We start from the raw sequence: 56,174 nt of genomic DNA, 5'->3' as shown, positions 1-56,174 counted from the left end.
ACCGGCTCGGTCTCCCGGGCCGAACTCGCCGTGCACCTCGGCAGCTCCGCCTATACGGACCGCGTCCGCCTGCGGGACGTCCTCGTCGGACCGTTCCCTGCCCGATCGTCAGCCCCTCTTCCTTTTCCCCAGTGAGGCATCATGCGCTGTGTCATTGCCCAGTACCCGTTCGAACTGACCAGGGTCGGAGTGCTCACCTCGATGGCGGGCGTCAAACCCGAGATCGTCACCGGTGACTCCGTGACCATCGGCCGCCGCCGGTATCCCGTCAAGCAGGTCGGTGAGGTCATCACCCGGCAGGACCGCCGCGACTTCAGTGGCGGCGAGGTGGTCCGGGCCATGGTCCGCCTCGGCTTCACCTGCCACGCCGGCCCCCGGGCCGCGCCGCCCTCGGCCCGGGTCGCCCTCAGCCCCCTCCAGGTCGCCTCGGCACTGCTCGGGAACCCTGACCCGCGGAACGCGTGACGCCTCGCGGCGGAGGCACCCGGCTCGGCCACCCGCCGGAAGCTAGTGGTGTCCGGGAAAGCGCCGTGGAACGACCGGCCGGGGACGCGCGTGGGGGCACCTGACCTGGGCATCGTGTCCTGGAGGGTTCCGGCCGGGCCCGGACGGCGATGGCGGACGACCGGTCGCCGCCAAGCCTTCTGCAACACGCTTTAGGGGTGGGCCCTGTCCGGGCGGTCCGGGCGGGCGCTCGCACCGCCCTCAGGGGTGCGGCGCCGGAGGCGGTGGCGGAACCGTCCACGTCCGGCGTCATGCTGACGGCCCGTGCCGGTCGTCCCCGCCCGGACACGGGCCTTCTGCGGAACCGACGGTGGCGGTCCCGCCACAGGCGTCCTGGAGTGGCCGTAGTGGAAGGCGGCAATACGGTCGCCGTGCTGTGAGTTGAGCCGGTGGATGAGGAGAGCACCGAAAGCGATCACCGCGATGATCACGATCACGGTCAGGAAAGTCTCCACGGTTCTCACCTTCCCGTCGGCTGTCGCGGCATCGCCGCGCTCATAGCGGCCGTCATGGCGCTCATGGCGGCCGCCACATCGGTCATGGTCGGGATCCGCGACCGTACAGCCTGATCACCGGCCTCATGTCCCCCTTCGGACTCCCAGACCGCCTCCCCGGCCCGGTCGGTCTCCGCCACCGTCCGCAGGCGCGCCTCCTCCTCCATCAACCGGCTCGCGGTCGACGTGCCCAGGGGGTCGCTCGCGGCGGCCATCAGCCGGGCTGCCGATACGGCGGGCGTCTGCGGTGGGATCACCAGGAGGTTCCAGCGGCCCACATGGTAGGAGAGCAACAACAGTTCGTGCGGGTCCTGCTCCGACCGGAACCAGCCCACTTTCACCACGTGTCCCGCGACGGGCACCTTGCGCGGCACGACCGGCCAGTGGACGGGATTCACCGTCACCCGGGTGATCCGCCCCCACAGCGGGTCCAGTACGGCCGTCAGAGAGAGGAGTTCCGCCCCGAGATCGCGGGAGCGGGGCCACCACGCGCCGTCCAGCAGCGCCGGCGCGGGACCGACGGGAGCCAACGACAGACGGGGCGAGGTCGAGGAGAAACGGTCAGCGACCGAGGCTGCCGGTGCCGGCGGGTGGGAAATGGTCACGGTCATGACGCGGACCCTGCCCCGGGCCGATCACGACCGGCCCGGTGTATTCGATCGCCGAAAACGACACGAGCCTGAAAGCCGGTGTGCGAAATATCCTCGGTGACTTCGAGCGTACTCCTCGGACAGGCCCGACGGACCACCGGTCGACGGAGCCCCCTCCCGTGGGCCCCTCCCACTGACCGTTGTCCCTGGGACCACGAACGAGGCGACGTGCACCCCGCGAGGACCGGCGGGTGCCCACTATTCACCGCGGGGCTGTTCACCGGGGCTGTTCACCGGGGCTCTTCACCACACCCTCGTGGGCTTGCGTGGCGCTCGGGTCCGTTCGTCCGGTGCCGGTGTCGATGAGGATCTGTTCGGCCCGCCTCCCGCTGCCGGCGCGGACGGCCTCGGCCATGGCGGCGCGCGCGGCGTCGGGCGTCGCGTGAGGCGGGACCACGAGGAGGGAGAAGAGGTCCCTCTCGCCCCGGGTGATGAGAACGGTGTCGTCGCCGACCGGGAAGGAGTCGATGCGGACGACGCGGTCGTCGATGGTCATGCGCGTCGGCAGGTCTTCCCAGGCCCCGGTGTCGAGGCCGACGCGTGTGATGGGCCCGAGGTGCTCGGTCAGTGCGCCGATCAGACCGGGGAGTTCGGCGGCGATGTCACGGGATCGAGGCCACCACACGCCGTCGAGCACGCCCTGCCGGTCATGTGTCGTCTCCAACCGCACGAGAGCGGTCCCGGGCCGCACGGCCCGGTGCGCATCGTCGGGCAGATGTCTTGTCACCTGCGGGGGGTCGGAGCGGGAGCCGGAGCCAGAGCCGGAGTCGGCCATCGCGCCCTCCTGCCTACCTGCATCGAGGAGACCGGGTGGCTTCCTCAATCTCACGGTACTCCGCGCCCCGCAGCGGGCCGGGAGGTCGCCGGTCGCCCGCGGGAGCTGCGGCGGCTGCCGGAGTAAGGTGGTGAACCCGGCCCGGCCTGTACGGGCACGTCGAACTCCGAGGTCGCCATGCGGTCCATGGAAACACCCGCGGCCGGCCATGCCGAGGTCCGTGTCGTCGCCGCCTCGCCCGAAGTCGCCCGCCGGGTCGCGGAGGTCCTCCGCCGTTGCTTCGACTCCACCGAGCAGCGCAGCTACCCCGCAGGCCCCGACGGAGGAACCCGCCTCGACCTGACCGTGGACACCACCCACGCGGCGGAACCCGCCCGATCCTGGCTGGAAACCAGCCGGTCCGCGGGAGACAGCCACCGGCGGTAGCGGTAGTGGGGGCGGCGTCCGGAAACGGCTGCGAGGCCTCCTCGAGGAGTGGCGTGAGCCCACCGGGAGCACGGTCCGGCTTGTGCGACCACCGCACGCGACGCGTCGCCCGCCGTGACGACGCCGTCCCACCGCGCCGCCCGTGCGCCGCCGCCCGTGCGCTGCCCGGCAAAACCGCTGGCCGTGGGCGGGTACCGGCGTATGGCCCGGAGTAGAGTGAGGACGGAGAGCCGGTCCGGGAGCCCAGGACGAGTGGCGGTGACCATGGCGACACTGCACCAGCGGAAAACCCACCGCGAAGCGATCATGAAGACCCTGTACGACGACATGGAAGGCAGTGGCCTTCCCGACGTCTCCGGGGCCAGGCTGCGTGACGAGTTGCAGATCCCCGAGCACGATCTGGCCGCGGCCTGCACCTATCTGGTGGGCGAAGGGCTCGTCACGGTCCGCTGGGCCCATGGAGAGGTGCCTGCGACGGTCGTGCTGACGCATCAGGGGATACGGCTCATGGAGGCCGAGGAGGAGAGCCGCGGCTGAGCCCGCGAGGGCGCCTTGGGACACGGGGGCCGGGGTACTCGTACGTATCACCTGGCAGAGCGTGCAGACAGGGAGCAGGCCATGATCCGTCCCGCCGACATCCGCGAGTGGCGCAACCAGGACGTGGTCGACGAGAAGCAGCGCAGGATCGGCATGCTCGAAGCGGTCTACGTCGACACCGCCACCGACGAACCGGCCATGGCCACTGTCCGGACCGGACTGCCCACCCGCCACCGGCTGGTATTCGTCCCGCTCGACGACGCGGTCCTCGGACCGGACTACGTCCGGATCTCCTATACCAAGGGGCAGGTGCGGAGGGCCCCGTCGATCGGGACCGACGACGTCCTGCCTGCCGAGCGGGAGGAGGAGATCTTCCGGCACTACGGCATGACGTACCGGCCGGGGGCAGCCGGCGAACGTCAGCTCGCACGCCGGTGACCACGCACGCACGGGACAGCACGGCACGGCACGGCACGGAGGAGTTGGTCCGCGGTGATGGCGCTCTTCCTTCTGCTGCTCCTGGTGGCCGTCGTACTGGGAATCATCGGTGTGGCGGCGGAGGGCCTCGGCCTTCTCCTGGCCATCGGCATCGTGGTCTTCGCCGCAACCGTGATCTCCTTCGCGGTGCGGGTGTTACTGCGCACCAGGCGGCGTCCCGTCCGCTGACACCGGCACCGAGGCCGACGCCGACGCTGCGGCGACGCCGACGCTGCGGCGACGCCGTGCCGTGCCGTGGGCCGGCACTCGTGAGGTGGATGTACGAAACGTCGTGTCGGGCGTGCGCGTGGGGATCCGTCGGGGGACCATCGGTCACCGGTGTGTCGGTTTCCCTGCCACGTATCTGGTTCCCGACGTGCCCGCGGTCCTCGGAGCGAGGCCCCCATGACGGAAGGGCGGCATGGTGAAGGGTGCGGGGGACGAGGGACGGTCGTGGCCGGCGGCCGAGCGGGACTTCTGGCGGCAGGTGGTCGAGCAGCTGAGCACCGCCCTGATGGTGGTCGATCCGGCCGCCCGGATCCTCGCTGTCAACCCGGCCGCCGAGCGGCTGCTGGGCCGTACCGCTGACGCGATGCGTGGAATGGACGCGCACGAGCTGCTGCACCGGGACGCGGGCGGCGGTGCTCTGGTCCGCGAGCGTTGCCCCCTGCTCCGGGCACTGTCCGAGAGGGCTGCCGCGGGCGGGGACGGCGACAGTTACCTGCGCGGTGACGGCCGCCTGATCACCATCGCCTGGTCCGCCTCTCCCCTGACGGACTCCGGCTCCTTCAAGGGCATGGCCGTGCTGTTCAGCGACGCCGCGGGCGGCCACGGCACGCGCCGGGAGCGGGCGGAACGGGCCGCCTACACGAGTGCTCTGGAGGACCTCACCGAGCGGCTGACGCTGGTCGCGGACATCACCGACGTACTGGGCCAGACCCTGGACGCCGACGAGGCCCTCGCCCGGCTGGGCCGCCTGCTGGTACCCCGCCTCGCCGACTGGACCGCGGTGGACCTCCTAACCGGTTCCGGGCAGGTCCACCGCGTCGCGGTGACAGGTCCCGCGGGCCGCGACACGACGCTGGAGAGCGTGCGCGAGCGCCTCCCCGAAGCGGGGGAGGCGGACCCGTCGCCCCTCGTCCAGGTGCTGAACGGCGGTGATCCCGTGCTGTGGGACGGGGTGGGGGCGGCAGTACCGCCCGGCTCCCCCCTGGCCGCCCACCACGGCGACTTCCTGCGGACGGTGGGCGCGACATCCGTCGTCACGGTGCCGCTGGGCTCCGGACCGCGGATCACCGGCGCCCTGACACTGGTCCGCACCGACCCCGCTCACCCCTTCGACGCCGCCGACCTGGAGGTGGTGGGCGACATCGGCCACCGGGTCGGTCTGGTCGTCGACAACGCGCGACGGTACGGCCGCCAACGTGCCGTCGCCGAGGCCATGCAGCGCAACCTGCTCGGCCCGCTGCCCCAGCCCGGCCGGCTGCGGTTGGCCGCCCGCTACCAGCCCGCCCCCGTCGGGTCCCAGGTCGGCGGTGACTGGTACGACGCGTTCGAGCTGAAGGACGGCACGCTCGCACTGGTCATCGGCGACGTCGTGGGCCACGACCTGACCGCGGCGGCCGGCATGTCCCAACTGCACGGCATCCTGCGCTCCATGGCCTGGGACCACGTCGGGCTGCCGGGAGGCGTCGTCGACCGCCTTGACGACGCCATGCCCGCGATCACCACCGTCCCCATGGCCACCCTCGTCCTCGCCCGGGTCGAAGGCCACCCGCACGACGGCCCATGGACCCTGCGGTGGACCAGCGCCGGACATCCGCCGCCGCTCCTCCTCACCCCCGGCGGCCACGCGCGGTATCTCGAAGCCGGGCAGGGACTGCTCCTCGGCGCCCACCTGGGCGACGGCGAGGGCGGCGGCCACGGCCGGCCGAACGCCACGGAACCCCTGCCGCCGGGTTCCACGCTGCTGCTCTACACCGACGGCCTGATCGAGATCCCCGGCAGTGACCTCGACACCGGCCTGACCCGCCTGCGCCGCCACGCCCTGGGGCTCGCTCACGCGTCCCTGGACACACTGTGCGACCAGTTGCTCGCCCGTATGCCGCCCGGCAGCACCGACGACGTGGCCCTCCTCGCCCTGCGGCTGCCGTCGGAGTGACAGCGGCAGGGCGACGTTCCAAGACCCGACCCGCATGGTGCGCCGGATACGCGTCAGCGAACACGGGGGCGAAGGGTGCCCGGCATGCGGTGCCGACGAGCGGGCGGAGAGCCACCACCCTGCCCGGTCCCGTCGGCTGGACGCCGTGCCGTCGCGCATCCGCGCCGGTACGTCAAGCTGGATCCGGATCTCCGCCCTGCTCCGCTCCTCGGGTCAGTGGTGCCGGTGGTCAGGCCGCCGCGTTCAGCAGGTCGGCCAGTACGTCGGGGCGTTCCAGGGCGATGAAGTGGCCGGCCTTCGCGACCTGTGTGAATTCGGCGCCCGGGAGCAGCTGCTTGGTGGTTTCACGGTCCGAGGGGCGGGACCAGTCCTTCTCGCCGTAGACGAGGTGAACGGGCGCTTTGACCTCGGGGTAGCGCGAGCGGGCCGCGATGAGGCTGGGCAGGGCCTGGTACACGGCTCGGGCGACGGTCGGGTAGCCGGGGCGGGTGCCCACCTGGAGGAGCTCGTCCACGTAGTCCTCGCGCAGCGCGCTCTTGTCACCGAGGCCGCCTTGAAGGATCGTGCGGAGGGCGGGCTTGGGCTCCACCCCGGCGATCACGGGGCCCACGCCGGGCGCGAGGACGCCGCTGACCACCACGCGGGCGAGGAGGCTCGACCTGGCGATGCCTCCGCGGAAGTCGTAGGTGTTCACCGCGACGACGCGCCGTACCCGCTCCGGAAGATCGGCCGCGGTGGTCAGGGCGAGCACCCCGCCCATGGACTCCCCGGCCAACGTCACGTCGTGGAGGTCGAGTTCGGTCAGCAGCCGCTCGACGCCCGCGCGCATGGCCGGTTCGTCGTACGACGCCCCGGGCACGATCTCGGAGTAGCCCATCCCCGGTAGGTCCAGGGCGTACACGGTGTAGTGGTCCGAGACCAGCGGGATGAGGTGGCGGAAGTGCTCGGCCTGGGTGCGCACGGTGTGCAGAAGGACCAGAGGGGCACCGGTGCCCGCCTTGAGATAACGCAGCTCTCCCTCATGGCCGCTGCGAGGGGGGATCGTGTGGCTGGTGGTCCCCGGGATGTGCATCGTGGGACGTGACTCTTGGCTGGGCATCGCGCCGACTCCTTGTGTGTGAGGGATTACCAAAACGGTCATGGCTCTCACCCGAGAACGGGAAACCGATCGGTTTCCATCAAGGTAAACCGATCGGTTTCCCAACGCAAGCCCGGCGCCGCGCGCTCCGGCGGCTCGATGGGCTCATCGCTCGTGGGGGACACCTGGCGCGCCGTGAGCAGCGGAGCGAGTAGGAGTCGGGGGCCACGGCCGGGGTTGCCGCCGCCCACACACCCACCAGCGCCGCCCGCGGTCGGCCTGGACCACCCCGACCTGGCCGGCGAACGCGAGCACGCGCGGTCCGTACGCGCCGAGCCTCTTCCGGAAGCCTTCGGAAACCGATCGGTTTTCATTTTGTCCGCTCCGGGTTAACCTCGCGGTATGACCACCGAAGTGAAACTGAGCCCCAGAGAGCGCCTACTGGAGGCGGCGGCCACGCTCACCTACCGAGACGGCGTCAGCATCGGCGTCGAGGCGCTCTGCAAGGCGGCAGGGGTGTCGAAGCGCTCCATGTACCAGCTGTTCGAGAGCAAGGACGAACTCCTGGCGGCAAGCCTGAAGGAGCGCGCCGACGCCTACGTGGCAACCCTCCTGCCCGCGGCGGACGACGGCCGGTCACCCCGCGAGCGGATCCTGCACGTCTTCAATCAGATGGAATCGCAGGCAGGGGCGCCCGAGTTCCGGGGCTGTCGATATCTGGCCGTGCAGGTCGAGCTCAAGGACCAGGGTCACCCGGCGAGCCGCGTGGCCCACCAGGTCAAGGCGAACCTGACGGCCTTCTTCCGCGCCGAGGCCGAGCAGGGCGGGGCGGGCGATCCCGATCTGCTGGCCCGGCAGCTCAGCCTGGTCTTCGACGGAGCGAGCGCCCGCGCGGGGATTCAGGCCGACAACCTGACCGGGCTCGTCGCACCCACGGTCACCACGCTGCTCGACGCGGCGGACGTGCGCTGACGCACCACCGTCGAGAACCCTCCACCCACTGGCCCGCACGGGCGCGCCACCACTTCCCTCTGGGGGAAGTACGCCGGAACGGCGCGCCGCTCTCGCCGACGAACAGCAGTCCATCGGGCCCCTTCTCCGCGTACCAGGCGATATGGCGATGTTCGGGATATCGGTTTCGTTCGACCCATTGACGCCGCGCCTGAGCCGCCTTTACGTTTCGTCCGCAGTTCCGCACACCGTTCGCAGTATCGAACATCGTTCGGCCTGGTCTACCTCGGCAGCGACTACGCCCACATCATCAACGCCTCACCGGCAAGGTCATGGACGTCGCCGACCGCCGCACGCCAACGATATCGACGTACGCCGGTGGAGCTGGCTCAGCAACAACTGCCAGCAGTGGAGGCTCGTCCCCACGACCACCTAATCCCGAAGGGCCGCAACAGAAGCATGAGACATCTCGCCAGACGGGTTCTGGTGGCCGCGGCGGCCGCGTTCGCCGTGCTCACCACCGTGACCACCCCCGCACAGGCGGCCGCGCCCGCGTCCCCCGCCGTCACCTTCACCAACCCGATAGCCGAGCAGCGCGCCGACCCGCACATCTTCAAGCACACCGACGGCTTCTACTACTTCACCGCCACGGTCCCCGCGTACGACAGGATCGTCATGCGCCGGGCCACCACCCTCCAGGGCCTGGCCACGGCCCCGGAGACCACGATCTGGACCAAGCACGCCAGCGGTGAGATGGGCGCCCACATCTGGGCGCCGGAGATCCACTTCATCGACGGCAAGTGGTACATCTACTTCACCGCCGGCTGGTCCAACGACATCTGGCGGATCCGCCCGTACGTCCTGGAGACCAGCGCCGCCAACCCGATCACCGGCACCTGGACCGAGAAGGGCAGGATCAGCCTGCCCATGGACACCTTCTCGCTGGACGCCACCACCTTCACGCACAACGGCACCCGCTACCTGAGCTGGGCCCAGGAGGACCCGGCGCTCGGCAAGGGCACGCAACTGTACCTGGCGAAGATGGCCAACCCCTGGACCATCGAGGGCACCCCGGCCATGATCTCCAAGCCCCAGTACGCCTGGGAGACCGCCGGCGCCCGCGTCAACGAGGGCCCGGCCGTGATCCAGAAGAACGGCAAGGTCTTCATGACCTTCTCGGCCAGCGCCACCAACGCCAACTACTGCCTCGGCCTGCTGACCGCCGACGCCACCGCCGACCTGATGAACCCGGCCTCCTGGAGCAAGACTCCGACGCCGGTCCTCAAGAGCAACGACAAGACCAGCCAGTACGGCCCCGGCCACAACACCTTCACGGTCTCCGAGGACGGCAAGTCGGACATCCTCGTCTACCACGCCCGCAACTACCGGGACATCGTCGGCGACCCGCTCAAGGACCCCAACCGCCGCACCCGCTACCAGAAGATCTACTGGAACGCCGACGGCACACCCAACTTCGGCATCCCCGTCGCCGACGGTGTCACCCCCGTCCGCTTCTCCTCGTACAACTTCCCGGACAAGTTCATCCGGCACTGGGAGTTCCGCGCCAGGACCGAGTCCAACGTCACCGAACTCGCCGACTCGCAGTTCCGCGTCGTCCCCGGCCTGGCCGGCAACGGCACCGTCTCCCTGGAATCGGCCAACTTCCCCGGCTACTACCTGCGCCACAAGTTCAACGAGGTGTGGGTGGAGAAGGACGACGGCAGCACCCTGTTCGACAAGGACGCCTCGTTCCACGAGCGGGCCGGTCTCGCCGACCCCGCGGCCGTGTCGTACGAGTCGTTCAACTTCCCCGGCCGGTACATCCGGCACTACAACCACCTGCTCTACACCCAGCCGGTGACCACCACCGTCGGCCGGCAGGACGCCACCTTCTACAAGGAGTAGGACCGGCCGTACGTACGAGCCATGTGATCAGTGAGCCATCGGCGCGTCACCTCAGGACGGCGCGCGGGTGGCTCACTGTCATGAAGCGGCGCCCCTCTCGCGACAGACCCTCGTTGTCTGTGCGCGGGGGCCGTCGTAGAGGGACGCCCAGCGGACGTCCACCCGTCTCCTGGCGCAGCCACACCTTGAACCCCGTTGAGCCGACGGTGGTGCCTGGTGTGCGGACGTGCCGAGTGGCCGGAGGGCCGACCTGCGTGCGAGGCAGGTCAGCCCTCCGGCCGGTCGTGGCCCCGGGGGGTCACACCGTGGTTCTGGTCCACAGCTGGTTCGTGGCGCCGGTGCAGGTCCACTGGATGATCGCCGCGCCGTCGGCGGTGCTCTTGCGGCTGACGTCGAGGCACTTCCCGCTGTGCCGCGCCACCAGTTGCACGTGGTCGCCGACCTTGGTCAGGGACCACTGCTGGTTGGTGCCGCTGGTGCAGCGCCACTGGATGACGGCCGCACCGTCCGTCCTGCTCGCACTCTGGACGTCGAGGCACTTTCCGGTGTTGCGGCTGACCACGTTGTAGTAGCCGTTGCCCGCGTCACGGAAGAACCAGTGCTGGTTCGCGGCCAGCGCCTTGCTCGTCCACTGGATGATGCCGGCGCCGTCGGCGGTGCTGCTGCTTCTGACATCCACGACCTTGCCGCTGTTGCGGTTGGTGATCGTCTCGTAGGGGCCCACCGGCCCCGCGGTCCCGACGGCCGTCTGGACCACCGTCTTGATGGTGCCGTCACTGTTGTAGTGCAGGTAATCCAAGGCGATCGACCGGCGGTGGTTACCTCCGCCCTCGAGAGCCTTGTTCGCGTAGACCATGTACCACTTGTCGTTGAACTCCAGGATGGACGAGTGGTTGGTGTTCACGTTGACGTAGTCGAGTGCGACGCCCCGGTACGTGAACGGACCGAGCGGGCTGGTCGCGGTCGCGTACTGGATCTGTCCCGGCCAGCCGGTCGAGAACGAGAAGTAGTAGAGCCCGTTGCGCTTGTGCATCCAGGGGGCTTCGGCGAAGCCCTGGCCCGGAGCACCGTTGACCGTGACGTTCATGATGGGGCCGCTGGTCGACATCATGTCCGGGTTGAGCCGGACGACCTTGGGCTGGCGGCTGCTGCCGAAGTACAGGTACGCCTGTCCGTCGTCGTCGATGAACGCCATCGGGTCGATGGGTTCTGTTCCGGTGTTCGTGTCGCGCGAGGTGTCGATGAGGGGTGTCCCGCGTACGTCTTTGAACCCGGACGTGGGCGAGGTGCTGCGGGCGACACCGATCTTGTTGCGGTCCGTCGGCAGGTACAGGTAGTAGAAGCCGTTGCGCTGCGCGGCGGCAGGCGCCCAGGCCAGCTTGTTGGCCCAGCTGAAGCCTGTGAGGTCGAAGACCTGCCCGTGGTCGGTCCAGGTGACCCCGTCGGCGGAGGAGTACGAGCGCCAGTCCCTGGAGTCCCAGTACGTACCGCTGTTGTCGGAGTCGTCGGTGGCGTAGATGTACATGCGCCCGTTGAAGACGTGCGCCGACGGGTCCGCCACGAACCGGTCCGTGTCTATGGGGTTGTCGGCCTGCGCCGGGGAGCCGGCGAGGAGCAGACCGGTGATCATCATGACCGTGGCGGTCAGGGCACTGCCCGCGCGGCTGATCCGGCGCCGCAGCGGAATCCGCCCGGGCGGCGTCCCGTCCGCGTGAGCAGGCAGTTTGCCGGTCGATCTTGATCTGTCCCGGTGGGTCGGTGAATTTTCCATGCTCGAACTCCTGCTATCGGGGGGCGCGTTGTGACCCGCCGAGCCCAGGGGCGGCCCAGGGCGAGGCGGCGGGCATGAGGGGGAGGGTCAGCCGACGGCGGGGCCGGATGACGTGGACCAGTGACGGGTGCGGAGCACGTGCGTGCTGCCCCTTTCGGCGACATAGTCCGACATATCGAACAGCGTGCGGAATTGCGAACTTCGAATGCGATCGAAAGATAAGTTGCAGCCAGGAGCCCGTCAATGGAACTGACCGGTTCGATTTCCGATTCATCCTATGTCTGTTGGCGCTACGGCGTGCCGGCTCACGCCGCCCCGCTCACCGTGACCGACGCGACCGGCGAGTTCACCGCGAGCGCCTGCAAGCCGGCCGACCGGGCACAGCCGGCCAAGGACACGGGCGCGAAGTGCACCGTGCTGTACGGCTACGACGACAACCGCTTCCTCAAGGGCGCTGAGTACGTGGCCAAGTGGTGCCTGGGCGGAAATGTGCCGTACACGCCCTACGCCCAGGTGGACCGTCGGCCGGGGATCCAGACCCCCACCAAGGTCGCCCCCGCCGACCCGGCGCAGATGCGGCCGGTCTGGGCCATGGTCGCCAACCACTACACCAAGCGGCGTGGACTGTCCGCCACGTACCTCACGCAGATCGCCGCCAGGGCCGCGCCCGAGGGCGGTGGCGGGGACTACGGGCCCAACAGCGGCGGGTTCGACCAGCTCGGCTTCGGGACGCTGGCGTTCACCCGGGACAAGGCGACGGACACCAAGGCCACCCCGAAGCCCGCCGGTTCCGCCCCGCCCTCGGGCGCCGCCTCCGACCCGCGGCCCCAGACGGCAACCACCTCACCGGCCTCCGCTTCCGCCTCCCCCACCGCGGGGGGCGACCTGGCCGCGACCGGCTCCGGCGAGATCGTCGGGTGGACGGCCGCCGCGGGCGTCACCGCCGTCGCCGGCGGACTGCTGCTCCTGCGCCGCCGCGACCGGGGGCGCCACGGGGCGTCGTAGCCATGCCACGGGGCGCTTGCCAAGCGCCTCCCGAGTTTTTCAGGGCAGACACCCCGGCCAGGATCCACGGAACTCCGCCGGTCAACCCCGGCGCCGGCAAGGAGGCGCCGTATCCGAACGCGATCAGCGCGGGACCGGCCACGGCCGGCCGCCGCTGCACCGCGGCGCCGGAGGCCAGGGCGGGCGTCTGCGGAGAGGCCCGCCAGCTGGGCTTCGGTCATATCGGATCACTTATGCTGACCCGGACAAAGGCGATGTCGTCACGGAGGCTTGGCGCCATGGGGTTGGATCTGAACCTGCTGGTGCCCTTGGACGCCCTGCTGCAGGAGCGCAGTGTGACGCGGGCCGCCCAGCGGCTCGGTCTGAGCCAGCCCACCGTCAGTGCCGCACTGGCCCGGCTGCGCCGCCACTTCGGCGACGAGCTGCTCACCCGTGTGGGCAACCAGTACGAACTCACCCCGCTGGCCGAGCGCGTGGCCACGCACGCCAAGCGGACCCTCGACTCGGCCAACCGGGTCTTCGGCACCCGCTCCGACTTCGATCCCGCCATCGCCGAGCGCGAGTTCACCCTGATCGTGACCGACGTCCAGCTCGCCACCTTCGGGCGCGTCCTGACCGCCCTGGTGCACGACGCGGCGCCCGGGGTGAAGTTGCGGTTCCAGCACAACAGCCCGCATCTCGTCCGCGGCGCCCAGGAGCACCTGCGCACCGTCGACGGCATGGTGCTGCCGCAGGGCCTGCTGGCGAACGTCCCCGGCGTTGATCTGTACGAGGACCGCTGGGTGTGCGTCATGGCGCAAGACACCGTCACCTCCGCGCCGCCGACTCCGGAGGAACTCGCCACCCGCCCCTGGATACTGCCCTATTACCTCCCGTCGTGCGGCTTCTCGCCCCTGCACGGGCTGCAAGCCCACGGCATCGAACCGCGGGTCGAGGTCGCCATCGAGAACTTCCTCACCGTGCCGTACCTGATCGCCGGAACCAACCGGGTCGGCGTGGTCCCCGAAAGCGCCACCCGCCTGTTTTCCCCCGACAGCGGCACGGTCGTGGTCGAACTGCCCTTCGGCGGAGGGCGGTTGCTGTATTCCCTGTGGTGGCATCCCCTGCATGAAGTGGACCCCGCGCACCTCTGGTTGCGCAGGACCGCGGCCGAGGCCGGTCGGATGGTTGCCGCGAGCACGGCGCGGACCGTACCCACCGGCACACCACACAGCTGATCACGCCCTCGGAAGACGGGCCTCCCCGGCGGTATTGATCCCATCTATTTCCGTCATCGGCGATTTCGCGTTCCCAAAGCACACAGTCGCGGCCAGAGTTGATCTCGCCCAGAAACGACTGAGCTCGTCACCCCCACCTTTCGGTTTCTCGGAGTTCGACAGTGATACCCAGCGCGTTGCAGGCGCTACGGGCAGGACGTGTCTCACCCTCGAAGGCGTCGGCCTGCGCCAGGACGCCGGACGAGGTCGTGAGGCGAGGCACCTTCGCCGGCCTCACGGAGGACATGGTGCCCGGCGCCGGGCCCGGCACCATGCCGGTTCTTCCGGCCGTCGTCGCGCGCAGGGCGGTCATGGCGGACGCCATCACCAAGATCATCGCCTCGGCGTCCGGGTCGTTCGCGGAACCCAACGCCGGCATCGGCTCCGACAAACCTCACGGTGACCACCCCCACCACCACCCCCACACCCCGAACCCCTTCGCCGAGTTGGGCGTGTCGAACCGTGACGTAACGCGGTCCGCGCCCAGCGAGGCAACCGACGTGGTCGGCCGGGCCGGACACCAGGGCTTCCTGCGCCCCGGCTCCGACACCGACCTCCTCGTGCTCGGCAGCTCCCCGGCCGACGCCGCGTCCGCCGTCACCGACATCCGTGCGGTGTACCGGGCAGGCCACCGGGCCCGCTGAGCCAACCCCCTCCCGCAGCACCGAAGAGAGAGCACACGCAACTGATGCGTACGTACAAGACACCCCAACTCGTCGCCGCCGCAATGGCAGTCGTGCTGAGCGCGCCCGGCGTGGCCGCCGCCTGCCCGTGGAACGGCGGCGACAACACCACGTACTACATCTCGATCGGCGACTCGATAGCCGCCGGCTACCAGCCGGACGTGAACCGGGACACGGACGCCGCCTACTCCGACCAGCTCTACGCCCAGCTCAAGCAGAACCAGCCGGGACTGAAGCACATCCGCCTCGGCTGCGACAGCGAGACCACCACATCACTGCTCAAGGGCGGCACCTGCTCCTACCCGAACGCCCAGTCCCAGCTGGACGCCGCCGTCAAGGCCCTCACCAAGCACGGCGACCGCGTCAGCTACGTCACCGTCGACATCGGCGCCAACGACATCCTGCAGTGTGTCGACAAGACCACCGGCGCATTCGACCAGGCCTGCGTCAACCGCGCCACCCAGACCATCCCCCAGAACCTCGCCCAGATCACCCAGGCACTGCGCGCGGCGGCGGCCCCGAAGACCAAGCTCGCGGGCATGACGTACTACAACCCGTTCCTGGGGCAGTGGCTGCGCGGCCAGGGTGGGCAGGAGGCCGCCAAGGCCTCGGTCTCCCTGGTGAACGCCGAGAACGCGGCCCTGTCGCAGGTGTACTCCGCCGCCGGCTTCAAGATCGCCGACGTGGCCGGAGCCTTCGGCTCGAACGACTTCACCCCCGTCGATGTGCCCGGTCAGGGCCAGGTTCCCGCGAACGTGGCCAAGGTCTGCCAGCTGACCTGGGCCTGCACCAAGCAGGACCCCCACCCGAACGCCTCCGGCCACACGCTGATCGCCGGCACCTTCGCGGCGGTCCTGCGGCAGGGTTAGGCGTCCCAGCCGTGACGGCCGGGAGGCATGTGCCCAGTGGTTCCTCGTCCACCGGGCATCGCCCTCGGACCCCGGCTGCCTTGCGACGGCCAACCGGCGTGAGGGCTGGTGCGGCGCCGACGGACGACAGGAGTTCGGCGTACAGCGGGAAGGACGTCGGCCGCGCGCCGTATTCCTGGAGTCGCCTGGCCTCCTTGGTGGAGAGCCGCACCGGCGGAGGTGGCCAAGGGCCGCCGACCACATGCGCACCGAGCTGGTGACCTGCCACATCAGCCCGATCACCTGCGAACAGCGGTCAGTTACGCCGGCCGCTGTTCGCATGGCAAACGGTGTCCCACCGGGGCGGCTGCTTGCCAATCCTTGATCAGATGTTCGATCAAGGATTGGCAAGGCTCACGGCGTCCGGCCGCGGACGCCGACAAGTCTGCTGAGTGTGACCGCCCCGCTGCCGAAGGTGCGGCGGCTGCCCTTCGCTCCGCGCGGACAGCACGTGGACATCAGCGGCCGTGACTTCGTACAGCCCGCCGATCAGCGGCCACCTGGCACCGCCACCTGGTTCGACCGGCTGCCGGTGTCCGTGAACACCCGGCTGGACTGGGTACTGCGGCTGCGCCCGCTCGGCCTGATGGCGGCCTTCGCCGCCGGGTACGCGTGGGACGGTGCCGACACCACCGTACGCAGGCTGCGTGCCCGACGGCGTCCCGGCGGCTCCTCGCGGACCGCCACCTCCCACCCCCGGGAGGACGAGTGGTGAGCACGGCGACGAAGGCGGGCGGACTCGCCGTGTACCTGAGCCTGAACAGGCCTTTGCGACCTCAGGCCATGGCCAGGACGGCCGAGACCAGGGCCCGCAGGCAGACGCGCTCGGCTTTCTCGTCCGGCAGGGAGAGGTGCTGCATCGTCAGTCCGTCGAAGCCGGCCAGGAAGAATCTCGCGATCGTCTCAGCGGGCTGGCCGAGCTGGTGACCGGTGCGTTCGGCGGCCTGTTCGACCAGCGCCGTCGTCACCGCCAGGACCTCGCTGTAGTGGCTCTGAAGAGCCTCCTTCAGGTGTGGCGTACGCATGGCGAACATGCTCAGCTCGGTGAGCAGCTGGTGCGAGGCGGGCTGTTCGAGCACGGTACGCCAGAGTGCTTCGGCGAGCGTGACGATGGTTTCCTCGAAGCTCGCGTCCGTGGGCGCGGCCTGTGTCACCTGGGCGATCAGGTCGTGCGTGACCTGTTCCATGACGGCCCGGTACAGCTCCTCCTTCGTGCCGAAGGTGTAGTGCACGGTCGCCTGTGCCACGCCGAGCTCGGTGGCGATGGCGCGGGTACTGCCGGCGGCGACGCCCTCCCTGGCCATGAGGCCGATGGCCGCCTTGATCAGTTGCGGGCGGCGCTCCGCCGCGGATACATGAGCCATGCCACGATCCTATCCGACTCAGTCTGTCGAACAGGTCGCTTGACAAGATCAACAGAGCCGCCCGCCGGCGGGCGATCCTCGATATCTCGGAACGGAGCAGGCCGTCGAGGCCGGTCATGAGGTGCGCCCACCGGCACACATGGCCGACTCCTGGACGCCGTTCACGAGCATCCGCAGCGGGCCGAGGGCCATGGGCGGAACCCGAAGCCTGTCCTTCCCGGTCAAGTTCCCTCTTCAGGGCCTCGGGCACGTCGTCACGTTCCCCTCAGTCCCTGACCCTTCACCTCAGCCCCTGACCCTTCGCCCCCCTCGCCGGTCCGCCGCGTCCACACGCCCCTTCCCCAAGCGCAGCCGAGGCCCGCGCGGAGCGCCAACGCGGACGAGCCGCCACGCACACACAGCTCCTTCACACGACCATGTCGAACAATCCAGTCAGCCGACATTGTCATGCGACCAAGTCTGTCTGTAGATTGACAGCCATCGCTAGCAAGCCGCGGTCGAAAGGCACGCTCATGTCCCACGCTCCCCTGTCCGAAACCGAGCCGATCCCCGAGCGCCCGGCTCTTCCCCTGATCGGACACGCTCTCGACGTCCCCGGCGGGGCCGAGGGTCTCGCTTATGTCATGAAGGAGGCCAAGGAGCTGGGGCCGCTGTTCAAGCTCCGGATCTTCGGCACCGAGATCAACTTCGTCTCCGGCCTGGATCTCGTCTCCGAACTCGCGGACGAGAGCCGGTTCCGCAAGAACGTCCACCCGGATCTCGTGATCCTCCGCGAGATCGGCGGGGACGGGCTGTTCACGGCCTATGGCGACGAGCCCAACTGGCGCAAGGCGCACGACGTCCTGATGCCGGCGTTCTCCCTGGGCGCGATGCGGGGCTACCACGCGACGATGCTCAACGTCGCCCGGGAGCTGATCGCCAAGTGGGACCGGGCGGCCGGGGAGCTTCCGGTGGACGTGGCCGCCGACATGACCCGGCTGACCTTCGACACGATCGGGCTGTGCGGCTTCGGCTACGACTTCGAGTCCTTCCGCCGCGACGAACCGCATCCCTTCATCACGGCGCTTGCGAGGGCACTGGACTTCGCTCAGGCCAAGGGCGAGTCCATCCCCGGGGCCGAGTTGTTCCAGTGGAAGAAGGCGGAGCAGTTCCGCAACGACGTCACGCTGATGAAGAACCTGGTCGACGATGTGATCAGGCAGCGCAGGGCGGACGGCGACCAGAGCACCGACGACCTGCTGGGCCGGATGCTGCACACCCGCGACGAGGTGACCGGCGAGCCGCTGGACGACGTCAACATCCGCTACCAGGCGATCACCTTCCTCATCGCCGGTCACGAGACCACCAGTGGCCTGCTGTCGTTCGCGCTGTACTACCTGACCAAGCACCCCGAGGTACTGGCCCGCGCCCAGGCGGAAGTGGACGCCCTGTGGGGCGATGCAGCCGACCCCGACCCGCAGTACGCGGACATCGGCAAGCTCACCTACGTCCGCCAGATCCTCAGCGAGAGCCTGCGACTGTGGCCCACGGCGCCGGCGTACGCGGTCGAGCCCCTGACCGACACGGTCATCGGGGACAAGTACGCCGTGCGCCAGGGCGAGTCGCTGATGGTGCTGGTCCCTCAGCTGCACCGGGATCCCGCCTGGGGGGACAACGTCGAGCTGTTCGACCCGGAGCGGTTCTCGGCCGAGCGGGAGACCACACGCCCGGTCCACCTGTTCAAGCCGTTCGGCAACGGCGAACGGGCCTGCATCGGACGCCAGTTCGCGCTGCACGAGGCGACGCTCGTCCTCGCCCTGCTGGTGCACCGGTTCCGCCTGATCGACCACACCGACTACCAGCTCAAGATCAAGCAGTCCCTCACCCTCAAGCCCGACGGCTTCACCCTGAACCTGGCCCGACGCGACAGCGGCGAGCGTCGCCTGCCCACCGCCGCCATCAGCACACCCGCTGAACACGCGCGGCCCGCCGCCCGGCGTGCGGCCGGCACGACACTGACCGTGCTGCACGGTTCCAATCTCGGGACCTGCTCCGGCATCGCCGCCGACCTCGCCGTGGACGGCGACGAGCACGGCTTCGCCACCGCCGTCGCCTCCCTCGACGACGCGGTGGGCGAACTCACCGGCACCGGCGGCCCGGTGGTGATCGTCGCCGCCTCCTACAACGGCAGGCCCACCGACGACGCCGCCCGGTTCGTGTCATGGCTGGACGAGTTGGAGCCCGGCTCGCTCGAGGGCGTCGAGTACGCGGTGCTCGGCGTCGGCGACCGCAACTGGGCCGCCACCTACCAGCGCATCCCGACGCTCATCGACGAGCGGCTTGCCGCCGCCGGTGCGACGCCCCTGCTGGAGCGTGGCGCCGCCGACGCCGCGGGGGACTTCGGCGGCACCGTGGACCGGTGGACCGGCGACCTGTGGGACGCCCTGCTGGAGAGGTACGGGAGCCCGGTGCAGGCCGGCGCCGAACCGACCGGACAGAGTGGTGAAGCCGACGCCGACCAGGGGCTGTACGAGCTTCAGGACGCCACTCAGTCGGTCACCGGCCCGCTCGCGGCACGGCACGGCGTCCAGCCCATGGAGGTGCTGGACGCCTGCGAACTGGTCGACATGGACCACCCGCTCGGCCGCTCCAAGCGCTTCATCCGGCTGCGGTTGCCCGACGGCGTCGCCTACCGCACCGGCGACCACCTCGCGGTGCTCCCGCGCAACCCGGCCGCCCTCGTGCAGCGGGTCGCCGACCGCTTCGGCCTCGACCTGGACCGCACCGTACGGCTGAAAGCACGCCGCCGCAGCCGCAACGCCCTGCCCGTCGACCGCCCGCTGACCCTGCGTCAACTGCTCACGGACTTCGTGGAGCTGCAGGACACCGCGACCCAGGAGCAGGTCGCCGTACTCGCCGAGCACACCGCCTGCCCGCCCGAGCACCGCCCCCTGGCGGAACTCGCCGGGGCAAAGCCCGACGTCTTCCGCGACCAGATCACAGACGCCGGATGCAGCCTCCTTGACCTGCTGGAGCGCTACCGGGCCTGCGAGCTGCCGTTCGAGCACTTCCTGGAACTGCTGCCCGTCCTGCGGCCACGGCACTACTCGATCTCCTCGTCCGCCGAGGCCACGCCCGGTGAGGTGGACCTGATGGTGTCGCTCCTCGCAGCGCCGCACCGCAGCGGCGAGGGCACCTTCCACGGCATCGCCTCCCACTACCTGCAGACCGTCAGCGCGGGCGACACCCTCCAGGCGCGGGTGCTCCCCTGCAGCGAAGCCTTCCGTCTGCCGCAGGACCCGGCCACCCCCGTGATCCTGATCAGCGCGGGCACCGGAGTGGCGCCTTTCCGCGGCGCCGTCCTGGACCGGCTGCACGGCAAGGCGACCGGGACACTGCTGTGCTACTTCGGCTGCGACCACCCGGACGTCGACTTCCTCCACCGCGAGGAACTCCAGGCGGCCGAGGACGCCGGAGCCGTCAGCCTGCGCCCCGTCTTCAGCCACGCCCCCGAGGACGGCGTCCGTTTCGTCCAGGACCGCATCGCCAAGGAGGGCGCCGAGGTCTGGTCGGTCCTGCAGGCCGGAGGACGGGTGTACGTCTGCGGCGACGGGCGCCGCATGGCCCCCGGCGTACGCACAGCGCTCCAGGCCCTCTACCGCGAGCACACCGGAGCCGACGCCGGCGAGGCCGCCGCCTGGCTGACCGCCATGACGGAGTCCGGCACGTACGTCGAGGACGTCTGGGCCGGCTGACCCCGGTCACCACGCACTCTGCACAGCAATGACCAAGGCCTTGCATCCCAAAGCCTTGCCTCAGTGACCAAAGGAAAGATCATGACCGATACGAAGAGCACTGCGGCCGCGGACCACCGCGGGAGCCGCACCACCGATGTCGTGGTGATCGGCGCGGGGCTGGCCGGTCTGACCGCGGCGCGGGAACTCGTCGCGGCCGGCAAGTCCGTGGCCGTCCTGGAGGCCCGGGACCGGGTCGGCGGCCGGCTGCTCAACCACCACCTCGGCGACGGCCAGGTCACGGAGATCGGCGGGCAGTTCGTCGGCCCCACTCAGGACCACATCCTGGCGCTGGCCAAGGAGGTCGGCGTGGACACCTACCAGGCCGCCGTCCCCGGCGAGACCGTCTACGTCAACGACGGCAAGGCCAAGCGGTTCACCGGGCACACCCCGCCGGACCTGTTCGCGCTGCCGGACATGGGCATCGCCCTGGCCCGGATCGGCCAGGCCGCCGCCAAGGTGGACCCCGCCGCCCCCTGGCAGGCCCCGAACGCCCGCGAACTGGACGGCATGACCTACGAGACCTGGCTGCGCAAGGCCGAGATCACCGGCGACGCCGTCGACATGATCAACCTCTTTCTCAACTCCGCCTACGGCGGCGAGGCACGCGACGCCTCCGCCCTGTTCAGCCTCTGGTACGTCTCGACGTTCGGCAACGAGGCCAACCCCGGCACCATGGAACGCGGCACCGGCACCACCGGCGGCGCCCAGGACAGCCGGTTCGTCGGCGGCTCGCAGCTGGTCGCGCAGCGCCTCGCCGAGGAACTCGACGGCCGCGTCCACCTGTCGGCGCCGGTGCGGCGCATCAGCCAGGACTCCACCGGTGTCACCGTGGTCTCCGACGCCGGCGACTGGCGGGCCGACCGGGTGATCGTCGCCGTACCGCCGCTGGTGGCGTCGCGGATCGTGTGGGACCCGCTGCTGCCCGCACAGCAGGACCAGCTCTTCCAGCGGCTGCCGTTCGGCACCCTCATGAAGTGCGTCGCCGTCTACGACAGGCCCTTCTGGCGGGAGGACGGACTGTCCGGCATGGGCCTGCTGCGCGGCGGCTCCCCGCTCCGCGAGATGTTCGACAACACCCCGCACGGCGGCGGTCCTGGCGTGCTCATGGGCTTCCTCGGCGGCAGGGAGTGGCGCAAGTGGGCCCACCGTCCGGCCGCCGAGCGCCGCGGCGCCGTCCTGCGCTGCTTCGCCCAGGTCGTCGGGGACCGCGCCTTCGACACCGTCGACTACGTCGAGCAGGACTGGACCGCCGAGCAGTGGACCCAGGGCGGCCCCACCTCCGTCGCCGCCCCCGGCGTGCTCAGCGACTTCGGCCAGTGGATGGGCCGCCCCCACGGCCGGGTCCACTGGGCGGGCGCCGAGTTCTCCCCGTACTGGAACGGCTACATGGACGGCGCGGTCCGCTCCGGCCGGACGACGGCCACCGAACTCCTCCACCAGATCTGAGCGCAAGAAACATCAGAGAGGAAAGCCCGCGATGAGCAAGTACGTGGTCACCGAGACCGCCGTCATCGACGCCCCCCTCGGGCGAGTGTGGGACGTCATCTCCCGCACCGACCGGTACGCCGAGTGGGTGGCCGGAGCCATCGAGGTCACCGACCACCACGGCGTCGCCACCGTCGGCAAGACGTACTCCGAGCGCAACCGCACCCTCGGCCCCTTCAAGACCGACTCGGTCTGGACCGTCAGGGAGATCGAGCCCCTCAAGCGCCGCGTCGACACCGGCACCGGGTTCGCCCCGCTCCAGGACGTCACCAACACCTTCGAGTTCCGCCCGGTCCAGAGTGCCGACGGCCGCGAGGCGACGGAGATGCTCTACCAGGTCGAGTACACCATCGCCCTCGGCGCACTGGGCCTGCTCCTCGACTCCGTACAGCAGCCCGCGATGCGCGCCGGCATGCGCACGTCCATGGCCAATCTCACCACCCTGATCCGATCGGAGGACTCGGGCACCGGTCGCCGGTGACGCCGGTCAGCGGTCGCCCACCGCTTGTGGGGCCGGGTCTCGGTGACCCTGGCCGCCCTCACTCCCCTTCCCGGAGATCCATCCCCTTCTCAGACAACCGAGGTTCGCATCATGTCCACCACCATGCTGGCCGGACGCCTCCACCTGGACACCCGCACCTTCGCGGTCGAAGAGGTACCCGTTCCCGTCCCCGGTCCCGGAGAGGTTCTGATCGAGGTCAGGGCCGCCGGAGTGTGTCTGTCCGACGTCCATCTGATCGACGGCAGCCTCACCCCTGCCTTTCCTGTCGAGGCGGTCACCGGTTCGGGCGCGGTCACGCTCGGCCACGAGGTCGCGGGCGTCATCCACGCCCTGGGCCCCGGCCTGTTGGGCGACTGGGCCCCCGGTATGCGCGTCGCCCTGCAGGCCGGCCAGGCGTGCGGAGCGTGCGCCGACTGCATGCGCCGCTCCCCCTGTCGGCGGCCGCTCACGCGCGGCGTCGACTACGACGGCGGCTGGGCCGAGTACGCCGTCGCCCGGGAGGACACCCTCGCTCCCATCCCCGACCACCTGCCCTTCGACCAGGCCGCCATCATCCCCGACGCGGTCTCCACCCCGTATGCCGCGATCATCGAGACCGGGGCGGTCCGGCCGGCGCAGTGCGTCGGCGTCTGGGGTGCCGGCGGTCTGGGCGCCCACGGCATCCGGCTCGCCCGCCTGGCCGGCGCCGCGCCCGTCATCGCCGTCGACCCGCTGCCCGAGGCCCGCGAACGGGCCCTCGTTTTCGGCGCCGACCTCGCACTCGACCCCACCGACCCGGGATTCGCCGAAGCCGTCGGCCGGGCCACCGGCGGCCGCGGCCTCGACATCGCCTTCGATTTCGCGGGTTTCCCGGCGGTCCGCGAGCAGGCTGCCGCGCTCCTGGGCGCCGGCGGTGTCCTCGTCCTGGCCGGGCTCACCCCGGAACCGCTCACCATCACCGACAGCACGTCCTTCAGCTACCGCGGCAACCAGGTCCGCGGTCACTACGGCTCCGGACCCGAACACGTGACCCAGCTCATCCGACTGGCCGCCGCCGGCAGGCTCGACCTGGCGCCTTCCATCACCGATCACATCCCCCTGGCCGAGGCGGCCGACGCCGTCACCCGGCTGGAGAAGAAAACCGGCAACCCGATCCGCCTCGTCCTCACCCCATGAACCATCGACGACCCCGGAAGTCGGCCTGCCCGCCTTCCGTGCCTGCCCCGCAGGGCCTCCAGGTCGCCGGCGGTGGAGGCGGATACTGGCGGCGGACCACGTCGGCCGGTGCCGTGGGGGTCGCGAAGTCGGTGTGCTCGCCCGCCGTGGCATGTGTCGCGTCGCCGCTGCACCGCCGGTCAGTCTGACCAGGGCCTTCCGGCCGACAACTGCATCCTCAGGGTTCGGCAACTCGTCAGCGCCAAGAAGGACTCACGGCGACTCCGATCAGACGGCGTGCCCATAGCGTGCCCGTAAGAGCGGCCCATCACGGTCAACAGGGTGCGATCCGGCACGTCCGGATGCCAAGCCGGAAGACATACGCCCAGGTCAGGGTCATCCGGCGATGCAAACGCCGTCGCTTCCCAAGCTGAGAGCGCGAGTTCGGTTCTTGTCACCCGCTTCCATGATGAAACCCCAGGTCCCGACCTGGGGTTTGTCGGCTGTCCAGTTCGACTTCAGGGGGAGTGCCCTCCGCGTGATCCAAGAGGGCTACTGCCCGTCGGCGACGACGTCCCAGTGCTCGATGATCTTTCCGTCGACCACGCGGAAGAGGTCCACGACGACGTAGTCGGAGCTGTAGACCCACACCAGGTCCCCGTCGGCGAGCGTCTTGCCGAACCGGGTCCCGCCGCCTGCGGTACCGCTGGGCGAGGGGGTGCCCTGTGCGTTCTGCTCGAAGAACCGCTTCAGCGGGGCCGTCCCGTTCGGGGCGATCGGGTTGTGCTGGTAGTAGCGGGGATCCCAGCTCTTGTCGATCACGCTCGCGTCACCGTCGGAGAGCTTGCGGTACGCCTCGACCGCGAACTTCCGGTTTTTCTCCTCCTGTTCCTCGGACAGGGTCGGTTCCCCGTTCGGGTACCGGTACACGTCGCTGAACAGCGAGTTCCCGCTGGCCGTCTTCTTCGGCACGGTCTGCGTGATGCCCCAGTGCTCGACCAGCTTGCCGTTGTCGACCCGGAACAGGTCGGTCTTGGCCTCGCCCGTCGCCTCGTTCTTCGGGGTGGCCGACGCGTGCCAGTGCACCGCCACCAGGTCACCGTCGGCGGCCACGTGCTTGACGGTCGCCACCGCACCGGGAATCTCCGCCTTGACGTCCTCGAACTGCTTGACCTGCCCGTCGGCCCCGCCGGGCACCGACTTGTCGTGCTGCACGTAGTCGGAGCCGACGAGCTCCTTCACCACGTCGGTCTTGTCCTTGTTGAACGCCTCCGAGTACAGGCGCAGAACGAGCTCCTTGTTCCGCTCCTCGGAGGCCGACGACGAGCGGGCCGCGGCGGACGTCGTCGACGGGGCGGCCGGGCCGGTGCCGGCCCCGTTGCTGCAAGCGGTCGCGAAGGTCGCCGAGCAGGCCACCGCAACGAGCCAGGGCAGAGTCTTCCGGTATCTCACTCGAGTCTCCTATGTACGGTCAGTTCGGTTCTACTTGCCGGGTTCCACCAGGGGGTGCCGGTGGCGCGGACCGTTTTGGTGCCGCAGTGCACCTCGCCGCCGACCCCGCGCCGGCGCCGGACGCTGACCGGGGCAGCCTGCGAAGCCGCCCTCGTACATCGCCGGGATTTGCACGATCTCGGCATCCGTGACGCCGGTCTCGCGCTTCAGCAGCGCCAGGTTCTCCTTGATCTTCCGGCCGCGAAGGCGTTGTCCCTGAGCAACTGCCGGTCGGACAGGGCCTGGTCGATCGTGGGGAGGCGGCCGTCGGCGTAGGAGCGGGGGATGGAGAACACCTTCGTGTGGCCGTGCCCCGTCGCGCTGGGCCTTGCGCAGCAGGGCGAGCCCGCCCTCGGGTCGGCGATGCCGATCTTCCAGCCGCGCGGTGTGTCGGCGGACAGGAACTGCACGAACTCGTCCACGTGGCCGATGGCGAGCCAGCCGGTGTCGAGCACCAGCGGGTCCGGGCCTGCCCGCGACATCGGAATCCCCGGTGACATCGACCGTGCCGTCCCGGTTCACATGGGCACGAGTGTCCGCCCGTACGGCCCCCGCGCCGACAGCGGGGGCCGCCGGCACAGTGCCGGAGACGACCGCCAGGGTGATCGCCAACGCTGTCGCGGTCCTGGCCCTCAGTTCGTTCATTCGCGTACCCCTCATCGGCGGTGACCCGCACCGCCATCCCATCTCGACCCCATGAGGCATTCACTCCGCCGGCCAGTGGGACCGCCCCCGCCGACAGGCGGGCCTCCGGTCATCCGAAAGTTGCAGCCCCGACGGGCGGCGGAGATCCTTCCAGGCCATGGCCTCGCCGCTGCCGGACGGCAGGGAGCGGAGCCTGCGGCAGTCCGTGAACCGGTCCACCGTGGCGCGCGGAATCGATGCGTCGTCAGGTCGGCCGTGTGCAGGCCGTAAAAGATTCCCGGCTCGCGGCAACCTTGTGAGGAGCCTGTGACCACAAGGGGTCAGATCCGGTCACTGCGGTGCCCGGATTCGCCTTCCTCTGGTGAACGGTATGCAAGGAGAACGTTTCCCCATGAACAACCCCACGAGCGGCGGGCGCCGCGGGCGGCACCGCCGCCGCTGGACCGCCACCGGTCTGCTGCTCGGTGTGCCCGCCATCGTCGTGCCGTACCTCCTGTTCGTGCAGGAGGACTCGCAGGCCGCGACGGTCGACGGCAACGCCTACTACCAGCTGGTCTCCGTGCGCAGCGGCAAGGTGATGGACGTCAACGCCTTCTCCACCGCCGACGGCACCCGCATCCAGCAGTGGACCGACCAGAACACCGCCAACCAGGAGTGGAGACTGAAGCCCACCGGGGACGGCTACTACGAGCTGGTGAACCGCAACAGCGGCAAGGTGCTTGGCATAGCGGGCAGTTCGACCGCTCAGGGGGCCGCCGCGGAACAGCAGACCGACACCTCCTCCGCCTCCCAGGAGTGGCGGATCAGCGATGTGAGCGGTTCCGACGCCGTCACCTTCACCTCCCGCAGGAGCGGCCAGGTCCTGGATGTCTCCGGGGGCTCCACGGCCCAGGGCGCGGCGGTCATCCAGTATCCCGACAAGGGCGGCAGCAACCAGCAGTGGAAGCTGGTGAAGACCGGCGTGGCCCAGGCGTCCGGGACCAGCAGTGCGCAGACCGCGGCCTCTGCCGCGGCGGGACCGTACGTGTGGAAGAACGCCCAGGTCGTGGGCGGCGGTTACGTCACCGGTCTGGTGTTCAACCAGAAGGAGAAGGGCCTGCTGTACGCGCGCACCGACATGGGCGGCGCCTACCGCTGGGACACCGCGGCCGAGCAGTGGATCCCGCTGACCGACTGGATCGGCGAGAAGGACTGGAACCTTCTGGGCATCGACTCGGTGGCCACCGACCCCGTCGACCCCAAGCGGCTCTACCTCGGGGCGGGCACCTACACCAACGACTGGGCGGGCAACGGCGCGATCCTGCGCTCCACCGACCGGGGCCGCACCTTCAAGCGCACCGATCTGCCCTTCAAGCTGGGCGCCAACGAGGACGGCCGCGGCGCGGGCGAACGGCTCGTGGTCGACACCGCGGACAACGGCACCCTGCTGCTGGGAACCCGCAAGAACGGCCTGTGGCGCAGCACCGACCACGGTGTGACATGGCGTCAGGTCTCTTCGTTCCCCGTCAAGGACGGCGCGAGCAGCGGCGCGGGCATCTCCTTCGTGACGTACGGCCCCGCCGGCAGCAAGACGATCTACGTCGGCGTCAACGACAAGTCCACCTCCCTGTACCGCTCCACCGACGGCGGCGGCACCTGGCAGGCCGTCTCCGGGCAGCCCACCGGCCAGCTGCCACAGCACGGCGTCCTCTCCGGTGACGGCTCGCTGTACCTGACGTACACCAACAACCTCGGACCCAACGGCGTGACGGCGGGCTCGGTCTGGAAGTACACGCCGGGCAGCGGGGCATGGAAGAACATCTCCCCGTCCCAGGGCAGCTACGGGTTCTCCGGTCTGGCCGTCGACCCGCGCAAGCCCTCCACGGTGATGGTCACCACCCTCGGCCGCTGGTACCCCGAGGACGAGATCTACCGCAGCACCGACGGCGGCACGACCTGGAAGGCACTGGCCGGCAAGTCGAAGCGCAGCGCCTCCGCCGCTCCCTACGTCGGCACCCACACCGGCCACTGGATGACCGCCCTGGCCATCGATCCCTTCAACTCCGGGCACGTGCTGTACGGCACCGGCAACGGCATCCTGCGCAGCAAGAACGCAGGCGCCTCCGACAGCGGCGGCACCAGCCACTGGAGCATGGGCGCCCGAGGGCTGGAGGAGACCGCGCTGTTGGACGCGATCGCCCCGCCCGGCGGCGCCGCCGTCATCACCTCCATGGGCGACCAGGGCGGCTTCCGGCACGACTCCCTGACCAAGGTGCCCTCCGGGCGGCTGAAGAACCCGATGATGACCAACAGCACCGACATCGACTTCGCCCAGTCCAAGCCCACGATGATGGTCCGCGTCGGCCGTGGCGGCGCGCAGGACGGCGCCTACTCCACCGACGGCGGCAGCAACTGGACCGGCTTCAAGGCAGAGCCGGTGGCCGATGCCCAGGACGGCCATGTCGCGCTCTCGGCGGACGGCTCCACCATCGTCTGGACGCAGGCCGGCCAGTCCCCGTACCGCTCGACCGACAAGGGGGCGAGCTGGTCGAAGGTCAGCGGCCTTGGCACCGGCGCCGTGGTGGTCGCCGACCGCTCGTCGGCCAAGACCTTCTACTCGCTGTCCGGCGGCACGCTCTACGCCAGCACCGACGGGGGCGCGACCTTCACCGCCCGCGCCAAGGGCCTGCCCGACGGCCGGCTCAAGGCCGTCCCCGGCATCGCCGGTGACCTGTGGATCTCCGGCTACGGCAAGGGGCTGCTGCACTCCACCGACGGCGGCCGCACCTTCACCACGCTCAAGACGGTGCAGTCCGCCTCCGCCCTCGGCTTCGGCAAGGCCAAGCCGGGCACCGGCTACCAGGCCCTGTACCTGATCGGTACCGTCAAGGACGTCACCGGAGTCTTCCGCTCCACCGACAGGGGCGCCAGCTGGCTCCGCGTCAACGACAAGGCCCACCAGTGGGGCGCCATCGGCAGCGTCGGCGTCATCACCGGTGACCCCGACACCTACGGCCGCGTCTATGTCGGCACCAACGGACGCGGCCTCCAGTACGGCGACCCGTCCTGACTCCGACGCCCGAGCGGGGCCGCAGGCACAACGGCCCGCGGCCCCGCCATGGCCGAGGAACCTCGGCGTGGTCGCCGAACCCGTCGGCTGTCAGTTCTCTGACCAGCGCCTCCGAGGCACGCAAGCACGCGCTGAAACCAGGCACCGGCCAGGCGCTCCAGGCACCGCACCGCACCGCTCACGGGCCCCGGCCCATGGGGAGGGTGCAGACCCACCCCGGTTCGAGGTCGGCCGACCTCTGCGTGGAGGATGGCGGGATGATGGCCGGCATGCGCATCCGCATCGACGCCGTCGACCTGCCCGGCCTCACATGTCCGGCCCCGGCCGGCGCCAAAGTCCCTACGTACGGCAACATCCACGTCGCCGTGCAACGCCGCGACCGTCCGGCCGAACTCCTCGAGCCACAGCCCGGCGACGCTCCGTCCGCGACCTGGACCCTGGAGTGCACCACGAGCGTCTCGCCGACCGGCATCGAGGTCAAAGGCCCTTACCTGCAGGACCGTCTGGGCCGACGCTTCATCTACCTGTCGTGGGGCACGGTCGACGGGTCGGGCATCTTCACCATGTTCCGCCGCGCCAAGCTCATGCTCGACGTCATCCCTGCCGACGTACTCGCCGCCGCCGCACGCGAGGGACTGCTGGTCGGACGCCTCGGCCTGACCGACGCGCAGGGCGGGCCCCTGTGCGCACGAGTCCAGCCCCCGCACATCACCTGGACCGCCGAACGCGTCGGCCGGGCCTAGGGAGGGGGAGTCACGGTTGCCCGAACCGTCACACGGCATCATGCAGGCGTGATCACCATCCATCTGAAGTATGAGATCGACGCCGAGAAGCTTGCGGATTTCGAGGAATACGGCCGCCGCTGGGTCCGGCTCGTCAACCGTTTCGGCGGGACGCACCACGGCTACTTCCTGCCGAGTGAGGGCGACAGCGACATCGCCTACGCTCTCTTCTCCTTTCCGAGCCTGGCCACGTACGAGCAGTACCGCACGGACAGCATGTCCGACCCGGAGTGCCAGGAAGCGTTCGAGCTGGCTCGGGAGACCCGCTGCATCAAACGGTACGAGCGCCGCTTCCTCCGGCCGCTCGACGGCCTGGACGGACCGGACGGCCCGGATCGCCTGGACGGCCCGGATGGCCCGGACGGCCTGTCCTAGGTCGGCGGGAGGGGCGTGGTGCGATCCCGCTGCGCGGCTGTGCGCAGCGCCGCGATGACGGCCGTGGTCGTCGGGTTCGGGGTCTTGGTGTGGCGCGTCGCGGCGAACAGCAGGCGCAGGATCGGGCGATCCTCGATACGCGCCGTGCGGATTCCGGGGGTGGCCGGGTCGATGGCCGTCCGGGGGACCAGCGCGGTGGCGAGGCCGGCCCGTGCGAGGGCGAGTTGGGCGGCGATGTCGGCGGTGACGTAGCGCGTCGTGGGTGTGAAGCCGGCCTGGTGGCAGGCGTGCGGGACAACCTGTCCCGCAGTCCGTGGTCGGCGGTGGCCCCGCCACTTTCTGGGTCACGCCCTCCGTGCCCACGCGATCAGCGTCCCTACCACCACCTCGTCCCGCCCCTTCCCCGCACTTCCGTGCCGCCGCACCAGCGCACCCCGCCGTCGGCAACAACATTCCTGCAGTGAGCCGGGAACCTCCGGACGCCCGGCGGCGTTCGTGTCACTGAGGGCCGGAGAAGCCGAGCAGTCGGCTCACAGTGCCCAACTGCTGGTTCGGTACCACGACTTGGCCGGGGGGCAAGAGGCGTGCAGCAGCATCGCGCACACCCCACGCGCCCTGCCGCCGTCGTGCTCTCCGCGCTGCTCGCGGTCCTGACCTTCCTCCTGCCGGTGTCGGCCAAGTCGGCGCCGGCGTTCCGCCCGTCCTCGACGGGCACGGCCACGACGGGCACGGCCTCGACGGGCACGGCCGCGTCGGTAAGGGCGAACGCTCAGGCGTCCGCGACCGCCGACGCCCAGCGACCCGTCGTCGTGGCGCACCCCGTGCTCGGCCACGCCGACGCCGTGCCGTACCCGTTCCACGGCTTCCTGGGCCCGGGCACCGGGGACGCGGCTCCGCACCGCGCTGTCGGCGGCCCTGCTGTGGCCGTGGCGGCCGCGGCCGCGGGAGCCGGCCGGGGCTCCCACGCGTATCGCCCGCGGGGCCCGCCGTCCCGATGGAGCACCGAAGTCCGTATCGACGCCTGACCGTTCGCCTCCGCGCCCGGGGCAGACGTCGACTCCGTCTGCCTGCCCATCGTGGAGAACCCATGTCTCGCGCGCCCATGTGGCGAGCGATCGTCGCCCTAGGTGTGATCGCCGCCTCGCTCTTCTTCGCTCTCACCCAGTCCGCCCGCCTCGGCCTCGACCTGCGCGGCGGCACCCAGATCGTCCTGGAGACCAGGGACTCACCCGTCGTCGAGGCCGATGCCGAATCGACCCAGCGGGCCCTGGAAGTGCTCCGCCAGCGGGTCGACGCGCTCGGCGTGTCCGAGCCGAGCCTGTACCGGTCCGGACAGCAGCGGATCTTCGTCGAGCTGCCCGGCGTCCAGGACCCGCGCGAGGCCGCCGAAGTCATCGGTCGTACCGCGCAGTTGACCGTCCACCCAGTACAGGGGGTGACGGAGAAACAGGATGAGAAGAACAGGGGGAAGCCGACCGAGGACGGCTCACGCATCCTCGCCGACCCCGACCGGAAGGGGGCGTTCCTCAAGCTCGGGCCCACCGCCCTCACCGGGGAGGGCGTCAAGGACGCCGAGGCGGTGCTCGACCAGCGGACGACGTCGGGCTGGACGGTCAACCTCACCTTCCGTGGGCAGGCGGGCAAGGACTGGGCACGGGTCACCGGGGCGGCGGCCTGTGCCCCGCAGGGCGCCCCCGAGCGGCGCGTCGCCATCGTCCTGGACGGCAAGGTCCTCTCGGCGCCCGGTGTCGACGCGGAGGTGGCGTGCGAGGTCGGCATCTCCGGCGGCTCCACGCAGATCACCGGCGGCTTCGGCCGGGACGAGGCCCGCGAGCTGGCCGCGCTCGTCAAGGGCGGTGCGCTGCCGGTGCCCGTCGACGTCGTGGAGCAGCGCACCGTCGGCCCCACGCTCGGTGCCGACGCCATCGCCGCCAGCACCCAGGCCGCGGTCATCGGGATCGCCCTGACGGGGCTGTTCATCCTCGTCGTCTACCGGCTGCTCGGCGCCCTGGCCACCCTCGCGCTCGCGCTGTACGGGCTGATCTCCTACGCCGCACTGGTCGCCCTGGGCGCGACCCTCACACTGCCCGGACTCGCCGGTTTCGTCCTGGCGATCGGCATGGCGGTGGACGCGAACGTGCTCGTCTTCGAGCGTGCCCGGGAGGAGTATCTGGGAGCCCGCGCCCTGAAGTCGGCCTCGGCGCACCTCGATAAGCCGCTGCGCACCGGGTTCTCCAAGACCTGGAGCGCGGTCGTCGACTCGAACGTGACCACGCTGCTCGCGGCCGGGCTGCTCTTCTTCTTCGCCACCGGACCCGTCAAGGGCTTCGGCGTCACGCTTTCCATCGGTGTCCTCGTCTCGATGATCTCGGCCCTGGTGATCACCCGGGTCCTCGCCGACTTCGCGATCCGGCGCCGCTTCGTGCGCGACCGGCCCGGCCTGACCGGGATCACCTCCACCGGCCGGGTGCGTTCCTGGCTCGCGCGCCGCGAACCCCGTCTGGTGCACCACCGGCGCCGTTGGCTCGGCGTCAGCGCGCTGCTGGTCGTGGTCGCCGTCGCCGGAATCGGCCTGCGCGGCCTGGACTTCGGGGTGGAGTTCACCGGCGGGCGCCTGGTGGAGTACAGCACCAGCAGGCCCGTGGACGTGGACGTGGCGCGCACGGCGGTCACGGACGCGGGGTTCCCGCGCGCGGTGGTGCAGGAGTCGGGGGACGGGGACATCTCGGTTCGCACCGGTGAGCTGAGCAACGACCAGCAGCACACGATCAGGACGGCGCTGGCGAAGGAGGGCGGCGAGGTCACCGTCGAGCGGGACGAGCTGATCGGCCCGAGTCTCGGCGACGAGCTGCGCCGGCACGCGCTCATCGCGCTCGGCATCGCCGTCGCGGCCCAGCTGATCTACCTCAGCGTGCGGTTCCGGTGGACGTTCGCCGTCGCGGCGGTGTCGGCCATGGTGCACGACGTGCTGCTGGTGGTGGGCCTGTTCGCCTGGCTCGGCAAGCCCGTCGACAGCGTCTTCCTGGCAGCCCTGCTCACGGTCATCGGGTACTCCGTGAACGACACCGTCGTCGTCTTCGACCGGGTGCGCGAGGCGCGCCGCCGCGACCCGGCGGCGGACCTGGAGACCACGGCGAACAAGGCCGTCATCCAGACGCTGCCGCGCACGGTGAACACCGGTATGGGCGCGCTGTTCATCCTGGCGGCCCTGGCCGTGCTGGGCGGTGACTCGCTCGCGGACTTCTCCGTGGCGCTGATCGCCGGCGTGGTGATCGGTATGGCGTCGACGGTGTTCACCGCCGTACCGATCGCCGTGCAGCTCGAGGGCAGCCGCCCGGCGCCGCCGGCGCGCCCCGAGCGCCCCGAGCGCGGCGAGGGTAGCGGGGACAGCGGGGACAGCGGGGCGCGCGGTCCGCTGGAGCGACGCGGGCGGGCGCGGGGTTCAGGCGCTGTGGTGTGAGGACGCGCGGAGGCTCGCGAGGATGACGCGCCCTCGCCGTCTCCGCCCTCGCCGTCTCCGTCTCCGCCCTCGCCGTCTCCGCCCTCGCCGTTCCGGTTGGCCGGGCGCGTCCCCGCCCGGCCGCCTGGTCATCGCGGTGCGCCGCGCGAGGCGGTCGTACGGGGGTCCGCCGGTGCGCCGTCAGCTCAGGTGTTGCAGGTGCGGGAGCAGCCGTTTCGCCGTGGTGGCGCCATAGGTGGCTTCGATACGAGGCAGCAGTTCCGCGGGGCGTGGGTCGTACTGCTGGGGGCCCACGGATTCCAGTGCCGCGGTGGCCAGGGCGCAGCCCAGCGGTACAGCCTCGTGAACGGTCAGGCCCCAGGTGGTACAAGCGAGGAAGCCGGCCCGGAACGCGTCGCCGCCCCCGGTCGGATCGACGGTCGTCGCCGCGGGCACCGCCGGGAACTCGACGGCCCCGGCCGGTCGCCCGGACTCGACCCGTACTCCGGCTGCGCCGCGCGTGGTGAGCCAGGTGCCGACCCGCTCCAAGACCTCCCGCCGGGACCAGCCGGTGCGCTCCAGCAGGAGTGCGGCCTCGTACTCGTTGGTGAACAACCACCGTGCCCCGGAGACGAGTTCACGTACCTCATCCCGACTCAGGCGGGCGAGCTGCTGGGAGGGGTCGGCCGCGAACGGTGTGCCCGCCGTCCGGCACTGGGCCGTGTGCCGCAGCATCGCCCCGGGGTCGTTCGGGGAGACGAGGACCAGCTCGACGCCGCCCGGCCGGGCCAGCACAGGCATGAGGTCGATGAGGGAGGCCTCGGCCATCGCTCCCGCGTAGAAGGAGGCGATCTGGTTCTGGTCCGCATCCGTCGTGCACATGAACCTCGCGGTCTGCAGACTGGAGCCCCGGACGTGCTCGGTGTCGACCCCGTGTCCCTCGAGCCACACCTCGTACGCGTCGAAGTCGTCTCCGACGGCCCCGATCAGCAGGGGCTTCAGGCCCAGGCGGCCGAGCCCGAAGGCGATGTTCGCGGCCACTCCCCCGTGTCGGATCTCGAGGTCGTCGACGAGGAAGGACAGGGAGACGTGGTCCAGCTGACCGGGGAGCAGTTGGTCGGTGAACCGTCCCGGGAACGTCGCCAGATGATCGGTGGCGATGGAGCCCGTGACGGCGAGCCGTGGGCCGTCGCCGGCCACGGCCCCGCCGGCCGGGGCCGCATGCCGGTGCGTCCTGTCAGCCGACTGGGATGGCATGTGCACTCCTCGTGCTCTGAGGGCTCGGAAGGGGGCCGTACGTGTTCTGCGTGCTCTGTTCGTCGCGGAGTCCGAGCACTCTGTCGTGGACGTCGAGCACGGCCGTCGGGCGGTTCAGAGTGATGTAGTGCAGCCCGGGGGCGCCCTCGGTCAGCAGGCGTTGGGCCATGGCGGTCGCGTGCTCGACACCGATGCGGTGGCCCTCGGCGGGCCGGTCCCGGGCGGCTTCGAGCCGGTGCGCCAGGTCGTCGGGGAAGGACGCGCCGCTGAGTTCGGCGAAACGGCGGATCTGGCGGACGTCCGTGGCCGGCATGATCTCGGGGATGACCGGGATGTCGCAGCCCGCGGCCCACACCCGGTCGCGCAGCCGCAGATAGTGCTCCACGTCGAAGAACATCTGGGTGATCGCGTAGTCCGCGCCCGCCCGGCACTTGGCGACGAAGTGGCGGATGTCGCTGTCCCAGTCGGGCGACCGGGGGTGCTTCTCCGGGAAGGCCGCGACCCCGATGCCGAACACACCGGACTCCTTGACCAGGGAGACCAGTTCGTGGGCGTGGCGGAAGCCCGACGGGTGCGGGGTCCAGGGCGCGTTCGGACCGCCGGGCGGGTCGCCGCGCAACACCAGTACATCGCGCACCCCCGCGTCCGCGTAGCTGCCGATGATGTGCCGCAGCTCGGCCACCGAGTGCCCCACCGCGGTCAGGTGCGCGACCGGCCGCAGGGTGGTCTCGGCCGCGATCCGCCCGGTCACCTCGATGGTGCGCTCTCGCGAGGAACCCCCGGCGCCGTACGTCACGGAGACGAAGGCGGGCGACAGGGACTCCACGCGGCGGATCGTGTGCCACAGGGCACGGTCGCCGGTGTCGGTCTTCGGGGGAAAGAACTCGAAGGAGAAGGACGGATCCGTCCCGGGGATCACCGGCCGCCGGCTCGTCTTCGTGGTCATGGCCGCCCTGTTCCGTCAGCCGGTCACGTGCCGGCGCAGCGCGTCCGCGCGGTCGGTGCGCTCCCAGGTGAAGTCGGGGAGTTCACGGCCGAAGTGGCCGTACGCGGCGGTCTGGCCGTAGATCGGGCGGAGCAGGTCGAGGTCGCGGATGATGGCGGCCGGGCGGAGGTCGAAGACCTCGGTGATGGCCTTCTGAATCGCCTCCTGGGAGTACGGGGCGGTGCCGAAGGTCTCGACGAACAGGCCGACGGGCTCGGCCTTGCCGATCGCGTACGCCACCTGGACCTCGCAACGGGCGGCCAGGCCCGCGGCGACGACGTTCTTGGCGACCCAGCGCATCGCGTACGCCGCGGAGCGGTCGACCTTGGACGGGTCCTTGCCGGAGAAGGCACCGCCGCCGTGCCGGGCCATACCGCCGTACGTGTCGATGATGATCTTGCGGCCGGTGAGGCCGGCGTCGCCCATCGGGCCGCCGATCTCGAAGCGGCCGGTCGGGTTGACCAGCAGACGGTAGCCCTCGGTGTCCAGCTTGATGCCGTCGTCAAGGAGGGCCTTCAGCTCCGGCTCCACCACGAACTCGCGGATGTCGGGCGCCAGGAGCGACTCCAGGTCGATGTCGCTCGCGTGCTGCGAGGAGACGACGACCGTGTCCAGGCGGACCGCCTTGTCACCGTCGTACTCGATGGTGACCTGGGTCTTGCCGTCGGGACGCAGGTAGGGGACGGTGCCGTTCTTGCGGACCTCGGACAGGCGCTTCGACAGGCGGTGCGCCAGGAAGATCGGCAGCGGCATCAGCGTCGGCGTCTCGTCCGACGCGTAACCGAACATCAGACCCTGGTCGCCGGCGCCCTGCCGGTCCAGCTCGTCCGCCTCTCCACCCGCTGCAGCACCCTCGACCCGGGACTCGTAGGCCGCGTCCACGCCCTGCGCGATGTCCGGGGACTGGGCGCCGATCGACACCGACACACCGCAGGAGGCGCCGTCGAAGCCCTTCTTCGACGAGTCGTAGCCGATGTCCAGGATGGTGTCGCGCACCAACTGGGCAATCGGCGCGTACGCCTTGGTCGTGACCTCTCCGGCCACATGCACCAGGCCGGTCGTGATCAGCGTCTCCACTGCGACACGGGAGGTCGGGTCCTCGCGCAGGAGTGCGTCGAGGATGGCATCGCTGATCTGGTCAGCGATCTTGTCGGGGTGGCCCTCGGTCACGGACTCCGAGGTGAACAGGCGACGGGACATGACACTCCTTCGACAGCTGGGGTGAAAGGGGCGACTCGGGCCGTGCGGCCAGGTCCGCCGATGTGCGCGATGCGCGGGGCGCGGGGTGCGGGGCGCGGGAGGGACGCCCGGGCGTGCGGCGGAACCTCACACACCGGTCGTGGCACGGGAGTCGGGCGGCGGTCCCACGGGCGACGGCTCGGTCTCCGCCACGGGTGCACGGCCGAACGGTAGGTCCGCCGGTTCGTCGGAGAGCAGGGCGACCGCGTGCGCCACCGACGCCAGCGTGGCGTGACGGTTCCAGCCGTCGTAGGAACGACCTGTGAAGTCACGTATGCCGAGACGTGCGGTGATGCGCTCGGTGGAGTCGTCGACGCGGCGCGGGAGGGCGGTCAGGGACAGCAGGGTGCCGGGGTCGGCGTCGAGCATGTTGGTGAGCCACACCTCGTCGGGGCGCTGCCCGGTGTCCGTCCGCGTGCGGAGCAGCAGCAGGTCGTGCCGGCCGTCCGGCCCGTCGGCCCGGTCGGAGTCGTACGGCGAGCGGACCCGGACGGCCGCGACCAGGCTGCGCGTCGGCTCCTCGCCACCGGGCACCGTTCCCGACGCCCGCTCCCGCTCTTCCGGCCAGGCGTGCCGGTAGCCCCCGCCAGGACCCCCGGCATCCACCGGCCCGGCATCCACCGGCCCGTGCGGTCCCTCCGCCGCCGCCAGGATCCGGTGTGTGGACAGAGGGCTCGTGCCGTGGCCGGGCAGGGCGGGGTCGACAACCGTGAGGGGCAGACCGCGATAAGCCCGGACCAGGAACGGCACCTTGACCGAGCACAGCCGGTGGACTGCCGTGACGGTGTCGATGCCGCACACGTCCATCACCACCGGCAACCGCCCTCGCAGGTCGGCCGGCAGGTCGAGGTAGGCCGCGACGGCGCACTCCACCGGGGTCTCGGGCGTGCGGGCGACGGGGATCGATGCCCGGGCCCGCCGTGCCTCGTCCTGGAGCCACTCGGGCGGCAGCAGCAGGCGCCAGGTGAGCGGGTAGCACACCGTGGTGGAGGCGGCCCACAGGCCCACGGCGTACTGGGCGTTGAGCATCTGGCCACGCCCGGCGAAGAAGCGTTTGTGCACTCCGACGGTGCTCTCCCCCTCCCTCCGTGTGACCAGGGTCCGCAGCACCCACCCTCGCGGCGGCGCCACCGGCATCAGCGCGTCGGCCGACGCGCGGGACACGGGTGTCCAGTCCCAGGTGGAGCAGCTGATGAAGTGGTGCAGCCGCTGTTCGAGCCTGGGGCCCCCGAGGGAAACCGCCATGTTCCGGAACGACTTGCGGCCCGGGGTTGTCAACAGGCCCCGTACGTAGGTCAGGGCCATACTGCGCTGGTCACTGCGCGGCAGCGAGGCGAAGAGCGTGGTTCCCAGGTCGGTGAGCAACTCCTCGTGGCCGGACATGGCCCCCCCTTGGTCACTCCGAGATGTTCGCGGGACGTGGTCTGGTGGCGCGGGAACGGCACGGCCGTGCGTGCTCCCCTCCCTACGCGTACGGAGCGGAACCCGCGTACGCGACGGAGGAGAGCACGCACGGTCACGGACCGGCCCGGTGGTGCGGCGGCCGGATCACGCCGCCGTGGTCTCCGCCTCGACCGAGGCGTCCTCGGCCTCCGGCACCGGCTTCGGCGCCTTGAAGGCACCGGCCGCCCCGAAGATCACCGCGGAGACGATCAAGGCCAGCACGGTGAACCCGGCGACACCCTTGAAGCCGTCGAACTCCGTCAGCAGCACACCGCCGACCAGGCCACCGATCGTGGTTCCGACGTACAGCGCGGTGGTCGACAGGGACGACACCGTGCCGCGGGCGGCCGTCGTCCGGGCCAGCAGCATGGCCATGAAGATCGGGTAGCCGAGGCCGAGCACGGCGGACCCGGCCGCGAGGCCGGCGATGGCCAGGCCCAGGTTGGGCGCGAACGGCACCGCGGCGTAGATGACGATCAGTCCCGTGAACACCACCGCGAGCGTGCGATGTTCACCGATCCTGCGGATGAGGCGGCTGCCGAAGATGGAGGTGATCGCCATGCCCACGCCCAGGGCCATCATCGCGGCGCCCACGGCGCTGACGCCCAGGCCGAAGTCCTTGTCCAGCCAGGAGCCGATGAACGAGATGGTCTCGAACACACCGGTCTGGTAGACGAGGTAGGCCAGCAGGTACCAGGTGAAGGTCGTCGACCGGAACAGCTCGGCATAGGTGCCGAGGATCCCGGTGGCCGCGCCCTGCGCCCGGACGGACGGCACGGACGGGAACACCCGCCACAACAGCAGCCAGGCGACGCCGGAGAGCCCGGCGACCACGAAGAACGGGGTGTGCCAGGAGAAGGCCGCCAGCCAGCCGCCCAACGGGACGCCGACGACCTGCGAGATGGACATGCCCGCGCCCGCGATGCCCATCGTCTTCATGATCGACTCAGGTGCCACCAGGACGGGGATGGACGCCCAGATCTGCGGGGTGACGAGCGCCGCGAACATACCGGCCAGGAAGCGGAAGAGGAGCATCGTCCACAGGCCCTGCGCCACACCGCAGAGCGCCGTGGCCACCGCGAACCCCGCGAAACCGAGCAGGAGAACGCCCCGCCGGTCACGGCCGTCCGACAGCGGGCCGGCCACCAGGGCGAAGAGCGCGAACCCCAGGGCGTACGCGCTGACCATCCACCCGGAGACGCTGGTGGACACGTCGAATTCCTCGGCCAGCGTGGGCAGCATCGGGGCGACCAGGAACGTGTCGGTTCCGATGACGAACATGGTCGCGAACGCCAACCACGCGATGACCGCGCTGGACGCGGGGGCACGACCCTGTGTCGTGCTCTGTGCCTGTGTCACGGCTTTCCTTTCACATCACTTGAGTCTCTGGGGCCTCAAGGCTCAGTCGGCCGCGGAACGCCGGCCCCAGCTGGAATAGACGAAGGTCGATACGTCGGGGGCCGGGCCGCTCTCCACCAGCGCGCCCGCCCGGGCGATCTGCTCCTCGGTGACGAGGCCGGCGTCGACAAGACTCCGGCCGCTCTGGAGCAGCCGGATGCGCAGCAACTCGTCCTGGACGGCATCGATCCCGAGCCCGCCCGGCGTCACCGACACCCCGACGGAGGTACAGCCGGCCGCCGCGAGGAGCGCCGGGGTGCGACGCGCCCACGCAAGGTCGATGCCCTGCGCCGCGAGGGCCGTCAGCCAGGCCCGCTGCGCCTGCTGCCACTCCGGATACGGGGAGTCCTCGGCCGGCAGGAAGTAGACGTCCTCCAGGACGAGCCAGCCGCCGGGGGCGAGCCAGCGCACGGCCTGCCGCAGGACCTCCTCGCGCCGCGGCAGGTGCATGAACACCGCGCGGGCGTGCACCAGGTCGAACGAGCCGGGCGCGAAGTCCTCCTCGTTGATGTCCATGCGCCGCACGGACAGCTGCGGGGAACGGTCGGCGTCGATGAACCGGGGGTCGATGTCGGCGGCGACCACGCGGCCCCGCGGCACCCGGTCGGCGAGCCAGTAGGCGATGGAACCGGCGCCGGCGCCCAGCTCCAGACAGCGCCAGGTCGGCGCGATGTCCAGCCGCTCCAGGATCTCGACGGTGCGCGGGTCGTAGGTCTGCTCCAGCAGGCGCAGCCGGGTCGCCTCGGTGGGCAGGTCCTTGTTCAGCAGGCCCGTGGTGTAGGCCTCGGCGGTCAGGGTGTTCTCGCTCATCACGTGGTACGCCCTTCTGGTCGTGGCCGGTCCGTGGTCACGACCGGTCAGGCGAAGTAGCCGGACGAGTGGAGGATGCGCAGCCAGGTTCCGTCGGGCTGGAGCCGGGCCACCTGGTAGCGGCCGGTGCTGTGGTCGGCCGGGACCGTCGAGGTGAGCGCCAGGTCGCCGTGGCGCAGGGTCGGCAGCGACTCCTCCATCTCGTAATGGGACTGCATCCGGAGCATCTGCTCGAATGCCTCGCGTATCGCCTCACGCCCGACGATCGTGTTGCCGATCGGAAAGGCCATGACGGCGTCGGGTTCGTAGAGTTCCGCGAGGCCTTCGGCGTCCCCGGCATTCGCCAGTTCGACCCAGATACGGGCCAGATCCTCAGGGGTCTTGGCACATTCACGTGCGGTCGTCATGGAGTGTCTCCTCATCTCTGGTCGACGTGACTTGGATGCGTCTCTCCCCGCCTCACGCGTCGGTCGACGGCCCCGCGAGCGACAGCAGCGCCCGGGGGTCGTACACCGTGCGGATACCGGTGATGCGGCCGTTCTCCACGTGCATCCAGTTCGCCACCTCGGTGGGTTCGGCGATCGTGGTGTGCAGGTCGAGCCAGGTCGTGACATCGTCACCGGCGGCGAAGGTCCTGCGGATCACGAGGTCGGTGGTGACGGGGGCCAGCCGTGCCAGGGAGTCCCGGCAGGCGTCGGCGTCGTCGAGCCGCGCGAGCGGACCCGTGTACGAGAAGTCCTCGTCGGCCAGCAGCGCGCGAAGGGTGGTGAAGTCCTTCGCGCGCCACGCCCTGAAATAGGCGGCGGCCACTTGTGCGGCATCGTCAGCCACTGCATCTCCTTGGCATTCGGCGACAGCCCTTGGGTTGCGTATTCGGTTGCGTATTCGGCTACCTACTCGGCTGAATCCGCTGAATCCGCGATGAATTCACGGGGAATCCATGCCCGAGGGGCTTCGTCATTTCCTTGAGGACGCGGTTTTCCGGGCGTCACACGGGTGAGTGTGCGCGCCCCGCGCGGGGGCCCGCCACGAGCGGCGGGGAACTATGTCAGGTCGGCTCACGGCTGCAGGCGGTAGGACGTCCAGCCGTCGCCGGTGCGGTCGTAGCACAGGCGCTCGTGCAGCCGGTCCTCGCCGTTGGCCCAGAGCTCCACGGAGTCGAAGCGCAGCAGGAAGCCCGCGTAGCCCGTGGGCCGGGGCAGCGGGCCGCCACCGTTCTCCGCGAGCCGCCCGACCTCGGCGCGCAGCGCGTCGAGGTCGTGGAGCACCTCGCTCTGCCGGGACGCCACCGACATGGGGTGCGTGAACGGCGGGCGGGAGAACCACAGTTCGTCGGCCACGGCGTCGGAGAGCCGTTCCACCGCGCCGGTGACGATGATCTGCTGGCTGGTCTCGCGCCAGTAGAGCACCCCTGACGCCCAGGGGTTGGCCGTCATCTCGCGGCCCTTGCGGCTGTCGGCGTGGGTGGCGAAGACGAACCCCTCGTCCTCGATCCGGTTCAGCGCGACCATCCGGGTCGAGGGACGTCCACGGGTGTCCGCGGTGGCCAGCGCCAGTGCCCGCGGCTCCCGCACGCCAAGGCCCACGGCCTCCTCGAACCAGGCCCGGACGAGCGGCACCGGGTCGGCAGGCGGTCGGCGGAACTCCGGGAAGGTGATGTCGACGGTTCCCGTGAGGGTCTCCGACCTGGTCGTACTCATGGGCGGCTGCCTCCGTTTGTCGGTGATCGTTGATGTGGTGTCTCGATGCGAACCCGGGCTGTGGGCCGCCTGTTCAGACCTGTGCCGTGCCGTGGGCGAAGACGGCGCCGCTGCCGCCTACCTCGACCTCGGTGACCCGGTCGCCGCTGCCTTCGGCGCGGGCGAGCATCAGGGAGGGGCGGGCGATCTCCACGCCCTGGAGGATCTCGATGCGCCGCCCGTACTCGACCAGGCCGTGCCGGGCCAGGTGGACGGCGAGCGGTCCGGCCGCGGAGCCGGTCGCCGCGTCCTCGACGACGCCGTACGCGGGCGAGAACATGCGGCTGCGCCAGTGGACGCCCGAGCCCGCGAAGCAGTTGGTCGCCATGTCGGGGAACCGGGCCAGCGCGCGGTGGTCCGGGTCGATCGCGGACAGCGCCTCGACGCTCTCCAGGCCGACGAAGACGTGCCGAGGGCCGTTGCGGTAGATCTCCACAGGCAGCGTGGACGCCTTCACACCGAGTGCGTCGAGGAGTTCGTCGGCGTACTCGAACGGCTCCCAGGTGGGCACCGGCTGGCGCATCCGCGTGGCCACCGCGTGGCCCTCCACGTGGTCCACGTCGAACGGGATGGTCCCCATCCGGGTCTCCAGCCGAAGCTCGGACCGCCCGGTTTCGTCGCCCAGGGCGATGGCGGTGCCGAGCAACGGGTGCCCGGCGAAGGGCAGTTCGTTGACCGGGGTGAAGATGCGGATGCGCGCGTCCGAGTCGCCCCGCGGGGTGAGGACGAAGGTGGTCTCGGAGAGGTTCATCTCCCGGGCGATCGCCTGCATGCGCGAGGCGGGGATGTCGTCGGCGTCGAAGAAGACCGCCACGGGGTTGCCCCGCAGGGGTTCGGTGGCGAAGGCGTCCACGACGACGTACCTGTGCATGTGTCTCTCCAACCGGTGGTGGGCGGGTGCGGGGCCGGTCCGCGAAGCCGAGGGCAGGTGGCGGTGTCGCTCGCGCGGCACGTCACGGTCGCGGGCGCAGCACGTCCCATATCGCCGTGGCGACGATCCGGGGACCGCCCTGGGTGAGCACCGACTCGGCGTGGAACTGCATGGACGCGAAGTGCGGGCCGCGCAGCGCGTGCACCTCGCCGGTGCGCTCGTCCCGGCTGACCTCGACCACGCCGACGCCGTCCACCTCGGCCTTGTCCTCGTGGGCGAGGGCCGCGAACGTGTTGTAGAACCCGACCCGTTCGCGGGCGCCGAAAAGGTCGATCTCCTTCTGCACCCCCTGGTTGGGCACGTCCCTGCGGCGCAGCTCGAAGCCGAGCAGGCGGCTGAGCACCTGGTGGCTGAGGCACACGGCGAGGAAGGGCTGCCGCCTCGCCAGCAGGGTGCGCACCGCGTCCCGCAGATGGGTGATCTTGGGGTTGCCGGTCTCGCCAGGGTCGCCGGGCCCCGGTCCCATGACCACCACGTCGTACCCGTCGAAGGAGTACTCCTCGTCGAAGCGGCGCACGGTCACCGCAAGCCCCAGGGAGCGCAGTTGGTGAGCGATCATCGAGGTGAACGTGTCCTCGGCGTCGACCACCAGGACCTCTCGCCCCGCCAGGTCGGAGTGTGGCCGGCTGCGTTCGCCGGCCTCGCGCAGCCAGAAGTCCGCGATGCCGTCGTTGCGGCTCGCCAGGGCGGCGCGTACGCCGGGGTGGGAGGCGAAGCGGGTGCCGGTGCCGTCCTCGAGGGCCGCGATCAGACCAGCGGCCTTGGCCCGGGTCTCGGCCGCCTCGGCGACCGGGTCCGAGTGGCGTACGAGGGTGGCGCCGACCCCGATCCGCACCCGCCCCCCACCGTCGATGTCGGCGGTGCGGATGAGGATGGCGGAGTCCAGGGCGCGTGCGCCGTCGGCGTCGCTGCCGATGAGGGCGGCGATGCCGCTGTAGTAGCCGCGGCCCTGCGGCTCGTGGCGGGCGATGACCCTGCAGGCGCTCTCCAGAGGGCTGCCGGTGACGGTCGGCGCGAACAGCGTCTCCCGCAGGATGTCCCGCACATCGCGGTCGGTGCGGCCCTCGATGAAGTACTCGGTGTGCGCGACGCGGGCCATCTCCTTGAGGTACGGACCGGTGACGCGGCCGCCCTCCGGGCAGATCCGGGCCATCATCTTCAGTTCCTCGTCGACGACCATGTACAGCTCGTCGGTCTCCTTGCGGTCGGCGAGGAAGTCCATGACCTCGGGCAGGCTGGGGCCCGTCGGCGGATAACGGTAGGTACCGCTGATGGGGTTCATGACCGCGACGCCGTCGCGCAGGCTGATGTGCCGCTCGGGCGAGGCCCCGACCAACGTGCGGGTCCCGGTGTGGATGAGGAACGTCCAGTACGCCCCGGTCTCCCGCCGCAGGAGCCGACGGAAGAACGCGAGGGCGCTGTGCGGGCCGTAGTCCCCGATGTCGGCGACGAAGGAGCGCTTGACGACGAAGTTGGCACCTTCGCCCTCGCCGATGGACTCCTTGACGATCCGGCGTACGGTGTCGGCGTACGCGTCGTCGTCCACGTCGAAGTGGCCGTCGGTGAGGGGGGTCGGCACGTCCGGGATACGGGCCAGCGCGTCGGCGAGCCGGACGGTCTCCTGGCCGGTGACGGTCATCGCGATCAGCGGCGCGCCGTCGTCCGCGGCGGCGAAACCACGCTCGGCGACCTGCCGGTAGGGCACGACTGCCAGCACGTCGTGCCGTGCCCCGGCCGGACCCGCCACGGGGTCGGGCAGTTCGAGCTCGGCGAGCGAGGCGGCCTGCGACAACTCGCCGACGAGCACCTCCAGCAGGTCGGGCCCGGTGGTCTCGGGACGGTGGAGCAGGGCGTACGGACCCGGCCGCTCGTCCAGGACGCGGTCCAGCAGGTCGTACGGTGCGGGGGTGACGGGGCCGCTCATCCGATGACCTCCTTGGTGGTGACGACCATGGCGCAGCGTTCGGCCGCGTACCGCAGGGCCAGCCGGTGGTACTCCTCGGAGAAGTCCGCGACGGCGTCGGCGACGAGGAAGGGCTGGATGTCGTTGGTGTACGCGTCGACGGTGGACATCAGGACGCCCACGTGGGCGTACACCCCGCACACGATCAGCTGGTCACGGCCCGTGGACCGCATGCGCCGCAGCAGGTCGGAGCGGAAGAAGGCGCTGTAGCGCCACTTGGTGAACCGCCAGTCCCCGGCGACGGGCGCGAGTTCGTCGACGACCTCACGGTCGGCGGGCTCGGTCCGCATGCCCGACCCCCAGAAGTCCCTGAGCAGGCCGCGGTCCTCTTCGCTCATGCCACCGGGCTGGGCGGTGTAGGCGACCGGCACGTCGTGCTCGGCGCACCACCGGCGCACCTGCGCGGCGTTGCGCACGAGTTCGGTGCGTACGGCGTCCGGGAAGGGTCTGAGGAAGTAGCGCTGCATGTCGTGGACGAGCAGGACCGCGCGGTCGGGGCTGATGGTCCACCGTGCGGTGTTGGGGGGCAGGTCGCCCGCGGTCGGAAGCGGGTAGGGGTCGATGGGTGGTATGCCGGTCATGGCCCTGGGCTCCAGTTCCTGGGGGTCGCTGGATCTCTCGTGGGGGGCAGGGGTGCGCGGCCGACGGCGGTCAGCCGGTCCAGGCCGAGACGGCGTGCAGTGCCTGGCCAGGGTTGAGCCGCGGGTCGCAGAGGCTCGTGTACTTGTCGCCGACGCGCAGCAGGCCGGCCTCGTCGGAGGCGCACTCGGTGACGTCGTCCGGAGTGGTCTCCAGGTGCACTCCCGCGGCGACGCCGCCCGACGCGGCGACGGCCAGCTGGAAGTCGCGCACCTCGCGCACGATCGCGTCGACCATGCGGGTCTTGGTGCCGCACGGGGCCTGGACGGTGTTGCCGTGCATCGGGTCGGTGAGCCAGTTGACCGGGTGGCCCGCGGCCCGTACGGCCTCGACGAGCGAAGGCAGCCGCTCGGCCACGGTGTCGGCGCCCATCCGGGCGATGAGGGTGAGCCGTCCCGGGTCACGGGCCGGGTCGAGCCGTTCGCACAGGGCGACCAGCTCCTGGGGGGTCGTACCCGGGCCGACCTTGCAGGCGACCGGGTTGAACACCTGGGAGAGCAGGGCGACATGGGCGCCCTCGACCTGGCGGGTCCGCTCGCCGATCCACGGCAGGTGGGTGGAGCTGAGGTAGGGCAGGCCGGCATCGTCGAGGCGCAGCATGGGCACTTCGTAGTCGAGGAGCAGCGCTTCGTGGCTGGTCCACACCGGTGCCTCGATGCCGGTGCCCACCGTGGGGCCCTTCCAGCCGAGGTGCTCCACGATGTCGTTCGCGGCCATGTAGCCGGCCAGGATGCGCAGCGGATCCGGCCGTCGGCTCTCCGGGTCGGGCTCCGAACCGTTGACCATGTCCCCGCGGTAGGAGGGGACTTCGACGCCGCCGCACAGCTCGGTCGGTCGGGATCGCGGCTTGGCGAACTGCCCGGCGATGCGCCCGATCCGTATGACGGGCTTGTGCGTGGTCAGGCGCAGAGCCCCGGCCAGCAGGTCCAGCACCGCGGTCTTGCGGGCGACATAGCCGGGGGTGCACTCGTTCACATCCTCCGCGCAGTCGCCGGCCTGCACGACCAGGGCCTCACCTGCGGCGGCCCGGGCCAGGTGGGAGCGCAGGGTGCGGATGTTCTCGGCCCTGACGAGCGGGGGGCGCGCCTCCAGGGTCTCGCGCACGCGCCGGACCTGCGATGCGTCGCCCCACTCGGGCTGTTGCAGAGCCGCGCGGGTCTCCATTCCGCGCAGGACTTCCTCCATTGTTTGCTCTCCCATCACGAGAACTCGGTCAGGTGGGTATGCCTTCACGCCGTACGGCGGGCACGGGGATTCCGAGGGCGCGCAGCTGCTCATTGGGGTTCATGAACTCACGCTGCCGCTTTATCTTGCCGTCCTCGAACTCGAAGGAATGGAGGAAGTGGTTCTTGTAGTAGCCCTCGGGGTAACCGGGGAAGACGATTTTTCCTTCACCGTCACACTCCACCCAGAAGAAATTCGGGTCCTGCGTCTCGAAGATTCGGACGTTCTTCCACTCCCAGTCCGGGAAGCACTTCAACGACCACACCGCGTGCTCGCCGAGCCGCTCCCGGCCGTGCGTCATGATCGGCTTCCCGGTGTCGTTGGTCCACAGGCCGCCGCTGCCGTCCTCGGTGAACAGCAGATGGCGCCCCAGCCGGTCCTCACCCTTGGTGTTCATGTACTTTTCGACGATCGCCCGGTTGTGACGGCGCAACTCCACCTCGTCGGCGAATTCCGCAGGCAGAACAAATTCGGGCATGACTGGGTTCTCCTTCTGTGTGAATGGCGGCGGACATCCGGTCGGACGGATCGGGGAAGTACCGCGATGCGGACTCCGTAAATCCTAGCCAGCCACCGGCTGTGCGGGAAGAAATATTCGCACGCATTTGCACAGCCGGAAGAAGCGAAGACGTCCGTGCGTACGGCGAAATCCCGTCCTGGATATGGGCGGGCTTTCCCGTGGGGAAACGAGGGCCTCGGCACGAGCCGGGCGCAGGGCCGTTGCGGGGTTGTGGGGGCTGAGATCAGGACCGGGTCAGGGCCGGGATCAGGCAAGGCCGAGCCCCGGTACGGTCAGGACCGAGTCGACCGTCTCGGCCGGTGTGCGCTCCCGGACGTCGACCGCCACCCGGGCCACCTCTGCGTACAGCGGCCGGCGGCGCTCCATCGGGGCGCGGCGGCGACGCGGGCGTCGGCTCACCTCACCGGCGGGCAGCGGGCGCCCGTGCCCGTCCTCGTCACACAGCCGTCGTACCGCGTCGGCGGCCGGGGGCGAGGTGGACGACGGGCGACTCGGCCTGCGGCGCTCGGGTGCCGGGGTCGAGGACCGCGCCGCCGCCGAGAACGAGCACACCCGGATGCCCGGCGACGGCCGCGCACAGCGCACCGACGGTGGACCTGCCCGCGCCGGGCGGCCCGACCAGGACGACCGCGGGCACAGCGCTCATCGGATGGTCGGGGCGTCGAAAATCTCCGGGTCCACCGGGTCGGCCGCCATCACCTTCTCCCACTTCGGCCACTCGGTGTTCCCCACCGTGACCGCCACCGGGGAGCCCGGGGTCAGCCCGTGCCGCACCCCGCCCGGTGAGGCGACCTCGTCGCGCTCGGACTTCATCCGCGCGCCACAACCATGGCCAAGACGCCGCCTCGCCGGCTGGTCCGCCACCCTGTCCGTGGTGATCGGCACACCGGTGGGAATGCCCTCCGGCGTCGCGACGAGTGCGGGGCCGTGGGACTCCCCTCGGTCAGCCGGCGCACCCTGCTCACGCCGCGCCCCTCGAGGAGCGTGCGAGCGCGTCCGCCAGGGCGTTCCACTCCTCAGCGCGCCGTGCCGCCAGGACGCGTATGTGCGGGGTCCAGCGCTCGGGAAGCGCCGCCACGATCTGCTCCCACTGGCCAGGCGTGAAATCCGTGGTGAACAGAGCCCGCAGCAGCAGTCGGCCGGGTTCCGTAGCCTTCAGCGAGGGGTCGTTGGCCAGCTTCCGCAGCGCCGCGCCGCCCGGTGTGCACAGCGGATCGTCGTGCTGCCGCCGACCGTTCGGACGCTGCCGCCGGAGGGCTCGCGGGAGGGTGGCCGCGAGCTTGACAACCTCGTGCTGTCGCTCGGGTACCGGGTCCTGCCCCCGGCTCAGCCGGTCCCGTACGTCCCTGACGGTTCCCGTGGACAGCCCGGACTTCCGGGCCAGTTCCCGCAGGGAGGCCCCGGGGTCGGCGGCCAGCAGAGCGGCGACGAGCCGACGGCCCTCGGCACTGTTGAGCGGCCGCACGCTGCCGTCCCTGCCGACCCGGGTGTGCGAGTGCGGAATTTCCGCACTCGCACACCTGCGGAGCTTGCCCACCGTCTTGTCGCTCAGTCCGGTGCGCTCCGCGATGGCCCGGTCGGACCAGTGAGGGTGGGAAACCAGGATGCGGGCGGCGGCAAGCCGGCGCTCGGCCCGGGTCAGCGGGAGGCCGTGGCAGAGGTTCAACTGCACGGACAGGACGTATGCGTCGGCCTCGCCACCGTCGAAGAACCGGACCGCTATCTCCCGGTGTCCACGCAGGCGGGCGGCCGCGAGCCGGTGCATACCGTCGATGACCCGCATGGTCGGCCGATGCACCAGGATCGGCTCGAAGTCCTGCTCGCATGCGGCGAGTTTGCGGACGTGACTCTCGTCCTGCCGCTGGGCGCGCGGCGAGTCGGACGGCTTCAGTGCCGCCATGGGCACCGACTGGGGAGGTGCTGCGACGGCGGTGGGTATTCGGGCGGCCGGTCCGTTGGCGACGTTCACGAGAGCGCTTCCCCCTTGGCTGACGAAACTCCGCTCCATATGCTGCGCGCCGATGATCGTGCGTTACGCGCTGAGACGCGCCAAGGACGCACGCCATACTCCGTCAAGTGCGCCGGAGTGCGTCAAGTCGAGCTCCGACCTGCGGGTTCAGCCGGGAAATGCCTGGTCGGCGGGGGCCGGAGAAGGTCCTCACGCAGGATCGGGAACAGGTCGGCGAAGGGGGCGGGCCCGTGCAGAACCCTGTGCTCCCCGCTGTCGTACAGGGCTGTCTGCCCGTGGGCGAAGAGCCAGTGACGGCCGCCGGGTGCGTGGGCGGTGGTGTGGCAGGCGTCGACGCCGTCCGCGAAGACAGTCCCGGACAGCCCCGGCCAGTACGCGGCGAGGGGCTGGACGGGCAAGGTGACGCGACCGGCGCGCGTGTCGTACTGCAACGCCCGGCCCTTCCGGAAGAACCAGAAGAGGCCGTCCTGGGGGCCGGGCGGGCAGACCGCGTCGACGCCCCGCGCGAACTCCGCCGCCGCGCCGGAGAACCGGAAGAGGTCGCCCACGGCGCACGGCCCCTGCAGGACGACGCCCGCGACGCTGTCGTACTGGACCACTTGGTCGCCCGCGAAGAACCAGTGGTACCCGTGAGGCGTGTGATACGTCGTGTAGCAGGTGTCGGCTCCCCGGGCGAACAGCGTGCCCGCGAGGTGGGGCCAGTACCGGTCGAGCGGGGCGGCCGGCCGTACGACGGCGTCGTCCGCCATGTCGTACAGGAGGGCGGTGCCGCCGCCGAAGAACCAGTACCGGGCCTTGTGTTCGGCATCGCGGCACAGGCCGGTGATGCCATCGACAGGCGTACCGCCGGCGGGCACCGCGGACAGCAGTCGGAGGACGAGTGCACCGCTGTGGGTCATGATCTCTCCTGGTGGACGGAGTTGGTGACGGCTCGCCCAGGATCGCCGATCCCACTGGCTCGTGAACGAGCCGTGGGCGATGTCTGTCAGGTTCGCCCGCGGATCGGCGGGCCGTCGCCGCGGACCTGACAGAGTTCGCGACAGGTTGTTGTGCGGCCGGGGCCGGCGCGGGCAGAGTCAGCCGGGTGAGACGGGCAGCACGCCGACGCCGAAGCCCGCGGTTGCCATCCCCCGTCGACCGCGGTATCGGCTCGAGGCGGCGAGCGCGCCCGGGACCGGTTGTCGGTGATCGGTTCCGGTGTGGCGGCCCGGGCTCTGCCGGAAACCGGCGGATCGTCCGGGCACCCTGAATCGCCAGCCGTGCGGCGGGATGTCGCAGCCCCGCCGCACGGCCTGTCACCTGCGCCCGGCTGACCAGCACGACCCGGATCACCCCCAGGTCGGACGCCCCGGTCACGGAACCCGGCGGCAAGGCGGCGCGCACGCGGCCCCGCCACGGTTGCGGCGCCCGGGAGACGGTCGCCCCGCGCGCCAGGGCCAGGCCCCGGTGACCGAGACCCGACCGTTGCTGGTCAGTGAGCCGTGAGGAGTCTGCGACCAGGCGGGTTCGTCGACGCGGATGACCACCGGCTCGGCGCCGCTCACCTTCGCCTGTCAACAGCACGCGCACGACCTTCCGCGAGTTCCGTGACTTCGTGCCGGTCGGGGGACGCTTCGTACGGTCGTCAGGAAGTGACCGTGATCTCGAGGAGGATGTGCTCGATCGTCTCGGTGCCCTCGGGAAAGGCGTGCCGGCACAGCACGTTCAGCTCCCGGCCGCAGTCGGCGGCCAGTTCGTGGAGCCTGTCGAGATCGCCTCGGTCGCTGAACTGCAGCAGTGCCCTGCCGCCCTCGGTCAGCAGCAGCGGCGCCTCGGCCAGATAGCGCCGGTGCGCCTGGTACCCCGGATCGATGTACGCGGCCTCGTGTTCCGTTTCGTAGCGGTACTCGGCCGGTGCCAGGACGAAGTTGGAGTGCCAGTAGACGGTGTCGAACCGATCGTCGGCGTCCAGCGCGGAGAACAGGTCGCTGTGCACGACCCGTACACGATCGGTGACCTCGTGCCGTGCGGCGTTCATCTGCGTGTTCTTCACGGCACTCAAGCTGATGTCGGTGGCGACCACGCGGGTGCAGCCGGCCAGTGCGGCGGACACCGCGATGACACCGGTCCCGGAACCGACGTCGAGGAACGATCCTTGACTACGGAACCGCGGCTCCCCGCCTCCGACAAGTCCGAGGATCTCCAGGGCCACACCCGTGGTGGCCGAGAACGGCGGCGCGAACACGCCGTCGAGCAGATCCCATTCCCGGCCCGCCATCGCAAAGGTCTTCGGCCGGTCCTCTCGGGTCAGTGCGCGTCTGCTCCGCTCCAGCGACCGCACATAACTCTTCAGTTCTGTCATTTCCGCCCCTTGCAGACCGAGGGGTGCCTCGTCCCAGCTTCCCCCAGCCATCGTTTCCGAGCGGCGGATCTTCAGGAAGGTGCTCCGGTGACACCGCACGGCCGTCTCACAGGTGTCCGGACCACACCTCAGGCAATCAGGGAACCCGATTCCGCTTGACCAGCGCAAACAAGCCTCCTTACGCTCTTCGAGCCTGATCTGGTCTCTGTGTGGGGGGCATCGGTTGACGCCAGAGGACGCATGGACGGATTCTCCGGCACTGGCAGTCCTGGGGCTCCTCGCCCGGGAGGCACCTCCCGCACGGCTGGAGGAGCTGCTGCGGATCGCTCGGCAACGGGGCATGCCGCAGGAGCGGTTGGTGGAGCTGGAGCAGGCGGTGCGGCTGGCGCTGGACGTCCACACATCGGTGGAGCAGCGACGCAGACGCGAAGCGGGACTCGCCGCCCTGATCGACACCACGCAGGACATGGCGTCGCGCGACGACCTCGACGACCTGTTGGACATCATCACCAACCACACCCGCCGGCTGCTCAACTTCGACATGGCGTACGTCAGTCTGCGGCTGCCGGACGGCGGCTCGTACGTACGCAACTCCGACGGCGAGACCACCGCCAACAGCGTGGGCCTGGAGATAGAGGACGGCTTCGGCCTGGGCGAGTGGGCGCAGACCCGGCAGGCGCCCTTCTGGACCTCCGACTACCTCGGCGACGACCGGTTCCCGCACTCGCCGGCGATCGACGAGGTGGTCAGCTCCGAGGGGCTGCACGCGATCCTCGCCGTGCCGATGGCGCACGACGGAGAACCCATCGGCGCTTTGTACGGGGCATCACGGGAGATTCGCCACTTCACCCCCGACGAGGTCAGTCTGCTGCGTTCCCTGGCGGTCCTGTCGGCGTCCGCCATAGCGGAGACCCGGCGGGTGGACCGGATCCAGGCCGCGACGGCCGAAGCGGAGAGCGAGAACGCCCGCCTCGCCGCGCACGTGGACCGGCTGCAGCATCTGACCGGGGTCCAGAACCGGCTGGCCGGGCTGGTGCTCGGGGGCGGTGCCCTGCGTGACGTCGTCGAGGTGGCCGGGGAGGCGCTGAAGGGCGTACTCGTGCTGCGGGACGCCGACGGACAGACTCTGGCAGCCACCGGTGACCTTCCCTCGCTGGACGCGGACCAGTTGGTCAAGGCGCTCGTGAACTCCCATGCCGCGGGTGCCCCGGTCGCCGTCGCGGACACCGTGTGGGCCACTCACGTCACCACCGGCGTCGAGGCCCCGGGTGTCCTGCTGTTACGGAGGAGCACCCCGCTCACCGACGAGGACGGGCGGCTGCTGTACGCCGCGGGCCGGACGGCCGCGCTGGTGCAGTTACTCGGGTACAGCGCCGGGGCGGCGTCCGGGCCCGCGCGCGACGAGTGCCTGGACGACCTCCTCACCGCCGCACCCCAGCCGCCGCGAGGCATGACCGAGCGGGTGCGGCGGCTCGGCCTCGACCCGGGCGGACAGCACGTCGTCCTCGTCGTCCGCCCGGAGGGCTCCAAACAGGGCGAGGCCGCCGTGTGGGCCTCGTCCTACTCGTACCGGCATCGCGGACTCAAGACCGTCCGCGGCGACTGCCTGGTCCTGCTGCTGCCCGACACAGACGCTTCGGCGGCGGCGCGGGCAGTGGGAGACGAGCTCTCCCGCTTCCTGGGACATCCCGTCACGGTGGGGGCCGCCGGCCCGGCCGTCGGCCTGGCCCCGGTCGCCGAGGTGTACCAGGAGGCGCACCGCTGCCTGGACACCCTGGTGGCGCTGGGTGTCGCGGGTGGTGCGGCGGCCGCGCGGGACCTCGGGTTCCTCGGGCTGCTGCTCTCCGACGACCACGACGTCGACGCGTTCATCGGATCGGCCATGGGGCCGGTGCTGGATTACGACCGGAAGCGCTCCACCGAACTCGTCCGCACCCTGGACGCGTACTTCACCTCGGGCAGCAGCCCGACACGCGCGGCCGGTCACCTTCATGTGCATACCAACACCGTCTCGCGCCGCCTGGAGCGGATCACCGAACTCCTGGGCCCCGACTGGCAGAAGCCCGTGAACGCGCTGGAGATCCAGTTGGCCCTGCGCCTGCTGCGGGCCCGGGACGCGGTGTACGGGCGCACCGCCGCGCTTGACGACGGCCGGACCGACCGGACGCGGGCGGAGGTCCCGGGAGCGATGGGCGACCGGCACCACGGCGCGCGGTAGGGCCGACGGAAGCCGGACAGGTGACCGACAGCCGCCGCAGCCGGGCCACCCGGTACGGACGCCGTGCCGGTACGGACGCCGTGCCGGTACGGACGCCGTGCCGGGCCAGGGCCGTCACGCGGAGCGTGGCGCGCAGTCGGCCAGGCCGCCGAACCTGCCGTCACCCGCCAGTGCCACGACCGCGTGGGCCGCGGAGGCCAGCGTGATGTGCCGGTGCCAGCCCCGGAACGACCGCCCCTCGAAGTCCTTGACGCCGACCTGCTCGCCCACCTCCGCCAGGTCCCGGCGGGCCCGCGCGGCCAGCTTGGTCATCCGCAGCAGCGCGCCCGCCGGTACGGAGGCCATGTTGGTGACCCACATGGCCGTGGGCGAATGGCCGCCGTCCTCCCACTCGCCCAGCAGGACGAGTTCCCCGGCTCCGGCACCGGTGCGGCCCGGGCGCGCGAACGTGCTCGCCGCACCCACGCGCACCGCGACGGCCACCGAGGCGCGCCGGGCGTGGGGGGGTCCGGCCGGGTCGGCCCACTCGACCCGGCGGCCCAGCCCCCGCACCGCCGCCAGGATCTGCTGGGCACCGAGTGGCCCCGCGCCGTAGCCGGGCAGCGCGGGGTCGCCCACCGTGAGCGGCGACGCACCGCCGGCCCGCACGATGACCGGCACACCCGCGCGGGTGAACCGGCCGACGGTGGCCGCGATACGGGCGACGTGGGCGTTGAGCACCACCGGCCGCACCGGCACCCGCCAGGACGTCATCGCCGTCAGGACGGCGGCGGAGGCACACTCCTCCTCCGTCTCCTCGGAAACCGCCTCAGGGATCTCGGCCCGTCGCCGCCGGTTGTCGTCCTGCACCCAGGTCTCAGGAAGGTGCAGCCGCCAGTGCACGGGTGCGCTGAAGGTCTCGGAGGCGTACCAGACACCGAAGGCGTGCTGACCCCGGAACGCCTGCCCCAGACAGGGATCGAACACTCGATCGACACCGACGGACTGGTGGCCGGCCTTGAGGATCGGCATGGACCGCACCACCCAGGCCTGAGGGGCGCTGACCTGCTCCAGATGAGCGGCGAGCGCCTCCCGTACCGGCATCCAGTCCCAGGTGGAGCTGCTGATGAAATGGTGCAGGCTCTGCTCGGCGGCCGGACCGCCGACATGGGCGGCGACGTTGCGGATGGACTTGCGTCCCCTGGCTCTCAGCAGGCCGCGCAGGTACTGCTCGCCCTTCTGCCGCTGGTCCCGCCTGACGAACGAGGCGAACAGCACGTCGGCCAGCTCCCGGGTCAGCTCCTCCCGCACGTCCACGAGACCGCCGGCGGCGAGCCGCCGACGAGGCCCAGAACGCGCATCCTGTCCTGACACGCCCATGAGTACTCCCCCTTTGATGCCGTACCGACGGTCCGTGCGCCGACTACAACTCTGACCGCCACCGGGCCGGTGCACGAGGTGCGGGGGACCCCGAAGCACCTCCTCCACATGGTCGCCCAGCCACCACCGGCCGCGACGGCACGCCTGTCCGAAGGCCGGACGGCGAGCGGACCCGACATGATGCGGGCGGACCCGACACGTCGGAGGTGCTCCGGCCACACCACCCGGGAGCCGCACCACAAGGGCCGCCCTCAAGTCCCCGGGCACGAAGCCAAACCTCGCAGCGGGCGTCCGGCACACTCACCCGCGGCACGCTGCAGGAGGACTCCTCCGGGGACAAGGTGCGCATGCCGCTGCTGAAGCGGCTGGGCGGACGGTTCCAGGCGCCACGGGAGACGAGCAGCCTGGGCCAGCAGGGGCTGCGAGCGTGCACAGATCCGCAAGCGCCAACGCCGGGCAGCCCGCGCGCCCAAGGGCAGCGACCGCAAGACCGCCGAGTACGCCAAGGCCGCCCGC

At 70.7% G+C, this 56,174-nt stretch carries 52 protein-coding genes and 3 pseudogenes (1 of these 55 running past the window's edge); 25 read left to right on the top strand and 30 right to left on the bottom strand.

Annotated features, from left to right (window positions below):
• Together ACFY9I_RS37100 and ACFY9I_RS37095 are read left to right on the top strand one after the other, a co-directional pair.
• Window positions 1–135, top strand: partial view of a hypothetical protein gene (locus ACFY9I_RS37100; protein ID WP_391010280.1) — the end only. Its footprint begins 177 nt before the window's first position; only the last 135 of its 312 coding nucleotides appear in the window; its start codon lies beyond the left edge, outside the window; the stop codon is at window positions 133–135.
• Between the two features lie 6 nt (window positions 136–141).
• A complete protein-coding gene (locus ACFY9I_RS37095) occupies window positions 142–465 on the top strand; it encodes an SCO5918 family protein (protein WP_391010277.1) in 324 nt (107 codons plus the stop codon).
• Window positions 466–656: 191 nt separating this feature from the next.
• Here ACFY9I_RS37095 and ACFY9I_RS37090 read toward each other — a convergent pair whose 3' ends face one another.
• The 3 genes from ACFY9I_RS37090 to ACFY9I_RS37080 all read right to left on the bottom strand — a co-directional run bounded on the left by ACFY9I_RS37090 (window position 657) and on the right by ACFY9I_RS37080 (window position 2,423).
• Complete coding sequence (locus ACFY9I_RS37090) at window positions 657–959, bottom strand: hypothetical protein (RefSeq protein ID WP_391010274.1); 303 nt, start codon at window positions 957–959, stop codon at window positions 657–659.
• A gap of 5 nt (window positions 960–964) precedes the next feature.
• The gene (locus tag ACFY9I_RS37085) at window positions 965–1,609 is read right to left on the bottom strand and encodes a DUF5994 family protein (RefSeq protein WP_391010271.1); all 645 of its coding nucleotides are present in this window, start codon (window positions 1,607–1,609) and stop codon (window positions 965–967) included.
• Between the two features lie 256 nt (window positions 1,610–1,865).
• The gene (locus tag ACFY9I_RS37080) at window positions 1,866–2,423 is read right to left on the bottom strand and encodes a DUF5994 family protein (RefSeq protein ID WP_391010268.1); all 558 of its coding nucleotides are present in this window, start codon (window positions 2,421–2,423) and stop codon (window positions 1,866–1,868) included.
• Between the two features lie 177 nt (window positions 2,424–2,600).
• On the opposite strand from ACFY9I_RS37080, the gene ACFY9I_RS37075 reads away from it, so the two are divergent.
• From ACFY9I_RS37075 to ACFY9I_RS37055, 5 genes are all read left to right on the top strand, one after another.
• Window positions 2,601–2,849, top strand: a complete 249-nt coding sequence (locus tag ACFY9I_RS37075; RefSeq protein WP_391010265.1) for a hypothetical protein — start codon at window positions 2,601–2,603, stop codon at window positions 2,847–2,849.
• Window positions 2,850–3,113: 264 nt separating this feature from the next.
• Window positions 3,114–3,386, top strand: coding sequence for a hypothetical protein (locus tag ACFY9I_RS37070; RefSeq protein WP_391010385.1), 273 nt, complete (start codon window positions 3,114–3,116; stop codon window positions 3,384–3,386).
• Between the two features lie 81 nt (window positions 3,387–3,467).
• Window positions 3,468–3,824: a PRC-barrel domain-containing protein gene (locus tag ACFY9I_RS37065; RefSeq protein WP_391010262.1), complete on the top strand. Its 357-nt coding sequence runs from the start codon at window positions 3,468–3,470 to the stop codon at window positions 3,822–3,824.
• A 57-nt stretch (window positions 3,825–3,881) separates the two neighbouring features.
• Complete coding sequence (locus tag ACFY9I_RS37060; RefSeq protein ID WP_391010259.1) at window positions 3,882–4,052, top strand: hypothetical protein; 171 nt, start codon at window positions 3,882–3,884, stop codon at window positions 4,050–4,052.
• A 232-nt stretch (window positions 4,053–4,284) separates the two neighbouring features.
• Window positions 4,285–6,024 (top strand): SpoIIE family protein phosphatase, encoded by a 1,740-nt coding sequence (locus ACFY9I_RS37055; RefSeq protein WP_391010256.1) that lies wholly within the window; start codon window positions 4,285–4,287, stop codon window positions 6,022–6,024.
• Window positions 6,025–6,253: 229 nt separating this feature from the next.
• Here the strand turns inward: ACFY9I_RS37055 and ACFY9I_RS37050 are convergent, their stop codons facing one another.
• Window positions 6,254–7,123: an alpha/beta fold hydrolase gene (locus ACFY9I_RS37050; RefSeq protein WP_391010254.1), complete on the bottom strand. Its 870-nt coding sequence runs from the start codon at window positions 7,121–7,123 to the stop codon at window positions 6,254–6,256.
• Window positions 7,124–7,504: 381 nt separating this feature from the next.
• Between ACFY9I_RS37050 and ACFY9I_RS37045 the strand changes: the two genes are divergently transcribed.
• The 3 genes and pseudogenes from ACFY9I_RS37045 (at window position 7,505) to ACFY9I_RS37035 (ending at window position 9,958) form a co-directional block, all read left to right on the top strand.
• Window positions 7,505–8,074, top strand: coding sequence for a TetR family transcriptional regulator (locus ACFY9I_RS37045; protein WP_391010251.1), 570 nt, complete (start codon window positions 7,505–7,507; stop codon window positions 8,072–8,074).
• Between the two features lie 249 nt (window positions 8,075–8,323).
• Window positions 8,324–8,489: pseudogene (locus ACFY9I_RS37040) on the top strand (RICIN domain-containing protein); the annotation flags it as partial.
• 23 nt (window positions 8,490–8,512) lie between these two features.
• Window positions 8,513–9,958 carry a family 43 glycosylhydrolase gene (locus ACFY9I_RS37035; protein ID WP_391010248.1) on the top strand — a complete coding sequence of 482 codons (1,446 nt, stop codon included), beginning with the start codon at window positions 8,513–8,515 and terminating at the stop codon, window positions 9,956–9,958.
• Window positions 9,959–10,256: 298 nt separating this feature from the next.
• Here the strand turns inward: ACFY9I_RS37035 and ACFY9I_RS37030 are convergent, their stop codons facing one another.
• Entirely contained in the window at window positions 10,257–11,729 is a 1,473-nt protein-coding gene (locus ACFY9I_RS37030; RefSeq protein ID WP_391010245.1) for a family 43 glycosylhydrolase, read from the bottom strand.
• A 243-nt stretch (window positions 11,730–11,972) separates the two neighbouring features.
• On the opposite strand from ACFY9I_RS37030, the gene ACFY9I_RS37025 reads away from it, so the two are divergent.
• From ACFY9I_RS37025 to ACFY9I_RS37005, 5 genes are all read left to right on the top strand, one after another.
• Window positions 11,973–12,734 carry an LPXTG cell wall anchor domain-containing protein gene (locus tag ACFY9I_RS37025; RefSeq protein ID WP_391010242.1) on the top strand — a complete coding sequence of 254 codons (762 nt, stop codon included), beginning with the start codon at window positions 11,973–11,975 and terminating at the stop codon, window positions 12,732–12,734.
• A gap of 278 nt (window positions 12,735–13,012) precedes the next feature.
• Window positions 13,013–13,951, top strand: a complete 939-nt coding sequence (locus ACFY9I_RS37020) for a LysR family transcriptional regulator (RefSeq protein WP_391010239.1) — start codon at window positions 13,013–13,015, stop codon at window positions 13,949–13,951.
• Between the two features lie 248 nt (window positions 13,952–14,199).
• Window positions 14,200–14,634: a hypothetical protein gene (locus tag ACFY9I_RS37015; protein ID WP_391010236.1), complete on the top strand. Its 435-nt coding sequence runs from the start codon at window positions 14,200–14,202 to the stop codon at window positions 14,632–14,634.
• A gap of 44 nt (window positions 14,635–14,678) precedes the next feature.
• Complete coding sequence (locus tag ACFY9I_RS37010) at window positions 14,679–15,542, top strand: GDSL-type esterase/lipase family protein (RefSeq protein WP_391010233.1); 864 nt, start codon at window positions 14,679–14,681, stop codon at window positions 15,540–15,542.
• A 433-nt stretch (window positions 15,543–15,975) separates the two neighbouring features.
• On the top strand, window positions 15,976–16,296 hold the full coding sequence (locus tag ACFY9I_RS37005) for a hypothetical protein (protein ID WP_391010230.1): 321 nt from the start codon (window positions 15,976–15,978) through the stop codon (window positions 16,294–16,296).
• A gap of 61 nt (window positions 16,297–16,357) precedes the next feature.
• Here ACFY9I_RS37005 and ACFY9I_RS37000 read toward each other — a convergent pair whose 3' ends face one another.
• Window positions 16,358–16,945 carry a TetR family transcriptional regulator gene (locus ACFY9I_RS37000; RefSeq protein ID WP_391010227.1) on the bottom strand — a complete coding sequence of 196 codons (588 nt, stop codon included), beginning with the start codon at window positions 16,943–16,945 and terminating at the stop codon, window positions 16,358–16,360.
• 512 nt (window positions 16,946–17,457) lie between these two features.
• Between ACFY9I_RS37000 and ACFY9I_RS36995 the strand changes: the two genes are divergently transcribed.
• The 4 genes from ACFY9I_RS36995 to ACFY9I_RS36980 all read left to right on the top strand — a co-directional run bounded on the left by ACFY9I_RS36995 (window position 17,458) and on the right by ACFY9I_RS36980 (window position 23,863).
• Window positions 17,458–20,679 carry a cytochrome P450 gene (locus ACFY9I_RS36995; protein WP_391010225.1) on the top strand — a complete coding sequence of 1,074 codons (3,222 nt, stop codon included), beginning with the start codon at window positions 17,458–17,460 and terminating at the stop codon, window positions 20,677–20,679.
• Between the two features lie 81 nt (window positions 20,680–20,760).
• Complete coding sequence (locus tag ACFY9I_RS36990; protein WP_391010222.1) at window positions 20,761–22,167, top strand: FAD-dependent oxidoreductase; 1,407 nt, start codon at window positions 20,761–20,763, stop codon at window positions 22,165–22,167.
• A 31-nt stretch (window positions 22,168–22,198) separates the two neighbouring features.
• Window positions 22,199–22,687 (top strand): SRPBCC family protein, encoded by a 489-nt coding sequence (locus ACFY9I_RS36985; RefSeq protein ID WP_391010219.1) that lies wholly within the window; start codon window positions 22,199–22,201, stop codon window positions 22,685–22,687.
• Window positions 22,688–22,798: 111 nt separating this feature from the next.
• Window positions 22,799–23,863 (top strand): alcohol dehydrogenase catalytic domain-containing protein, encoded by a 1,065-nt coding sequence (locus ACFY9I_RS36980; protein ID WP_391010217.1) that lies wholly within the window; start codon window positions 22,799–22,801, stop codon window positions 23,861–23,863.
• Between the two features lie 531 nt (window positions 23,864–24,394).
• Here ACFY9I_RS36980 and ACFY9I_RS36975 read toward each other — a convergent pair.
• Together ACFY9I_RS36975 and ACFY9I_RS36970 are read right to left on the bottom strand one after the other, a co-directional pair.
• Complete coding sequence (locus ACFY9I_RS36975) at window positions 24,395–25,294, bottom strand: ester cyclase (RefSeq protein ID WP_391010214.1); 900 nt, start codon at window positions 25,292–25,294, stop codon at window positions 24,395–24,397.
• Window positions 25,295–25,500: 206 nt separating this feature from the next.
• A complete protein-coding gene (locus ACFY9I_RS36970) occupies window positions 25,501–25,815 on the bottom strand; it encodes a protein-arginine deiminase family protein (protein WP_391010211.1) in 315 nt (104 codons plus the stop codon).
• A gap of 554 nt (window positions 25,816–26,369) precedes the next feature.
• On the opposite strand from ACFY9I_RS36970, the gene ACFY9I_RS36965 reads away from it, so the two are divergent.
• From ACFY9I_RS36965 to ACFY9I_RS36955, 3 genes are all read left to right on the top strand, one after another.
• On the top strand, window positions 26,370–29,027 hold the full coding sequence (locus tag ACFY9I_RS36965; protein WP_391010208.1) for an RICIN domain-containing protein: 2,658 nt from the start codon (window positions 26,370–26,372) through the stop codon (window positions 29,025–29,027).
• Between the two features lie 269 nt (window positions 29,028–29,296).
• Window positions 29,297–29,770, top strand: coding sequence for a DUF5990 family protein (locus tag ACFY9I_RS36960; RefSeq protein ID WP_391010205.1), 474 nt, complete (start codon window positions 29,297–29,299; stop codon window positions 29,768–29,770).
• A 48-nt stretch (window positions 29,771–29,818) separates the two neighbouring features.
• Window positions 29,819–30,184 (top strand): NIPSNAP family protein, encoded by a 366-nt coding sequence (locus ACFY9I_RS36955; protein ID WP_391010202.1) that lies wholly within the window; start codon window positions 29,819–29,821, stop codon window positions 30,182–30,184.
• Here the strand turns inward: ACFY9I_RS36955 and ACFY9I_RS36950 are convergent.
• Window positions 30,181–30,480: pseudogene (locus ACFY9I_RS36950) on the bottom strand (LysR substrate-binding domain-containing protein); the annotation flags it as partial. The gene ACFY9I_RS36955 and the pseudogene ACFY9I_RS36950 sit on opposite strands and share 4 nt — an antisense overlap.
• A gap of 288 nt (window positions 30,481–30,768) precedes the next feature.
• Here ACFY9I_RS36950 and ACFY9I_RS36945 point away from each other — a divergent pair.
• Both ACFY9I_RS36945 and secD read left to right on the top strand, forming a co-directional pair.
• A complete protein-coding gene (locus ACFY9I_RS36945; protein ID WP_391010200.1) occupies window positions 30,769–31,209 on the top strand; it encodes a hypothetical protein in 441 nt (146 codons plus the stop codon).
• 62 nt (window positions 31,210–31,271) lie between these two features.
• Window positions 31,272–33,644 (top strand): protein translocase subunit SecD, encoded by a 2,373-nt coding sequence (secD, locus tag ACFY9I_RS36940; RefSeq protein ID WP_391010197.1) that lies wholly within the window; start codon window positions 31,272–31,274, stop codon window positions 33,642–33,644.
• 180 nt (window positions 33,645–33,824) lie between these two features.
• On the opposite strand, the gene ACFY9I_RS36935 is transcribed toward secD, so the two are convergent.
• From ACFY9I_RS36935 to ACFY9I_RS36840, 20 genes and pseudogenes are all read right to left on the bottom strand, one after another.
• Window positions 33,825–34,880 (bottom strand): PfkB family carbohydrate kinase, encoded by a 1,056-nt coding sequence (locus ACFY9I_RS36935; protein WP_391010194.1) that lies wholly within the window; start codon window positions 34,878–34,880, stop codon window positions 33,825–33,827.
• Complete coding sequence (gene metF / locus ACFY9I_RS36930; RefSeq protein ID WP_391010191.1) at window positions 34,861–35,826, bottom strand: methylenetetrahydrofolate reductase [NAD(P)H]; 966 nt, start codon at window positions 35,824–35,826, stop codon at window positions 34,861–34,863. The genes ACFY9I_RS36935 and metF overlap by 20 nt, the downstream gene beginning before the upstream one ends.
• Before the next feature lie 15 nt (window positions 35,827–35,841).
• On the bottom strand, window positions 35,842–37,065 hold the full coding sequence (metK, locus tag ACFY9I_RS36925) for a methionine adenosyltransferase (RefSeq protein WP_391010188.1): 1,224 nt from the start codon (window positions 37,063–37,065) through the stop codon (window positions 35,842–35,844).
• Window positions 37,066–37,191: 126 nt separating this feature from the next.
• Entirely contained in the window at window positions 37,192–38,487 is a 1,296-nt protein-coding gene (locus ACFY9I_RS36920) for a transposase (protein WP_391010185.1), read from the bottom strand.
• A 165-nt stretch (window positions 38,488–38,652) separates the two neighbouring features.
• Window positions 38,653–39,906, bottom strand: a complete 1,254-nt coding sequence (locus ACFY9I_RS36915; protein ID WP_391010182.1) for an MFS transporter — start codon at window positions 39,904–39,906, stop codon at window positions 38,653–38,655.
• Between the two features lie 42 nt (window positions 39,907–39,948).
• A complete protein-coding gene (locus ACFY9I_RS36910) occupies window positions 39,949–40,755 on the bottom strand; it encodes a methyltransferase domain-containing protein (RefSeq protein ID WP_391010179.1) in 807 nt (268 codons plus the stop codon).
• A gap of 47 nt (window positions 40,756–40,802) precedes the next feature.
• Window positions 40,803–41,162, bottom strand: a complete 360-nt coding sequence (locus ACFY9I_RS36905) for an SgcJ/EcaC family oxidoreductase (RefSeq protein ID WP_391010177.1) — start codon at window positions 41,160–41,162, stop codon at window positions 40,803–40,805.
• A gap of 52 nt (window positions 41,163–41,214) precedes the next feature.
• On the bottom strand, window positions 41,215–41,586 hold the full coding sequence (locus ACFY9I_RS36900) for a nuclear transport factor 2 family protein (protein ID WP_391010174.1): 372 nt from the start codon (window positions 41,584–41,586) through the stop codon (window positions 41,215–41,217).
• A gap of 227 nt (window positions 41,587–41,813) precedes the next feature.
• Complete coding sequence (gene phzG / locus ACFY9I_RS36895) at window positions 41,814–42,455, bottom strand: phenazine biosynthesis FMN-dependent oxidase PhzG (RefSeq protein WP_391010171.1); 642 nt, start codon at window positions 42,453–42,455, stop codon at window positions 41,814–41,816.
• Window positions 42,456–42,528: 73 nt separating this feature from the next.
• Window positions 42,529–43,365, bottom strand: coding sequence for a PhzF family phenazine biosynthesis isomerase (locus ACFY9I_RS36890; RefSeq protein WP_391010168.1), 837 nt, complete (start codon window positions 43,363–43,365; stop codon window positions 42,529–42,531).
• A gap of 82 nt (window positions 43,366–43,447) precedes the next feature.
• Entirely contained in the window at window positions 43,448–45,349 is a 1,902-nt protein-coding gene (locus tag ACFY9I_RS36885) for a chorismate-binding protein (protein WP_391010165.1), read from the bottom strand.
• Window positions 45,346–45,969, bottom strand: a complete 624-nt coding sequence (locus tag ACFY9I_RS36880; protein ID WP_391010162.1) for an isochorismatase family protein — start codon at window positions 45,967–45,969, stop codon at window positions 45,346–45,348. The genes ACFY9I_RS36885 and ACFY9I_RS36880 overlap by 4 nt, the downstream gene beginning before the upstream one ends.
• A gap of 70 nt (window positions 45,970–46,039) precedes the next feature.
• Entirely contained in the window at window positions 46,040–47,212 is a 1,173-nt protein-coding gene (locus ACFY9I_RS36875) for a 3-deoxy-7-phosphoheptulonate synthase (RefSeq protein ID WP_391010382.1), read from the bottom strand.
• A gap of 28 nt (window positions 47,213–47,240) precedes the next feature.
• Window positions 47,241–47,729: a PhzA/PhzB family protein gene (locus tag ACFY9I_RS36870; protein ID WP_391010159.1), complete on the bottom strand. Its 489-nt coding sequence runs from the start codon at window positions 47,727–47,729 to the stop codon at window positions 47,241–47,243.
• 288 nt (window positions 47,730–48,017) lie between these two features.
• Window positions 48,018–48,170 (bottom strand): hypothetical protein, encoded by a 153-nt coding sequence (locus ACFY9I_RS36865; RefSeq protein WP_391010156.1) that lies wholly within the window; start codon window positions 48,168–48,170, stop codon window positions 48,018–48,020.
• Between the two features lie 37 nt (window positions 48,171–48,207).
• Window positions 48,208–48,417, bottom strand: a complete 210-nt coding sequence (locus tag ACFY9I_RS36860; protein ID WP_391010153.1) for a hypothetical protein — start codon at window positions 48,415–48,417, stop codon at window positions 48,208–48,210.
• Window positions 48,418–48,437: 20 nt separating this feature from the next.
• A pseudogene (locus ACFY9I_RS36855) lies at window positions 48,438–48,736 on the bottom strand (chorismate synthase); the annotation flags it as partial.
• A complete protein-coding gene (locus tag ACFY9I_RS36850; RefSeq protein ID WP_391010151.1) occupies window positions 48,733–49,740 on the bottom strand; it encodes a helix-turn-helix domain-containing protein in 1,008 nt (335 codons plus the stop codon). The gene ACFY9I_RS36850 and the pseudogene ACFY9I_RS36855, both read right to left, overlap by 4 nt.
• Before the next feature lie 122 nt (window positions 49,741–49,862).
• On the bottom strand, window positions 49,863–50,639 hold the full coding sequence (locus ACFY9I_RS36845) for a hypothetical protein (RefSeq protein ID WP_391010148.1): 777 nt from the start codon (window positions 50,637–50,639) through the stop codon (window positions 49,863–49,865).
• A gap of 725 nt (window positions 50,640–51,364) precedes the next feature.
• Window positions 51,365–52,081, bottom strand: coding sequence for a 50S ribosomal protein L11 methyltransferase (locus ACFY9I_RS36840; protein WP_391010145.1), 717 nt, complete (start codon window positions 52,079–52,081; stop codon window positions 51,365–51,367).
• 223 nt (window positions 52,082–52,304) lie between these two features.
• On the opposite strand from ACFY9I_RS36840, the gene ACFY9I_RS36835 reads away from it, so the two are divergent.
• Window positions 52,305–54,299, top strand: a complete 1,995-nt coding sequence (locus tag ACFY9I_RS36835) for a helix-turn-helix domain-containing protein (protein ID WP_391010142.1) — start codon at window positions 52,305–52,307, stop codon at window positions 54,297–54,299.
• 114 nt (window positions 54,300–54,413) lie between these two features.
• On the opposite strand, the gene ACFY9I_RS36830 is transcribed toward ACFY9I_RS36835, so the two are convergent.
• Window positions 54,414–55,652, bottom strand: coding sequence for a transposase (locus ACFY9I_RS36830; protein ID WP_391010140.1), 1,239 nt, complete (start codon window positions 55,650–55,652; stop codon window positions 54,414–54,416).
• Between the last annotated feature and the right edge of the window lie 522 nt (window positions 55,653–56,174).

The sequence above is a fragment of the Streptomyces sp. NPDC012510 genome (genome assembly GCF_042955065.1).
Taxonomy (GTDB): Bacteria; Actinomycetota; Actinomycetes; order Streptomycetales; family Streptomycetaceae; genus Streptomyces.
The sequence above is the reverse complement of the archived record's forward strand: the minus strand, read 5'-3'. Positions and strand labels throughout refer to the sequence as shown.

What these genes read in the sequence shown, in the direction of transcription:
- ACFY9I_RS37085 (WP_391010271.1), bottom strand. Translation starts at nt 1,609, where the DNA reads ATGACCGTGACCATTTCCCACCCGCCGGCACCGGCAGCCTCGGTCGCT.
- ACFY9I_RS37035 (WP_391010248.1), top strand. Translation starts at nt 8,513, where the DNA reads ATGAGACATCTCGCCAGACGGGTTCTGGTGGCCGCGGCGGCCGCGTTC.
- ACFY9I_RS36985 (WP_391010219.1), top strand. Translation starts at nt 22,199, where the DNA reads ATGAGCAAGTACGTGGTCACCGAGACCGCCGTCATCGACGCCCCCCTC.
- ACFY9I_RS37080 (WP_391010268.1), bottom strand. Translation starts at nt 2,423, where the DNA reads ATGGCCGACTCCGGCTCTGGCTCCGGCTCCCGCTCCGACCCCCCGCAG.
- ACFY9I_RS37070 (WP_391010385.1), top strand. Translation starts at nt 3,114, where the DNA reads ATGGCGACACTGCACCAGCGGAAAACCCACCGCGAAGCGATCATGAAG.
- ACFY9I_RS36935 (WP_391010194.1), bottom strand. Translation starts at nt 34,880, where the DNA reads ATGCCATCCCAGTCGGCTGACAGGACGCACCGGCATGCGGCCCCGGCC.
- ACFY9I_RS37020 (WP_391010239.1), top strand. Translation starts at nt 13,013, where the DNA reads ATGGGGTTGGATCTGAACCTGCTGGTGCCCTTGGACGCCCTGCTGCAG.
- ACFY9I_RS37045 (WP_391010251.1), top strand. Translation starts at nt 7,505, where the DNA reads ATGACCACCGAAGTGAAACTGAGCCCCAGAGAGCGCCTACTGGAGGCG.
- ACFY9I_RS36960 (WP_391010205.1), top strand. Translation starts at nt 29,297, where the DNA reads ATGCGCATCCGCATCGACGCCGTCGACCTGCCCGGCCTCACATGTCCG.
- ACFY9I_RS36845 (WP_391010148.1), bottom strand. Translation starts at nt 50,639, where the DNA reads ATGACCCACAGCGGTGCACTCGTCCTCCGACTGCTGTCCGCGGTGCCC.
- ACFY9I_RS37095 (WP_391010277.1), top strand. Translation starts at nt 142, where the DNA reads ATGCGCTGTGTCATTGCCCAGTACCCGTTCGAACTGACCAGGGTCGGA.
- ACFY9I_RS36875 (WP_391010382.1), bottom strand. Translation starts at nt 47,212, where the DNA reads ATGGAGGAAGTCCTGCGCGGAATGGAGACCCGCGCGGCTCTGCAACAG.
- ACFY9I_RS36965 (WP_391010208.1), top strand. Translation starts at nt 26,370, where the DNA reads ATGAACAACCCCACGAGCGGCGGGCGCCGCGGGCGGCACCGCCGCCGC.
- ACFY9I_RS36890 (WP_391010168.1), bottom strand. Translation starts at nt 43,365, where the DNA reads ATGCACAGGTACGTCGTCGTGGACGCCTTCGCCACCGAACCCCTGCGG.
- ACFY9I_RS36905 (WP_391010177.1), bottom strand. Translation starts at nt 41,162, where the DNA reads ATGACGACCGCACGTGAATGTGCCAAGACCCCTGAGGATCTGGCCCGT.
- ACFY9I_RS37055 (WP_391010256.1), top strand. Translation starts at nt 4,285, where the DNA reads ATGGTGAAGGGTGCGGGGGACGAGGGACGGTCGTGGCCGGCGGCCGAG.
- ACFY9I_RS36880 (WP_391010162.1), bottom strand. Translation starts at nt 45,969, where the DNA reads ATGACCGGCATACCACCCATCGACCCCTACCCGCTTCCGACCGCGGGC.
- ACFY9I_RS36920 (WP_391010185.1), bottom strand. Translation starts at nt 38,487, where the DNA reads ATGTCCGGCCACGAGGAGTTGCTCACCGACCTGGGAACCACGCTCTTC.
- ACFY9I_RS37000 (WP_391010227.1), bottom strand. Translation starts at nt 16,945, where the DNA reads ATGGCTCATGTATCCGCGGCGGAGCGCCGCCCGCAACTGATCAAGGCG.
- ACFY9I_RS37060 (WP_391010259.1), top strand. Translation starts at nt 3,882, where the DNA reads ATGGCGCTCTTCCTTCTGCTGCTCCTGGTGGCCGTCGTACTGGGAATC.
- ACFY9I_RS37075 (WP_391010265.1), top strand. Translation starts at nt 2,601, where the DNA reads ATGCGGTCCATGGAAACACCCGCGGCCGGCCATGCCGAGGTCCGTGTC.
- ACFY9I_RS36995 (WP_391010225.1), top strand. Translation starts at nt 17,458, where the DNA reads ATGTCCCACGCTCCCCTGTCCGAAACCGAGCCGATCCCCGAGCGCCCG.
- ACFY9I_RS37010 (WP_391010233.1), top strand. Translation starts at nt 14,679, where the DNA reads ATGCGTACGTACAAGACACCCCAACTCGTCGCCGCCGCAATGGCAGTC.
- ACFY9I_RS37030 (WP_391010245.1), bottom strand. Translation starts at nt 11,729, where the DNA reads ATGGAAAATTCACCGACCCACCGGGACAGATCAAGATCGACCGGCAAA.
- ACFY9I_RS36980 (WP_391010217.1), top strand. Translation starts at nt 22,799, where the DNA reads ATGTCCACCACCATGCTGGCCGGACGCCTCCACCTGGACACCCGCACC.
- secD (WP_391010197.1), top strand. Translation starts at nt 31,272, where the DNA reads ATGTCTCGCGCGCCCATGTGGCGAGCGATCGTCGCCCTAGGTGTGATC.
- metK (WP_391010188.1), bottom strand. Translation starts at nt 37,065, where the DNA reads ATGTCCCGTCGCCTGTTCACCTCGGAGTCCGTGACCGAGGGCCACCCC.
- ACFY9I_RS37025 (WP_391010242.1), top strand. Translation starts at nt 11,973, where the DNA reads ATGGAACTGACCGGTTCGATTTCCGATTCATCCTATGTCTGTTGGCGC.
- ACFY9I_RS36860 (WP_391010153.1), bottom strand. Translation starts at nt 48,417, where the DNA reads ATGAGCGCTGTGCCCGCGGTCGTCCTGGTCGGGCCGCCCGGCGCGGGC.
- ACFY9I_RS36840 (WP_391010145.1), bottom strand. Translation starts at nt 52,081, where the DNA reads ATGACAGAACTGAAGAGTTATGTGCGGTCGCTGGAGCGGAGCAGACGC.
- ACFY9I_RS37050 (WP_391010254.1), bottom strand. Translation starts at nt 7,123, where the DNA reads ATGCCCAGCCAAGAGTCACGTCCCACGATGCACATCCCGGGGACCACC.
- ACFY9I_RS36990 (WP_391010222.1), top strand. Translation starts at nt 20,761, where the DNA reads ATGACCGATACGAAGAGCACTGCGGCCGCGGACCACCGCGGGAGCCGC.
- metF (WP_391010191.1), bottom strand. Translation starts at nt 35,826, where the DNA reads ATGACCACGAAGACGAGCCGGCGGCCGGTGATCCCCGGGACGGATCCG.
- phzG (WP_391010171.1), bottom strand. Translation starts at nt 42,455, where the DNA reads ATGAGTACGACCAGGTCGGAGACCCTCACGGGAACCGTCGACATCACC.
- ACFY9I_RS36885 (WP_391010165.1), bottom strand. Translation starts at nt 45,349, where the DNA reads ATGAGCGGCCCCGTCACCCCCGCACCGTACGACCTGCTGGACCGCGTC.
- ACFY9I_RS36910 (WP_391010179.1), bottom strand. Translation starts at nt 40,755, where the DNA reads ATGAGCGAGAACACCCTGACCGCCGAGGCCTACACCACGGGCCTGCTG.
- ACFY9I_RS37065 (WP_391010262.1), top strand. Translation starts at nt 3,468, where the DNA reads ATGATCCGTCCCGCCGACATCCGCGAGTGGCGCAACCAGGACGTGGTC.
- ACFY9I_RS36870 (WP_391010159.1), bottom strand. Translation starts at nt 47,729, where the DNA reads ATGCCCGAATTTGTTCTGCCTGCGGAATTCGCCGACGAGGTGGAGTTG.
- ACFY9I_RS36970 (WP_391010211.1), bottom strand. Translation starts at nt 25,815, where the DNA reads ATGTCGCGGGCAGGCCCGGACCCGCTGGTGCTCGACACCGGCTGGCTC.